The following is a 57,671-nucleotide window of genomic DNA, read 5'->3' on the forward strand; positions in this document are numbered from 1 at the left end:
AAATAGAAGAAGCGATCGCCCTTTATCAACAATCCCTCGCTCTCAAAGAACAAATCGGCAATGTCCAAGGCAAGGCAACGACGTTGCACCAATTGGGAATCCTCAAAGCCAATAGCGGAGAAATAGAAGAAGCGATCGCCCTTTATCAACAATCCCTCGCTATCACTGAACAAATCGGCGATGTCCAAGGCAAGGCGATGACGTTGTGGTGGTTAGGGCATATAGCAGAACAACAGGGCAATTACAATCAAGCACTAGATTATTTACAGCCAGCCTTGGAGATATTGCAGCGTATTCAATCTCCTGATGCTGAGAGATTAGGGCAAGTGGTGGCGAGAGTGCAAGATTTAATTCGTAATTCGTAATTAAGAAAGTTGAAATTTACAGCTATTTTCAGGTAAATATACCACGATGTAGGGGCACAGCAATGCTGTGCCCTTACGGCAGATATGGTTCAAATACATAAAAACTCCTGTAATCTGGTTTTACAGGTTGGCATCTGTCGCCTATTTTGAAGAATTCCTGTAAGCGATCGCCCCTTTTGCGTTAAGCTGACTCATCCACGAGTCTTTAATACTCGTGCGAGAGTCTTTAATACTCGTCGGCGAGTCTTTGATACTCGTGCGAGAGTCTTTAATACTCGTCGGCGAGTCTTTGATACTCGCGGGAGAGTCTTTGATACTCGTGAGCGAGTCTTTGATACTCGTGCGAGAGTCTTTGATACTCGTGAGCGAGTCTTTAATACTTGCGCGAGAGTCTTTAATACTTGCGCGAGAGTCTTTGATACTCGTTCACCAGTTTTTTAGACTTGTGGCTTGGTTGTCGGAGATTGCGATCGCCATAATTTACCCCGAAGCACATCCTAAAACAAATAATCTGGATTTACACCAAGCACTCTGAGACGTTCTGCTAGCATTTCCAGGATTTTCTTTGCCTTCACGGAACCCGCAAACATACTTAACTAGTAAACGTAATATTCTGAAAAAAGGCTCATCTAAATGAGCCTTTTAACACATAAAAGAGATATTAGCCTAAATCGAAAAGCAAGATTTCGCCGCCGATGTTGGTGCTAATTTCTAGCTGTTCTTCGCCGTTGATTTGTACACCATCACCTGCTCTGAGTTCTTCGCCATTTAAGTTAACTATGCCTTGGGCTATTTGTAACCAAGCATAGCGATCGCGTTTGACTTGATAATTAACAACATCACCTGACTCTAAAACAGATGTGTATAAATCAACATCTTGGTGAATTGTCACAGCACCATCGCGCCCATCTTTAGAAGCAATTAAGCGGAGTTTGCCTTGCTTTTCTTCCAGAGGAAATGCTTTTTGTTCATATCTTGGCGCTAATCCTTCTTCATCGGGAAGAATCCAGATTTGTAGTAAATGCAGTGGTTCATCTGGCGAGGGATTAAATTCGCTGTGGCTGATTCCAGTACCAGCGCTCATAATCTGGGCATCGCCGGGACGAATCACCGATCCAGTACCCAAGCTGTCTTTATGCTCTACAGCACCTTCTAAGACATAAGTGAGGATTTCCATGTCACGATGGCTGTGCGTAGGGAACCCAGCACCAGGGGCGATGCGATCGTCGTTAATCACTCGCAGAGAGCGAAATCCCATGCGGTTGGGATCGTAAAAACTACCGAAGGAAAATGTGTGATAACTATCGAGCCAGCCCATTTTAGCGTGACCACGGGCGTTTCTATCATGAATTAGATGGCTAATTGTATTTTGAGACATATATTTACCTCGTTGTTAATGAGTATTTAGAGAGGCGATTATACTCTTACGAGAAGCCGCTCTTCGAGCGTCTACGCGTCTGTACAAGAGTTAGGAATCAGAATGGAATTAGCATACTTTTTCACTAACCTACTAGCTTATTGAAGTTGAAGTATTAATCTTGAGATATGACTTGTTGAAGATATTCTGGAATTTTTCGACCTAGTTTTGAACTATTTCAATAATAAAGTATATAGATATAAATGAAAAGTACGCACTTAAAAGTGACGTACTTACCAAAAAGATACTATTAGATTTACGAAAGACTACTTTTATCAGAAGTGCTTATCTTACACTAGCAGGGATCTTCTGAGTTTTAGTAGTAGCCGCTTTGCCATTCTCTCCCTTAATTTCTGCTACTTGCAGATGAGCTTCTAAGAACCAGAGTCGTTTGTCAATGGTGCGGGAAATTTCGGTGTAAAGATCGGCAGTGTCGAGATCGTTTAAGTCATCTGTTTTAGCGATCGCTTCCCGGAGATGTTTAGCATAGAATGCATAACGATCTGACAAGGCTGTTACGTGATCTTTACCATCCAAAATATCTAAGGGATATTCTGGCAAAATTGAATTACTAGCTGCGGCGCGGGCTGTTCCGAAAGCGTATCCGCCTAAAGCTGTAACACGTTCAGCTACCATATCAATGTACTCTTCCAATTCCCCAGCAAGCTCATCAAATAATAGGTGTAACTGGTAAAAGTCAGTACCTTTAACATTCCAGTGCGCTTGCTTCGCTTGAGTTTTCAAATCAGAAGTAGCTGCCAAAGTTTGGTTGAGAAGTACCACGATTTGCACTCGCGCTTCGGCGGGAATGTCAATGCGAGTAGGGAACAAACGTGATGTAATGCTGTTGTCGCTCATGATTCTACGTTGTTAATGCCTTTTACATCTAACTCTACAGAATTGCTTGGCTTGGCGAAACTCTCTGACGACCGATTGAATTAATGCCTGAATATGTTAAGGTTTATTATTATTAGTTAAATACGATGGTTTTCTATGGTATTAAATGTACCACCGAAAAGGCGATCGCGAATAACATCATTGTGCAAAAAGTCATGGGGAAAACCCAGTTCAATTTGACTCACTTCATCTAAACGTTGCAAATGTTCTGGCGAGAGGGTGATATCTAAAGAAGCTAAGTTATCTTGAAACTGCGTTAATTTACGTGCCCCAATTATCGGAATAATCACACCACTTTGAGCGTGTAACCAAGCTAATGCTACTTGTGAAGGTGTGTGTCCAATTTGAGCTGCAACTTCACTGACAACTTGAGCGATCGCTAAATTCCGTTCTGAAATAGTTCCAAAGGCTGGATTTACTAATCTTCCTTGTTCATCACCTGCTTGAGGAGGCTGATTATACTTACCTGTCAGCACACCACCACCTAAAGGCGACCACGGTGTTACTGCTAAATCCAAGGCTTTAGCCATCGGTAGCAAGTCACGTTCTGGTGTTCGTTGAATTAAACTATACTCAATTTGCAGGGCGACAAACTGCGTCCATCCTTGGTATTGGGCGATAGTATTTGCTTGGGAAACGATCCAAGCGGGTGTGTCAGAAATACCGATGTAAAGTACTTTACCTTGACGGACTAGATCATCAAGCGATCGCAAGACTTCTTCAATAGGTGTTGTGAAATCCCAGGCGTGCAACCAGAATAAATCAATGTAATCAGTATTCAGCCGTTTCAGGCTACCTTCTAAAGACTGGATTAAGTTCTTGCGATGGTTTCCACTGGCGTTCGGGTCGCCCTTGTTGTCGTTCATCCGCAAGGGAAAGGAATATTTTGTCGCAACTACAAAGCGTTCCCGTTCTTTAGCAATCAACTCGCCAACAATTTTTTCACTGCTACCATCCGTATAACCGTTGGCGGTGTCAATGAAATTTCCCCCTGCTTCTACATAGCTATCAAAGATTTTACGACTTTCGTCAACAGATGCACCCCAGCCCCAATCTTCACCAAAAGTCATGGTTCCCAAGGAGAGTTCAGAGACTCTTAACCCGCTTTTGCCCAAGAGTTTGTATCTCATGAATATTTTCTCATTAATGAAAAAAAACTAAGCAAATACGATCTCAAAGGCATGATAACTGGAAACCGGGGGCGATGTTTGAGGAGAAGCCCTTATTTGTATTGTCGTGCTATCTAAGAGGATGTTTGTAAAGTATGAAGTTGTATAAAGCTCCAGCGCAAACGCATCTAAATATAGTGAATCTCACAATCTAGATTCCCGACTTCTTGAAGAAGTCGGGGAGTTGAGGAGCAACTTTTGCTTGAACTAAATACCATTTCACCCGAAAGTAGAATTAAATCGGTTGAGGTTCTTTTTGAGAATAAAGGCGATCGCCCTTACCGCCTATGCTGGAGAAAGCATTAATCACCCTACTATAGCTTTGTCTAAAAGCATAATTACCCTTCGCCTGATTGCACGCGACGAACTTCCCTAACTTCTGGCGTTTTATCAGCACTTGCATCCTGCCGATGCCCCTCTAGCTGCTGAAAATGTTTTACAGTCTATGTGGGATACAATTCTACGCGATCCCCCTCGCAATCATCCCCGAAATTTTTGATTGCGATCGCTAACTTTCAGTCTACTATTTTCAAATTTCCCATCACAGACAACTATCTAAAGAGTGAAAGTTTTTCCTCGAAATCCACCCCTTAGTCAGTTGTATAATTTGGATATAAAGATTAATAATATCTCATACCGCAAAGAAACATTTTATTTATTAAATCTTGCTAAATATTATGATACATTGAGCTTGACGGTATTAACCCTCCTCGGCAATTATAAAGAGATGGCTATTAAAAGCCAATTATCCTACTGCTGGACTGCGATTTTAGAATTTATAAAATTGCCTACTTGCATTAATTATCTTTATTATTGCAAGATAGGATATTACCAAAGTGTGCCTGCTTATCCTTATTAGTGTGATCTGCGGTTCTTTAAAAATAAAATAGGAATCCTAGACTATGTGTGGTGAACATTTGGATAAATGTTATGAGATATCAGTGGAGCTACTCATAATGTCCAAGATTTGACTTTTCCACAGTTAACGATTGTGTTTGTGGTTTGCATATCCAGGCAAACCAAACAACCGTTTCAATGTTTGTATCCACTTAACCGATGCAATGCAGTATTTTCCAATAGTCAATCCAAGAATTTAAAAAGAGGATATTTCCATGTCTAGTTTCTTTCGTAGGTCATCAGCAAGGGTTGCTTTACTAGTTGTGGGAATGACAGCTGCGACAATAACTCCCTTCCTAATTTCTACCCCAGCTTCATCTCAAAATACTGTTCCATCTGCTTCACCATCGCCTGATTCACAATCGCCTGCTTCACCATCGCAGGCTTCACCATCGCAGGCTTCACCATCGCCTACTTCAACAGTTAACTTGTCTGATGTTTCCTCAGATTATTGGGCGCATCCCTTCATTCAAGTCCTAGCTGACAATAACGTGATTGCTGGCTTTCCTGATGGCACCTTTAGGCCGAATCAACCTGTGACTCGTGCTGAATTTGCTGCCCTAATTCAAAAAGCTTTCGGGAACCAAAACCGAGTTCGGCAATTAACCGCAGGTGGATTTAGTGATGTTCCTGCTGGTTATTGGGCGGCTTCTGCAATTCAGAGCGCCTACGAAACTGGATTTTTGGCAGGCTATCCTGGGAACGTGTTTTTGCCAAATCAACAAATACCCAGGGTACAGGGGATCGTTGCTTTAGCAAATGGTTTGGGTTTGACTGCTAGCACTACTGGAGCAAGTACTGATCTGAGCACCTACTACAATGATGCCTCAAGTATCCCGAACTATGCTGTTAATAGTGTGACAGCAGCAACACAATCTAATCTTGTTGTTAATTATCCAGATATAAAACAACTTAATCCGCAACAGCCCCTGACTCGTGCTGAAGCTGCGGCACTGTTATATCAAGCTTTAGCTAAACAGGGACGGCTGCAACCCATTGCTAGCAATCTCCCAGCTACTCAGTATATTGTCGGTGGAACTCAAACCGGTACCGATATTGTTTCTCTTGCTGCATCCAGTAGTTCTCTTACAACTCTGACTTCTTTATTAAAGACAGCTGGTTTAGCAGATATTCTTCAACAGCCCGGCCCTTATACAGTTTTCGCTCCCACCGATGAAGCATTTGCTGCTTTACCTGCTGCTACCCTACAGCAGTTACAGCAACCAGAGAACAGAGAAGCATTGATTAAGATTTTGAGATATCATCTGGTTCCTGGTGCAGTAACTTCTAGTCAACTCTCGGCTGGGGAACTGAAAACCTATGAAGATAGACCTGTTAATATTAAAATTGATCGCGCTAACAATCAAGTCGGGGTGAATAATGCCAGAATTATCCAGCCGGACATCAAAGCTAGCAATGGTATTATCCATGCAATTAACCAAGTTTTGATCCCGCCTGATATTAACATCAGTAAGTTAAATCAACCACCAACAGCAAACACGCCTGACGTTGAGCCAGGTAGAGCTACTCGTGGTGGCAGAAGCTATATCGGAGTTGCTGGTAACATTGGTTTGAGCGGCGGCGATACAGCTCTGAGCGACGGTAACTTTGCAGTGATCAGTAAACTTGGTCTGACACGCAATATCTCAGTGCGACCATCGGTGATCTTTGGGGATGATACACTGTTTATGGTTCCCTTGACTTTAGATTTTTCTCCCCGCACAGCAGGTACGGTGGGTGAAAGAACCTATAGTATATCTCCTTACATAGGTGCTGGTGTAGCAATTGAAGCTAATCTAGATACTGATTTTGGATTACTGCTAACTGGTGGTGTAGACGTTCCTATCGGTTCTCGATTTACGCTAACAGGTGGTGTAAATGCTGCTTTTATGGATGAAACTGATGTAGGGCTACTATTAGGACTTGGCTACAACTTCTAAGTGTTACCTGAAATCCTTGTAGAGACGTAGCACTGCTACGTCTCTAGATTCATTTTCACTATATTAAGGTCGCTTGATGGCTAAAGTCAGTCCATCGGCGATGGGGATAAGGGACAGCGTTATCCGTTCGTCATGATGTAACTTTTCGTTGAGCGCCCGGATAGCTTGGGTACTTTCATCTTGATATTGCTCTTGGGCAACTTTTCCTGACCATAAAACATTATCAATAGCAATCAATCCACCTGGACGCACTAATTGCAGCGATCGCTCATAATATCCGTCATAATTTTCTTTATCAGCATCAATAAAAGCAAAATCAAATGTCTCGGCTTGGCCAGTTGCCAACAGCTGATCTAAAGTTTCCAAAGCTGGTGCTAATCGCAGATCGATTTTATCAGCAACTCCGGCTTCTTGCCAATATCGGCGGGCGATCGCAGTAAATTCTTCACTCACATCAGCAGCAATAATTTTCCCATCAGCAGGTAGTACCAAAGCTACAGAAAGTGAGCTATAACCCGTAAACACTCCAACTTCCAGGGTTTTCTTGGCTCCAATCAGCTGCACCAAAAGTCTCATAAACTGCCCTTGTTCTGGTGAAATCTGCATTCCACTTCGGGGATGGCTGGCGGTTTCTTGGCGCAACTTCAAAAGAATCTCCGGTTCCCGCAGCGAAACGGATAAAAGGTAATTATAGAGTTGGCTATCAAGACCTATAGACTGTTTTGGCATGGTAGTTCCGATAATTGAAAGAATCTACAGTTATACTATCGCCTAAGAGTGGTTTATCAGGAATCCCCAGTAAGCTTAATTTCTGTCGTCTTCGTCGTACAGAATACCTTTCCTGTATTCTGACTGCTGACTCCTGAATTCTGTTTTGTTAAAATTTATGAATCGTCCTCGAATTATTCAACCTGGTCAAAGCTATACATTTAGTAAGTATTTTGAACTACCTTTTTCTCCTGGAGATATTCTGGCAGAATTGGGTTGTGACTATGAACGTGAACGCTTACAATTACCCCAATCGAAATTTATCCCCAATGAAATCCCAGAATTGCAGCGAGTGATTGAACGGAATCTGCGACGTGTGAAGCTACTGAGTGAAGATGCACGTAAGCAAGCAATTATCGCACCCATACTACTAGAAGTTTGTGAAATCGCGCAGACCCAATTGAATATTGAGTATCCCATTAGCGTCAGCGACCAACTAAAAGGTAACTTAGATTACTACATTGATAAAGGTAAGGGGTTGTTAGTGATTGAAGCTAAACAAGCAGACTTAAGTAGGGGGTTTATACAATTAGCCGTAGAATTAATTGCACTAGATCAATGGATAAATTCAGATACACCAATTCTTTATGGAGCGGTAACTACTGGTGAGGATTGGCGATTTGCTACTTATAAACGCCAAGAAAAACAGATAACTGAAGACTTCAAATTATATCGAGTCCCAGAAGAGTTAACTGAATTAATTAATATTTTGGTTGGCATACTAAGCAATTAAATTTGTTTATAGGGTTTAACCGTCATTGCATTTCATTCGCCATGACTAATAGTTGAATCAAGAGGAGGAATTTGATCGGCGGTTAATGTAACAACTTGCCCCTCTTGCCAAATGCTAATAGATTCCCCTAATCGGCGATGTCTTTCAATAGCTTTAGCAATAGCAGCTTTGACACCAGCATCAATTTTTTGATGGATTTCTGTTAGGGGAATTTGCGCTTTATTCCCTGGTTGTAATTCGATTCCAGATTTGGGGTTCATAGATAATTGTTTCCTGATTGATATTTGATGCAGCCACTAATAGAGGTTCAGACCCAGAATTATCATAGATGATCCAAGTATCACACACAGGTAAATACAAGTTAATTAGGTTGCTGCGTCCTCGTTCGTAGCGACGGCAGTATCTTCAGCGATGTTGTGACCGCCACTTTCTACCCGTCTGCGTACCCGTGCGATCGCTAATTCAGGACTTGGTAACCAAAAGTAAATTAAGTTGATAATATAACCTTTGTTTTTACATTCTCTCAAAAATCGGGCAAAGTTCCGAGCCGCTAATGTAGTTTCAAAAGCAAAGTCAGCTTCAGTATTCACCAGAGTTTCTAGTCTTTCTAACATTAATCTTCCGGCTTGACTGGCTACCGATTCCGGGTTAAAAGGAGAAAGTCCGGCTGCTATTTCATCGGCGTTGACATATTCAAATACATCTAGGAAGTAGGGAAGGATTTGCAATGCGGCAGTAGTTTTACCACAACCGTTTGCACCGCCGATAATATACAGGTTGGGCATTAATCTAATAATAATGCTAATTGTGCGGATGATTGGGGCTGAGAGGTTGTTGCACATCAATTTCCCGAATCGGGAAAAGCGAATCTACGCCGATTAGTCAAGCGCCTACTGGGGAAATTTGGTTATCCACCAGAAAAGCAGGAGAACGCGACGGTGCTGCAACAGGCGAGTAAATTAGGAAATTTAAAAACCTGCCAAAATGGCAACCCGATTCTGATTAACCAAGTTAAATTGTACAAAGATAAACGACTTCAAGGGTTTTATTATCAGGGACTACCACGTAAGCAAATTACTTTTGTAAAACACTATCTACTAAGTGATTTACAAAAACAAAAAACTATCTTTACCAATTATTTGCAGAGTATTTTTCTCAGCAGATAAATATCAATAATCAGGTTTGGCATTTGCTGCAACAGGAATATTAAATGCTTACGGGCGTTGTTGTCGAAGTACGGATTAGCCCCCAAATAACGGGCAACGTCTGTATACATTCCTGTTCACTTCAGTGGCAAATGGCAGAGTGGGAGTTTGAAAGCTGACTGATATGCTTCCTCCCACTCTTTTTTTATTAGACAGAATTCAGGAGTCAGGAGCCAGAATTCAGAATGAATTTTATGCGACTGGTGAAGCAGCACTGCAAGAAGGTTTGCTTGTGTAGGTGATATCATGTCCGGGTAATTAAGCATAATACCCGGAACCCCACCCCGCCAAAGCTGCGCTTTAGCTCCCCTCCCCGCCTGCGGGGAGGGGTTGGGGGTGGGGTTCTTTTATTATGGGTATGCTACCGGACATGATATGACTGGCGAACCCGAAGCGCGGATAAATAAACGGGTTTAAGATCCCCACTGATAGCGGAGCCTCTTCTCTACGAGAGGCTCCGCCAACGAGTCCGCGTACTCCTGCGGAGGACAAGCTACGCTTTTAGCGTCTGTCTGCAACACGCTGCGCGAACGTAGAGAACGTCTTGATTCTGACGAATGTATTCTTCTTCAAAAGTCAGTATCGTGTAAAAACTTAAGAATCGCTGCATTCAACTCCTTAAAAGCGCCAGTTGAGGCATCATGATAACAGTTAGACAAAATTTGTAATTTAGAATTGGGAATATGCTGATGCAGTTTTTCACCATGACTAACAGGAAACCAACTATCTAGATCGCCCCACAAAACTAGTGTAGGACACCTAATTGTACTCAGCTTATTTTGAATTTTGGTAAGCATATTAGGCTTATTTTCTTGCCAATTCTCGATTTCTCGCGCTGCTATTTGTAACTCTTCGGCAACTTTTGCAACCGTACCAGATAATTCAATAAACGGGTAAGTTATCCAATAGACATCTTCCTGTGTCAAAATTGACGGATCAAATAATACCCCACGTCTTTCTATTGCCATAATTTCTCTAAATAGAGGTGCAAACAAATATGCCAGACGTAAGGAGTCAATTGTTTGCATTATTTCCAGGGGCATTTTGGCAAGTAACAACATAGCCCAATGGGGTAGATGTTCGGTAAAAACAGGTACGTTTACTACTACAAGCCGCGCGATTAACTGCGGATTTTCTTGAGCAAGCGCAAGGGCAACTAATCCCCCCAGAGATTCAGCCACAATCACTGCGGGTTCATCACATAAAGCCTGAATAATTCTTTGAAACTCAATAACTTGATGACCGTTATGTTCTCTACGAGACAAAGGTTTTTCGGAAAAACCAAAACCTTTGGCATCAAAACAAATTACCCGATAATATTTAGATAATGGTGCTATACTGTGCCGCCAATTATAGCTCCAACTACCCATGCCATGTAATAAAATTAGCGGTTTACCTTTACCTTTTTCGCCATAAGCAATTTGTACAGGATACCCTTTAGCATCAGTAATAATTAGACTTTGCCGCCCTTGGGGAAAAGTAGCTTGCCACCAATCTTTCATTCCATTATCAATAAATAATTTAGCCGCCAGTTAAGGCGTTCCACAGTATTCTAATTAGGATCACGGGTAATGCTACTAAAACAATGGAGATTAGCAACAATCCAGCCAAAACGGCAAAGATAAACCACCTGTCTGCACTTTTTTGCTCGCTGGGAAACTTTAAGTACTCTTCCAATAACTTGATATTATAACTGTTAGCTGTCCAGGCAAAATCAAAGAAGTCTCCCAAAACTGGGACAGCGCCTACCAAGCCATCAATGATCACATTCAAAACCATTTTGCCTAAAGTGGCTCTAGATACACCCAGCCGCGCTGCTTCTAGGATGATGTAGCTAGAAAACATCAGTCCCAAAAAATCACCACCAAGAGGTATGAGTCCTAAAATTGGATCTAGACCAAAACCAATCTGCGTACCAGGAATAGTAATAACATTATCCAGCAATCGGCTTAACTGACGCAGGCGCTTCAAGGCGGGGGCTTTAGCATCAGGTTCAATCATCGAAAATCGAGGAGAAGAATCAGGCATAAAGGCGATCGCTAACTTTGTATTGAATCGTGAGATATTTTACTCACCTACTGAGCTTTTGCAAAAATTTCCTCAGAGATTTTAGTTATATTTACAAATTAATATTTTTCGGGAGATTCTGACTGTGCTTTTGGGCGCATATCTTCGCCCACAGTCACATTTAACTGCTCGCCGATTAACAGAACAGCAGCGCTCATCGACAGCCAGAGCATTAAAACTATCACAGCCCCTACAGCACCATAGACTTTATTATAATTGCCAAAATTCGCCACATAAAGCCGAAATATAGCAGACAATATTGCCCAGAAAACAGCTGCTAAAATTGCTCCAGGCATCATTGGTGTGCCTGAGTTCCACTGGCTTGGCCCATAGCGATAGACAAAGCTAAAGGCGATAGCAACAATACCTAAAGCTAAAGGCCAGCGTAACAACTGCCAAAGATGCACCAAGAAGATCAAAGAGCCATTTTCGCGTACTACCATTCCCAACAATAGGTCACTGGTAAACACTAACAAAGAAGCCGACACTAAAAGCAACATAGTACCGACTGTTAATCCCAGAGAGACGAGCTTGGCTTTCCAAAAGGGGCGCATCTTTGGTGGGGGAATTTGATGGATTTGGTCGAGGGCTGTCATAGCGGTACTCACAGCGCCAGAAGCAGTCCAAATTGCTAATAGAAAGCTCAGAGAAAATAAACTGCTGTTTTTGGAGTTGGTAATTTCTGTGGTGGTAAAATCACGAATCAAATCCAGGGCTTGTTCAGGTAGAACTTGACTTAGCTGATCTGCCAGTTTTTTAAAGGTGGCTTGCAAAGATTCTGCTAATAAGCCAATGGCTGTAATCACAGCAAGAATTGCTGGAAACAGCGATAGCATGGCATTGAAGGCGATTTCAGAGGCGAGTCCGAAAAGTCGTCTTTGGATTGTCCTAGCAAAAGTTTTTTTGAGCGTGCGCCAATTGAGATGGCGAAAAAAGCGTAAAAAACGAGGCTTTGACATGATTTAGAGTCAAATGGCTAATGACTATTAAACTTGTTCGCTGCTAAGATGAGCGATCGCTTGTTTAATCCAATCTTCCACATAAGCGTCTTTGGGTAGTCCGATATCTTCACTCACCACATGCAGGGCGTGACTGACCTCATGGGCAGTATATCCCAAAGCGAAGAGAGTCATTTGCACCTCTTCGAGAATTCCCGGTGCTGGCCCACCTGTGGCGACGAAGAACCCGGCTGATTTGCGCCACTCGACTAATTTGCTTTTCAGTTCCAAACAGATGCGTTCGGCGATTTTCTTGCCGACACCGGGAGCCTGAATTAAGATTTGTGTATTGCCAGCGATAATTGCTTGGACTAAATCTGGTAGTTCCAGAGTGTCCAATAGTGCGATCGCTAAGGCTGCACCAATACCGCTAACAGTCAACAACTGACGAAATAAATCGCGTTCGGCTGGCGAAGCAAAGCCATATAATAACGGCACTTCTTCACGAATTTGGAAATGGGTAAAAATTTGCGCCACTCCTCCCGACTCTGGTAATTGCTGTGCTAGCCGTTGAGGAACTTGCAAATCATACCCTAAGCCATTTACTTCCAAAGTCAGAATCACGCGATTAGCGCCAATTGTTTGGATACCAGCAACTATACCTTTTAGATAACTAATCATTACAAAAAACCAAAATAATTTAAGCCTTCGATAATTCCACCTGCACAAAAACTTGAAGCCAGGTAGCGGTAGTCTGCGGGATGCTCATTGTGCCATTGGAGTAACTCTTTTCGAGCATTCCCCACAATGATTCCCCGTTCGTTGCCTACAGCAAATAAAGCAATATCATTACCCGAATCACCACAGACAACTGTTTGTTCTGCTGCAAATTTCCACTTTTGGCGTAAAAACTGCATTGCCTGACCTTTATCGCTGCTATGGGGTACAATGTCAAGGTCTATTCCGCTACTGTAGATTAACTTTACATTTAATTTAGATTTCTGCAACTGGGCTTCAAGTTGTGGGAGAACGTTGGCAGATAAATCTTGTTCTAGGAAAAAACTCACTTTAAAGGGACGCTGTTCTGAATCTGGTTGCCGAACTAACTCAGGATATTTTCCAGCCAGAGATAATATAGTTTCCCGATCCCATTCTGGAGAGAGGATTTCTGACCAACCTGAGTCTGGAGTATCAGTACCATCAAGGTAAATTTCTGTACCCACAGAAAGGACGAGGGCATCCGGTTGCAAAAGATTTTTTTGAGCTTGGAGTTCTTTGTAAAGTACAGGCGATCGCCCGGTAGAATAAACAATTTTAGTGCCGTATTCTTGGCGATGTCTGTTCAGCAATTCATTTAGTTCTGGTAAAGCACTGTCATCGCCCACGGTGCGATGCACAAGGGTGTCATCCAAGTCGGTTACAAAAAGAAATTTAGTCATAACTACCTCTTATACAACGCTATGCCATCAAATTTGCACTTATCTAAAGAAAGCATAGATGTAGTCTGGTTTAACAAAAAAGTCAGGAGATATACAGAGGAGTATTCCTCGTGCAAAAACTGCCTTTGTTGTTATTAGGACTTACGCACAAGTCTACGGAATAACGAACCACAGAGGCGCAGAGGACACAGAGAAATCAGAGTTTGAGAGATATTTTGCGTAAGTCCTAGTTATATTTCGGGTAATAAATAGATTTATAAGCTCATTACAATGATTGCAGCAAATGCTTAAAGGTTTCTTATACATGGAAGAGCATTTGTTGCAAAGTATTAAACGTTTGCAACAAGTACTTATACATTTGCAGCAAATGCTTAAGTGTTTCTTATATATGGAAGAGCGATTGTTGCAAAGTATTAAGTATTTGCAACAACTAATTATACATTTGCAGCAAATGCTTAAGCGTTTCTTATATATGGAAGAGCATTAGCTGCAAACGCTCAAATTTTGACAACTAATGTTTAAATTTGAGCGATGTCTACAGAGACGTAACACCAAAAAACAATGTAGAGACGTGGCAATGCTGTTCGGTTAAGGCAAGAGACGCGATGAATCGCCGTCTCTACAAGAATACAATCGATTTCAACACCTCTACTGCTTGCGATCGCAATTAACATGTCTCCATAACATTTGACTTTAACTGATTCTCCGGCTTCGCTCGCAATGACTATAAATATTTTTGTCCGTCTACTTACAAATACCGTGGTAGGGGCAAGGCGCATTGCCCATTGGTGTCAAATTAAGCTCAAGCGCTTGTCCCACATACGTTTTACCCCACCCCCAACCCCTCCCCGATGCCTTGGGGAGGGGCGGTTTTGGCTTTAGACAAAACCGGGGTGGGGTGACGCGGTGAGTAACCGTAAGTGAATGAACTTAATATCACGTCTTGACAAGGGTTTCACGTTAAGTTGACACCTATGTGCATTGCCATACCCTTACGATAAGTAAGTAAGTCGGTGAGAATAAATCAAACTAGATTAAGTAATGTAAAAAATCTTGAGATTAGTTCGTAGTGAGGACTTTAGTCCTCAAATGATGGCTGAAGCCCTCACTACAAACCTTGAATTATTCACACCGCTCTACTTATTTAAACCGAATCATTTTTAGGAAGGGGATGGTTTACTGTGTGCAAGTGCCACCACAGCTTGAACTAACTCTTCTGGATCAAGGGGCTTGGTAAGGTGGCGTTGATAGCCACTGCTTATAGCTTGCTGGTAATCATCAACTCTGGCATAAGCAGTCAAAGCGATCGCCAGAATGTGTCCCCCTTTTTCGGGGGTTAAAGTTCGGATTTGTTGAATCAGGGAATAACCATCAACTCCGGGCATCCCAATATCACTAACTAAGACATCGGGTTGAAAGGACTCCAGGTTTGCCAACACTTCTGCCGCAGAGGAAACAGTCAGGACTTGCGCTCCGTATTCAGCAAGCAATACTGTTAATAGCTCACGGGCATCAGGGTCATCATCAACTGTGAGGACTCGAATCCCTGTAAGTTCGAGTGCTTGTTGTGACAACTCATCTGTCTGCTTGATTTCCGGTTCAACATTCAGCAGTGGCAACTGGACTGTAAAGGTGGCTCCAAAGCCTTCACCAGGACTATCAGCCGCGATCGTGCCGCCATGAGCCTCAACTAACTGCCGGACGATCGCCAACCCCAATCCTAACCCGCCATACTTGCGAGTAATTGAGACATCTTCCTGACGGAATGATTCAAAAATATACGGGAGAAAGTCAGGGCTAATACCTTTGCCAGTGTCGCTGACGATAATCTGTGCTTGCTCATCGACTTGCTTTAGTCGGATTTCTACCCGTCCGCCTTTGGGAGTAAACTTGATAGCATTAGAAAGTAAATTCCAAACGATCTGTTGCAGGCGGTTGGAATCTCCAGAGACTTGCCCAATATTCGGCAGTACCGGATGTAATAGTATTGATTTAGCAACAACTGCTGTACTTACGGTGTCGATCGCAGATTCAATCACAGATGCCAGATTCACAGGAGCCGCATCGATGCTGAGTTTGCCGCGCAGAATCTTGGCGATATCTAGCAAATCATCAATCAGTTGAGTTTGCAGTTTAGCGTTGCGTTCAATGGTGGCTAAAGCTTCGGTTGTTCTGGTTTCATTAAATTTGCGAGTTTGCAGCAGTTTTGCCCAGCCGAGAATGGGGTTGAGAGGCGATCGCAATTCGTGGGAGAGAATGGCAAGAAACTCATCTTTGATGCGATTGGTACGTTCTGCTTCAGCCCGCGCGGCTTGCTCTAGCTGGAATAGGCGATCGCCTTCAGCTTCGAGTTGTTTTTGCGCTTCGATATCAGTTGCACTGCCAAACCATTTGACAATTTGACCTTGCTTATCCTTTTGCCCAATTGCTTGATGTAGATGCCAGCGATAGACACCATCTGCCCGCCGCATACGAGCTTCGGCTTGATAAGAAGTACCCTGTTGTACTGCCTCGCTCCACCGTTGAGTCAGAATAATTACATCTTCTGGATGGACAACCTCTTTCCAGCCGATGATCTGGGATTGTTCTGGCGTTAATCCTGTGAATTCCAACCAACGTTGATTGACATCGAGTAACGCTCCTTCAGGGTTGGCTGTCCAGACTAATTGTGGGATTAATTCTGCCAAGCACCGATAGCGTTCCTCGCTTTGGCGTAATGCTTCCTCTACCTGTTTGCGATCGGTGATGTCTCGTGAAATCAATAAGATTCGTTCCATCTGCCCGGAGGCATCCAGAATCGGGCTAACGACCACTTCCCACCATTTGGGAGTGCCTTTTGCGGTTGGGCAGTATCCGCGAAAAATGCTGATTTCGGCTGTTTTAGCGATAGCGAGTGCCTGCTCTGCCTGTTGCCGATAGCTACCTGACCATAAACAGAGCCATTCAGTATTGAGATAGGAATCTAAGTCGTCAATTTCCATCAAACACAGTCCACCTGTATTCATGTACAGGAGCCGCCCGTCGAGGCTTAATACCTTGATGCAGTCAGAACTGCTGTCTAAAATGCGGTTTTTAAATTCTTCACTCTGGCGCAGGGCCTGCTCTACCTGTTTGCGTTCGCTGATGTCTTCGGCAATACCTGCAAACCGATAAATCTCTCCTGTTTGATCTCGAAGCCCAAAGCAGCGATCGTGAACCCAGCGAATACTACCATCGGCTAAAATAATCCGGTATTCCTGATCAAATTTACCTGCGATCGCTTTTTCATGAAACGCTCTATCAGTCGATTCTCGATCCTCTGGGTGAATACGATCGACCCATGCTTGTTGTCCTTGATACAATTCCTCTGGGTTTAATCCCCACAGTCGTTTGTAGGCAGGACTGACATAGCTGACTCGATTTTCCGACACTTCTGTGATCCAGAATACTGCATCAATATTTTCTGCAAGTTGCCGGAAACGTTCTTCACTCTCGCGCAGAGCAAGCTCTGACCGTTTGCGTTCGGTGATATCTATATCAATACCAGCCATCTGCATCGGTTGCCCCTGTTGGTCGTAGAACACCTTGCCCTGGCTCAATGCCCACCTAATTGTGCCGTTGGGATATACTACCCGAAATTCAATGTCATAGTCTTCTCCAGTGGCGATCGCACGAGCTACATCTGCCAGCACGCGATCGCGATCCTCAAGGTGTAACCGCGCGACAAACATCTCGAATGAGCCGTCAAACTCTCCTGGTTGCATTCCAAATAAGGCTTCTAGGTTATCTGACCAAGAAATTTTTCCTGTCTGGATGTTCCAGTTCCACGTTCCCATCCGAGAGGCTGACAGTGCCAATCGCAGCTGTTCTTCGCTCTGTCGTAGTTCCGCTTCTAGCTGTTGGCGTTCTTTTAGTTCACGCTGTGCCTGCTGATACAGTTCTGCCTGTCGCAAGGCGATACTCATCTGAGTTGCCAACTCTTTAAGCAAGTCAATTTCTAAGGGCTGCCAAAATCGAGGGGAGGTACAATGATGAGCAATTAGCAATCCCCAAAACTGGTTATCTTGCAGAATTGGTACAACCAGATGAGCTTTGACTTGAAACTGTGCCAACAATTCACCGTGGCATGGGTCAATACTGCGATCATGAATATCTGATACTGCCGTTACTTGCCCCTGATAATAGCGTTCGATATAATTCTTGATAAAGGTGGGAGCGTACCTAACAAGTTGCGGCCGATTGGAAGCGATGTAGCTTTCATCTAGACAGCGATCATAGATACTAGACCAGAGCAGCGATCGCCACTCTGCCCCAACCGATTCTGCTACGACTGTGCCATTGCCGTCAGGTTTTAACCGAAAAACCAAGACGCGATCAGTGTGAAGAAATTCTCTAATTTCGGTTACGCTGCTCTGAAGGATTTCATCCAGATTCAGCGATTGGTGAATTTTCTGGGTAATATATGAGACTACGCGCTCTCGTTCAATACGCTGTTGTAGTTGGGTGTGTAGCCGCACTGTTTCAATAGCGCCATTGACTGCTATTTGCAGCCCTTCTGGGGTAATTTGCTCTTTGACAATATAATTTTGTGCGCCCGCTTTGATTGCTTGAACTGCGATCGCCTCATTCCCCTGTGCGATGACGACAATCACAGGTAGGCAAGGCTGTGGAGTCGAGGGTTGCAATTGAGTCAGAAATTCCAGTCCGTCCAGGTCGGGTAGTCGATAATTAAATAAAACGGCATCTGGCTGGTGTAGCTGCCACAGTTCTAGTGCTTGCACCCCTAACGTTGCTTCCAGGATAGTATAGGAATATTCGCGATCGCGCAGCAAATATTGGCGATAAAGTTCTCGATCTTCTGGGGAATCATCGACAATTAGGAGGGTGCGCTGTTGCTGAGACATCGTAAATTAATTGAGCCAATAGAGTTAAAGCCCACATTCCGCAGATTATCATAGAGAAATCACTATTTTGAAAATAGCGCTAAAATCCTCATCTATGTAAAGATTTTACTTAGTGAACCCGAATAACCGCACCAGCAGACTCTAACTTCTACTCATCACTCAAAGTTTCAATCAACAAATCCACCTGTTGCTGTCGCTGCTGCAAAAAACTTTCGCACTGACGCAAATACTCAACAGCACTTGCAAATTGCTCAAACACAGCTTCCAACTCCAACTCACCCGCCTCAATACGAGCAATTATTCCCTCTATTTCAGCAACCTTCGCCTCATAATTCCAGCCTTCCTCAGAACTAGAAGCACTCTTACGTTTAACCATCAACCTCTCTGTGTCCTCTTTGCCTGGAGCGGTTCATTTATTTCCATAACCTTTACTTTAACCCCACCCTGCCCCAACTGAATCACTAACTCTTGCCCCACAGCCAACTGTGCCGCAGAACGAGCGATCGCCCCATCTTCCTTTCTCACCACTGCATAACCACGTTGTAACACCGCTTTCGGGTCAAGACTAGCCAACTTCTGCCGTAACAATTCTAAATGCTGCGTTGCTTGCTGCGATCGCCCCGTTGTAATTTGCACCAATTGCTGACGCTTCCAAGCTAGCTTTTGCACCTCTTGCTGCACTTGTCGATCTAACCGCAAACGTCGCAAACGATTCCGCAATACTTGCAGTTTATTAAGAGCATTTTCCCCAAAGTCATGCACCGCTTCATGTAAAGCCACAACTCGCCCCCGATGCTCAGTATACAACTCTGAAAGTGCTGGCACAACCATTTCTGCCGCCGCAGTTGGTGTATGCACACAAGCATCTGCAACTAAATCTGCCAAAGATTCATCTCGTTGATGGCCGATACCAGTAATTACAGGAATAGAACAACTAGCCAGCAATCGCACCACACGTTCATCATTAAAGCAAGCCAACTCTTCAACGGCACCACCACCCCGCGATAAAATTAGCACTTCGGCGCGACCATCTCTTTCCACCCGCTCAATTGCTTTGACGATAGATTCCGGCGCTTGTTCACCTTGTACTGTAGCCGGAGAAAACAAAACGTGTAAACCTGGATACCTTTGCTTGAGAGTTTTTTGAATATCACCCCAAGCAGCCGCAGTTGGTGAAGTGACGACAGCGATCGTTTGGGGGTGAGTTGGGAGCGATCGCTTTCTTTGCGTGTCGAACAACCCCTCAGCTAGCAAGCGATTTTTTAGTTGTTGATAGCGCAACGCCTGTAAACCAGCACCAGCAGGTAGAGTCTGCCAAACTGATAACTGATACTCTCCCCGTTGCGGATAGACGCGAATGCTACCCAAAATAATTATTTGCTCACCGGGAACGGGTATCTGGGCGAGTTTTGGCAATTGGCTATTCCATACCACACACTTAATTCCGGCGGTGCGATCGGTATCTTGCAGCGTAAAAAATAAACCACTGCGATGGTGGTTAGCGCTGGAAACTTCACCAGTTACCCAAACTTGCCGTAATTGTTCATCTTGCTCTAACAGCAAGCGGATATAGTCAGTTAATCCAGATACTGAAAGTGCTGTGTCAAGAATAAGAGTGTCGGGAAGATCGAAAGTCATCAAAGATGCGTGAGAGCATTTGTGCTGGAGCAATTCTAGCATTTTTGCTGAAAACGGAAGTTTATGCTAATAAACGCTTTAATCTTTTGTAGACATCATCATCATTGCGCTTACCGACTAAAATCACTTCTATTAAATCGCGATCGGGAAAATACCTGTAAATAATTCGATATTCACCACTATCAACTCGATATAAACCCTGATAACCAGATAGCTGCTCACTATCAGCGGGTAAAGGCTCAACATTCAAAGCCAAAACCTTTTTTGCAATCTGTGCTGCTATTTTAGGCTGTAAACCGTTCAGAAAATCAAGAACAGTTGCTAGACCATCAAGCTTCGCCATTAACTAAATGCTCCAATGCAGATGTAAAAGCCTCCGCACCAATCATTTTGGACTGACTCAGAGCAACTTCAGCAGCTTGACCAAAAACCATATCCTCTAATTCTTCCAGCCGATTAATTAATTTTTGGTAGCTCTCGGCTGAGATAATCACATGGCTAGGTCGTGATTGCTTAGTTAGTAGAACTGGCTCAATAGCAGCCTTATCAAAAACCTCACCGTGTTTGTTACGAGCATCTGTAAGAGTGTAGGTCTGCATAGCAATTTTGACTACTTTAGACATTTTGACTATATTTTAGCAGATAACTCTTCTCAAGTTTTTTATTCTGTGTTAGCTGTTTGTTGGGGGATGTCGTCTAACCAGTGTAATACGCTCTTAATCCTTACTCTGTGCCTGTTTAAGCCCAATGTCGTCAAAGAGCCATTTCCCGACATTTTCCCTTACTACACCATTAGCGCTCTCTAGAAAAAACGTGACAATTACAGTTCTGATAAGTAATAAAGACCCACCCCACTCATTCCCCCGTTATCCCAATTCTCACCCCGTAGCGCGTCTCTAGCTGTGGGGTTTTGCTTTGGTGGTTGAGTGCGATCGCCGTAAAGGTAGGTATTCTCAATAAACAAGTAGAAAAAATAGGCTTTAAAGTAGACAGTGTAAAGAGTTGATAATTTTTAAATCAAAATATGCATTATTAGGAAATATTTCTGATAATAAGTGCGTCAAAACTGCGTCACTTTTTTGAAAACAGAAAAAAGTGACGCAGAAAAAAAACGCTAAAAAGTGCATAGTTGTAAGGTTTTTTTTCAACTGGGCGCAAAAAACCGCTACTCTAGGGGAGATGATATCCTGATTGGTATGGGCGATCGCTCCTAATTTAGCAACCTCCGCAAATGCTCAGGAGTCCGGTTTTACTGACAGTGTTGTTTAGGTAATTTATTTTTTCTTTAAAATCCCTTGCTTACCCAGCCAAAAAAAGCTATCTGTGAATGCAAGTTGGTATCATTGTGCAAGACTACCCTAATCTGGTAGCGATCGAGTTACGATCTTGTCACACCCTTTTTTTGATTTGAGAAGTCCTATTCCAGAATTTTCTGGTTAAAATAGTATATCTGTTCTACTCAAACTCCCAAAGCAACACTCCTTAAAACCATATATTTAGAGGCATTAGAAGCAGGAATGGCTATCAACACCGATACTTCAGGCAAGCAAAAAGCGCTGACTATGGTGCTTAACCAGATTGAGCGCAGCTTTGGTAAAGGAGCAATCATGCGCCTGGGCGATGCTACCCGGATGCGGGTAGAGACAATTTCCAGTGGGGCGCTCACCCTAGATTTAGCATTGGGTGGTGGTTTACCCAAGGGACGGGTAATTGAAATCTATGGGCCGGAAAGTTCCGGGAAGACTACAGTAGCGCTACATGCGCTCGCCGAAGTGCAAAGAAATGGCGGTATTGCTGCCTTTGTTGATGCTGAACATGCCCTTGATCCTACATACGCTGCGGCATTGGGTGTAGATATTGACAATTTGCTGATTTCCCAGCCAGACACAGGCGAATCAGCTTTGGAAATTGTCGATCAGCTGGTTCGCTCTGCTGCGGTTGATATTGTAGTCATTGACTCAGTAGCAGCACTGGTTCCCCGTGCTGAAATTGAAGGCGATATGGGTGATATCCACGTCGGTCTTCAGGCAAGGTTGATGAGCCAAGCTTTACGTAAAATTACTGGAAATATTGGTAAGTCTGGCTGCACAGTAATTTTCATTAACCAGTTGCGGCAAAAAATCGGTGTTACCTACGGTAGCCCAGAAACCACAACTGGCGGTAACGCATTGAAGTTTTACGCTTCGGTGCGCTTGGATATTCGCCGGATTCAAACTTTGAAAAAAGGTACAGAAGAATTTGGTAACCGCGTCAAAGTTAAAGTCGCTAAAAATAAAGTAGCTCCGCCTTTTAGGATTGCGGAATTTGACATTATTTTTGGCAAAGGAATTTCTACCTTGGGTTGTATTGTAGACTTGGCAGAAGAAACTGGCGTGCTTGTCCGCAAGGGAGCTTGGTACAGCTACAATGGCGACAACATTTCTCAAGGACGAGACAACGCCATTAAGTATCTAGAAGAAAAGCCTGAATTTGCTGAACAAATTAAGCAACTGGTGCGTGAAAAGCTAGATAAAGGCGCTGTTGTTTCTGCTAACTCTGTAGCTAAACCCAGTGAAGGAGATGAAGAGGAAGAACTGGATTTAGAGCCAGAAGAATAAGCAGCGTGGATTTATTAATCTGCAATTGCTAATCGATGGTGCGTTATCAAGACAGCTAACGCACCTTTTCCAAAGTACTGATGAGTTACAAGAAGCCTAACGAAATGATTGCTCGTCATATGTAGCAATCATTTTTATGGCGTTTTTCGTTGGAATGAGCACAACAATCTTGTCCCCCTACGAATTGTCTATACTTCACGCAACACTTCGCTCAAATCTCTTTACCAGAGCAAGCAAGTGGCTCCCAAATTGAAACTTTTAACTTATAACAAGCCTCGTTTTCCATTGGGGCGGATGGTCATCCAATTTGTTTTTGCTAGGGCTAGCTGCTCATCAGAAATTTTGGCACTGGTGAGATTAGCACCACACAGATTTGCTCCTCGGAGATTAGCATTGCTGAGATAAGCATTGCTGAGGTCTGCGCCTCGCAGGTCTGCCCCTTCTAAATCAGCATGGTTAAAGTATGCCTTGCTCAAATTAGCATCCTTGAGATTTGCGCGAGTGAGACTGGCTCTGCCAAAGTCACTATTTTGGAGATTAGCTCCCTGGAGATTGGTTTTTTGCAATTGAGCGGAATGGAAATTTGTTTGTGATAAGTCAGCACCTTGCAGGTTCAGCAAATTTAAATTGTGTAGGGCAAAATCCCGTCTTCCCTTCAGATAGGCTGTTAATAAACCTTGACTATCTAACTTCCGCTCAACTTTAGAATTTAGAGCTTGCGAACCACTGCTGCTGTTAGCTAAAGTTGTTGATTTGGCCATCCCAGAACCCTGCTGTAATCCAGCTGCTTCCGCTGCCTTGGCTCGTCTAGCGCGAATTGCTGCCGCTACCTGTGCTACTCCTATACCAGTAACAGCAGCAGAAGGGTTGTTAGATAAAACAGCAGAATTTTCCCGGTGGTTGCGTGTTCGCTCTTTAGCTCCAGTATCAGATTGAGTCAGTAAGCCCTTTGCCAAACTATCTAAATATGGTTCTATTTCCAATGCTCTGAGAACTTCTGCGGCTGACTGATAGCGATTACGTACAGACACCTCTAACATTTTTCGGAATACATTGCTCAAGTGGTCACTCACTTGCACAAGTTGCTCCCACATGATCTCGCCAGTATTGGGATTGTAATCTAAATCTTTAGGAGTTTTGCTAGTCAATAAATAAATGCATGTCACCCCCAGTGCATAGATATCACTGGCGTAGACTGGACGCATAGCCATTTGCTCTGGAGGTGCAAAACCAGGAGTACCAATGGCATATGCAGTTAATGCTGTCTGTCCTGATTGACTTGTCGCAGCTTGGCTAACTTGGTCTTTAACGGCACCAAAGTCAATGAGTACCATTCTGGCATCTTGAGTGCGGCGAATTAAGTTGGCTGGCTTGATATCACGGTGAATTACCTTTTGCTCGTGGATGTATTGCAGCAGTGGCAGAACCTCGCTCAAAAATTGCTTGACTCCAGTTTCGCTCAAGATGCCGTTAAGTTTGACCTCCTCCTGCAAGGTATCACCACTGATATATTCTTGAACTAAGTAGAATTGTTCATGATCTTCAAAATAGTCTAACAATCTTGGTACTTGCGGATGATTGCCAATCTTACCTAGAGTTTTGGCTTCTCGCTCAAAGAGTTCTCTGGCCATCTTTAAAACGTGTGGGGCGCTTCCTGATGGGCGTAATTGCTTGATTACGCAACTCGGTTCTCCTGGTAAGCCTTGATCATAGGCTAAGAAGGTTGCTCCAAAGCCACCCTGACCTAATGGTTTGATCACCTGATAGCGATCGCGCAACAGTAATTGCGAGCCACAAGACTGACACCTTTGGCTATATGCCAAATTTTCTGGATTGGGACAGGTAGGATTTAAGCAGTAGCTCATGCACTCTCAACTCGCTGCACGAATAATCACCGGGAGTGTTATACTCTCTCTCTGTTATACTCTGTTTCAATTATTTAGATATTAATCAACTCTTGCCAGGTAATTTTTGCTGGAAATCTTTGAAGAGTTTCTAAAGTTTAACTCAGATACCTAAAGCGATCGCCAAAACAAGATAATTTATTATACTTCCACCGCTAAAGAGTATTTGAATTACTTTATACCAAACCGTAATTGCTAATGACGTTCTCTTAAAGCTTGCTACTTGCAGTGTGCTGCTCTGGCGACTCCCTAACCTGATTCGGAATTGAGAAAGTCAGCTTTAATCTGGGTTTCCCGATGATTCGATCTGTAGTCTTATTTTGGAGAATTGGTATTTAAAGGTATTGGAGGGCAGTGCCCAACGCCAGTTGCTCTACTTGGAGAGACCCGAAGTAGAGCAACTGGCTCCCCTACAGCGATTTTCTGTAGGATTTTGGATGCCCAATTTTGGAGGCAATTTAGAATCATCTCCATTACTCGTTAAGAGACTATTAGCTGGCTTTCATGTTCACACTAATCAGCTGTTCGATAAGTGCAACAACATCACTGCGACTGAGTTTCTCTTTACCATTAGCAAGAGCGTCAAGAGTGCCATTAGCCAAGGTTAAGGGAATTTGGCAAAAATCTAAGGCGGGGCCCGTAGGAAGGTCTTTGGTGTACGCTTCTGCCAGGGCTAGATTGCGCCGCGCATACTCTTGCATATTTGCTGCACTCCAACCCTCTGGGAAAAAGTCTACCCCACGCCCTAAATCTTCAGTATGATTACGCAGGATATTAACTGCTTGTAAACCCCGACCAAACCCAATTGCCTGGGTACGGTTAGTTTGGGTTCCATCGTACCAAGTCCATAAGTCCGATAGTAACAATCCCACTGCACCTGCAACCCCAAAGGTATAACGATCCAAATCAGACTCTGTGTAAATTTTCCAGTTTCTTTCTGCCCAGTAAGCCATCCGGTCTGCCATTGCAGCAGTAGCATCCCAAATTCGAGGTGCAATGGTCTCTGGTGCTAGCAGCGACCATTCTCTAACCCTGACAGTGACTTCTTCTAAGGTATTCTCATACCCGCTAAATCCTGCAAAGAAAGCATCTACCGCGAAGCCATCAACTCCTGCCTGTAATGTCAGACTAATCGCTCTTAACAGCTTTGCTTTAGTAGGGTTATCTAGTTCAGGATGATCTTCAATTTCATCAATGGCACGCATACACAAATATGCTGATGCTACTGCTTCTTGCAATCCTGGCGGTAAAAGACTAATTGGGATATAAAAAGTTCGGCTAGTTTCTTTGAGGATTTGCAATGCATCTCTACGTAAATTCATGTTTTCACTCCCCACTTGATTTTTGCACCACATGAAGTTTGCAGTTTTTTGATGATACTGGATATAGTTTTGACTAAACCTTAAAAACTATAGACCATAAGATACGCTAGTATTTCATCTAAAAATTAATAGTTTTTGGTGTTGCAATTAACAAAACTCTCAAATTTATCAAAGTCTAATCTAGTATATAGGTTTTTGGTTGCAAAAATGCGTAAGGTGTCGTTTGATATAGCTTTCATCAACTTTTAGTTTAGATATAAAGAATTATGGTAATGTTTGGTTGATTAACGCGAAATTGTTCCATGAGCAAACATCCATTTTCGGGATTTTAAAGTGTTTTAAGTCTGCGTTAATCTGACTAACAAAGTGTAATTATTGTATATATAAAGACAACTTAGGAAAAGCTGGTAACGGATAACAGTAACTATACGCACCTTTAGATGCGAACGGCGGCTTGTCGAAGAGTTAGGGTAAGTTAAATTCGACATAAACGGCTGCGATGCCTAGGTTGGGCTACGCCTACCCTTACGCTTAATCGGTTAGAGTGGGAACCTCCTTGCTGTTCAAGGTGACATAAAATGACCATAACCCAGAACAAGAAGTTCCCGTATATTTACGATATTGACAATAAAAAGGTAGTCTGTTTGCCCACTCAACAAAATATTTGTGGATATTTGACCTCTCACCGGTCTGAAGATATGGAAATTTAAATAGTTGTTTCAAGTCAGACTAAAGCTGTGGTCTCCACTTTTTACTTGTTTTCCACTGATGTCAGCCGATTAATCGCTGGGACGTTAGAGGTTGTTTGAAAAGTATTAGGCGAATATAATTCGCTACTACACAGGCGAAGTCCACCTCCGTGGACTAAGAGAAAATTAAGGGTTTCAAACCTACCTCCGTAGGTAAAGTCTTGTGTAGCCGCGACTTCTAGTCGCCCGGCTAGTATTGCGACTTTTCAAACATCCTCTTAGATTACTTGTCCGTGCGTCTCGGTTGAGTACCTTCTTAAATATCTGGGTAAGCTAACCCCCGCCCTTTAGGGCGGGGCTTTGTAGTAGCCCTGAGCTATCTATATTGAGAGAACAACATAGACATCTCGAACCTCCGGGCAAGCTTACAGATTGCCCCAATAAAGAAATCATTTTTGCACCATTCAAATCAGCATCACCATGCCAGCCACAATTACCACATTTGAAACGTTTATCAGACGTGCCACCAATGTGCAAACATTGGTGGCACGTCTGACTTGTGTAGGCTGGTGGCACAGCAATTACTTCTACTCCTTCCTTGATTCCTTTGTACTCAAGAAAGAAGCGCAATTGATAAAAAGACCAAGAGTTAGAACGTCTGCGCTCAACTTTATTTCTAGGTTGCTTCAGGGTACGTTCTCTAATTCCAGTCAAGTTTTCAATTGCAACAATAGCATTTTTTGCCATTGCTTCCTTGATAATGCGGTAGCTGATTTGATGGTTGAGCCATTGCTGAAATCTTCTCTCACGCCCCGACAGCCGTTGCAAAATCCGTCTCGCACGTCGGCGAGTAGACCTTGTGCCTTTCGTGGCCTTTTGTTGTAGAGAAGCTCTAGTTTTGGCGTATCTATCTCGAATATCAGTTATTTGTTTACCGTCCCATTTGTCCCCATTGCTAGTTACAGCGATCTCCCGTCTCCCAAAATCTACACCAATAACGTTGGTAGCTTTGAGTGCTTGGGGAACCTCATCTTTGACTTGAATATGAATATAGTAGGAACCATCCCGATGTTTACACAACTGTGCCGATGTTGGTTTTTTACCTTTGAGTTTCCCCAATTGGTAATTACCAATATCCATTTTGATATGTTCCCTACAACTGAGCAAATTCAAGCTAACAGTCCAGTCTTTCTCTCTAAATGCAAAAATCCTCGCGTCGTAATCGGCGCTGGTTGCCTTGAAAGATAAAACAAGTTTATCCTGCTGCTTTGCTGTTTTACGGTTAGATCCTACTCTGGCACAAGCTCTGACAGCCAAATTAGCAGACAACCCAAACAACGAACGCAAGTCTTGATAGACCATATTCTGAATGGTTGTCTTATTTGTAACTTGGGGTTTAACCTGCTGATTAGCATAGTTGCAAGCGTCCGCAAACGCTTTGAGTGTCGCCTCTATTTTGACAACCTGTTCAGATGTGGGGTTAAGCTTGCAAACCAATGTCAGCACTTGTTCCATGCTGCCTATTGTATCACATGTGAAGAGTATTTTTTGAAAGGCGTTTAAATTCGCCTGCGCCTTACCCCCATGTCTAAAGCCAGGGGCTTCCACGGCGCGAGGTGTTTGGTGATGTCGCACAAGCTACGACGGGTAACTGGTTCTGGCGCAGGGTTTATTCTCCCTAGTATAGAAGAGGACGACTCGGAAAAAACAAACCTGCGATCGCCTGACGTGTCTTTTGTTCGGGCTAACTGATTGAAGAAGACCAAGCGCGACTTTGTGGAGTTGGTTCCACTGATGGTTAAGATTAAATCTAAAAGCGACAGAATTAAACCGCTTGAAGAGAAGATTCAGTTATTTTTGCAGCTTGGGTCTGTAGTCGGCATACTGATTGACCCTGATAAATTGACAGCAACGGTTTACCGAATAAACCAAGCCCCGGTGGTGATGCAGAATAGCGACACGCTTACACTACCAGACTTGCTACCAGGTTGGGGGCTGGCAATATCAGAACTGTGGCCACCTGAGTTTGAATAAGGTACTCTCACAATCGAAATTGAGAATCTAGCCCTTGGTCTACACCAGGGGCTTAGTGATGTTCCTGCCATTTGGGATGCAAGGATTCTGGATTGTGTAACTGTATCTCCCCAAACTTTTTTTCTCAAGGTGATAGGAAAGCGATCGCAGTTGGGTAAGTTACATCTAGAACACCGAATCACTTCCTACCCCCGGAAAAACACTTATGAAAACCGAACTAAAAGCCAAGTTTCTCCAACACATCGTCGCCAAGAAGAAGGGAGATGAGGGTTTTACACTTATTGAATTACTAGTAGTAATTATCATCATTGGTATTTTGTCTGCGATCGCACTACCTTCTTTCTTGAACCAAGCAAACAAAGCCAAGCAGTCAGAAGCTAAAACCTACGTGGGTTCCATGAACCGCGCACAGCAAGCTTTTTACTTAGAAAATACTTCATTTACAACTTCAATTGGTGCTTTAGGTCTTGGTATTGCAACACAAACCGTTAATTACCAATACTCGGCTGCCCTGCTGACGGGCAATACTGTAGTAAGCAACCTAGCACAAGTAATAGTTAGCACTGCGCCTCTCAAAAGCTATGTTGGTATTGTAGAGCTGACAACCCAATCTGCTACCAATGAAGCTACTACCGTAGCTGTTTTGTGTGAATCTAGCAACGCTATGGTTAACGCTGGTGTAAACGCAGATGCCGCTACAGTTGTCTACACTGCTGGAACACCTACTTGTCCCGCCAGCTTTGTCTCTTTGGCTAAGTAACTAACCAAGGACAAAGAGTATATAAATTGTCTCTCAACTAGATATTTTCCAAAGTGGGTAGATGCTTCTATCCACTTTATTTCAATTTTGTGATTTATTCACAACCCAATTCTATTCGCCAGGGCTATAAATATGGTCAAAATTTTTTCGGGGTGGGCTGATATCAAAGCAAATGTGAGTGGATAAGTTACATTTAGAACACCCAAGCCTTTTATAACCTCCGGAAAAACACTTATGAAAACCGAACTAAAAGCCAAATTTCTCCAGCACATCGTCGCCAAGAAGAAGGGAGATGAGGGTTTTACACTTATTGAATTACTAGTAGTAATTATCATCATTGGTATTTTGTCTGCGATCGCACTACCTTCTTTCTTGAACCAAGCAAACAAAGCCAAGCAGTCAGAAGCTAAAACCTACGTGGGTTCCATGAACCGCGCACAGCAAGCTTTTTACTTAGAAAATACTTCATTTACAACTTCAATTGGTGCTTTAGGTCTTGGTATTGCAACACAAACCGTTAATTACCAATACTCGGCTGCCCTGCTGACGGGCAATACTGTAGTAAGCAACCTAGCACAAGTAATAGTTAGCACTGCGCCTCTCAAAAGCTATGTTGGTATTGTAGAGCTGACAACCCAATCTGCTACCAATGAAGCTACTACCGTAGCTGTTTTGTGTGAAGCTAACAACGCTATGGTTAACGCTGGTGTAAACGCAACTGGGGCTACAATTGTGTATACCGCTGGAAAACCTAGTTGTCCCGCCAGCTTTGTCTCTTTGGCTAAGTAACCAACCAAGGACAAAGAGCATATAAATTGTCTCTCAACTAGATATTTTCGCAAGTGGGTAGATGCTTCTATCCACTTTATTTCAATTTTGTGATTTATTCACAATTAGATTGCCCATACCTTTCTCTATGAGAATCACAATGATTACTGATATATATAATTGGCAAAATCAAGCTAAACAATACTTCATTCAAGAAAAATATTCGCAAGCAGCACAGTTATATGAACAAGCAATAGCAAGAGAACCAAATGTTATTTTTTATTATTGGCATTTAGGACTACTATTGCTATTACAAGGGCAAGAAGCAGAAGCTCAAATGACTTGGATGCTGCCAATGACAGAGGCAGATGAAGAACAGTTACCAATTTGGACAAATGAACTATTTCAAGTTTTGCAAATAGAAGCTGCAAGACGCGAAACACTGGCAGAATATTCTCTAGCTTGGTTAATTCGCCAACACATGCGGGAAATTAATCCTAGTTATATAAATAATTTGCTTCAAATTCTTATACTTTCTATCAAATTGGAAAAGATTGAAGAAATTGATAATTTGAACGAGTGGGGATTAATTGAAAGCTTAAACGCAAAAGAAAATATAGAAATCGATCTCAAATTATTAATCCAAGTTTTAAAAGAATTTTTAAATACTGTTCCCTTACATCCAAGTAATCTAAATTTAATAGAAGCTAGTCTGCCTTATTTCTCTGATACTGACCAATGCTTCTCTATAGTGCTTCCTGCTGCTATCCAAATTGGTCATACTTTGCGGCAGCCTTTACTAGCAGCATCTCTACTAGAATTACATTTACGATTGCAGCCAGATAATGTAGAAATTTTGCGGCACTTAGCGATTTTTTATCAAGATGCTCGTAATTATTCTCAAGGAATTGAGACAGCTAGGTTGTGTTATTCCTTATCAGAAGGTTTGGCTGATAAAATTTTTGCACTCCATTTGCTGTTAAGGGGGCTAATGTCAGCAGGAGGATATTGGCAAGAGATATGTACAACTTGTCAAGAATTGGAAACTGTGTTTCAACAGTTTATTGAAGCTCAACGAATTCCTTTAGAAGAAGGAAGAATATTACGGTTGCTTACACCATTTTTTGCGATACCTCACATTAAAGATGCTCCTGCTGAATTTCGAGCTATGCTTAATAAGGTAGCTGATATTTTTAATAATTATATTCAACCTTTTGCCCAATCAGAAGGAAAAAACTATGTTCGTAAAATTATTAATAATCAATCTTTAACACATCATCAAAATAAATTAAAAATTGGTTATATATCTTACGCTTTAAGGAATCATTCTGTTGGTTGGCTAGCTCGCTGGTTATTTCAACATCATAATCAAGATAAATTTGATATTCATACTTATTTTGTTAACTACACATTACTAGATGACTATCTCCAAGAGTGGTATCTAATTCACGCAGGTAAAGCTCACAAATTAGGCATGAATGGTCTAGAAATTGCTGACCAGATATATCAAGATGAAATTGATATTTTAATTGACCTTGATAGCATTACTTTAGATATTACTTGTGAAGTGATGGCACTCAAGCCAGCCCCAATTCAAGTTACTTGGCTGGGGTGGGATGCATCAGGCATACCTGCAATTGATTACTTTATCGCAGATCCTTATGTACTACCAGATGATGCACAAAATTACTATACAGAGAAAATCTGGCGATTACCTCAAACTTACATAGCAGTAGATGGTTTTGAAGTGGGTGTCCCAACTCTCCGCCGCGATGACTTGGATATTCCTATGGATGCCGTTGTATATCTCAGCGCCCAAAGAGGATATAAACGCCATCCAGAAACGACAAGGTGGCAAATGCAAATTATTAAACAAGTACCTAACAGCTACTTTTTGATTAAAGGATTTGCTGAGGAGGAAGCAATTAAACGCTTTTTTTACCAAATTGCCGAAGAAGAAGGTGTAGATTGTTCTCGGTTACGATTTTTACCAATAGTTTATTTAGAGTCAGTTCATCGTGCTAATTTAGGCATTGCTGATATTGTATTAGATACATTTCCCTACAACGGAGCGACAACAACCCTAGAAACATTGTGGATGGGTATCCCCTTGGTGACGCGAGTTGGTGAACAATTTGCAGCGCGTAACAGCTACACAATGATGATAAATGCGGGTATCACAGAAGGGATTGCCTGGACTGATGAAGAGTATATAGAATGGGGTGTGCGTTTGGGGAAGGATGAAGTTTTACGCCAGCAAGTTGCTCTGAAACTGAAAGCATCGCGGCAAACAGCACCATTGTGGAATGGCAAACAGTTTACCCGTGAAATGGAAAAGGCTTATGAGCAAATGTGGCAGAAGTATATTGAGGAAAAATAAGCTCGTAGTGAAGGCTTGAGCGCTCAAAATAACCTCTAAGCTCGACTTTATCCATTTTTTGGCAATGCTCAAGCTGAGGCTGGAACCTTTGTGGGACGGTAGCTTTACTTTTTATATTTCAACGATAATCTGTGACGTAGAAAAAGTATTTGCTAAAAAGCCAGGGTTTTTGCCGGATAAAGAAAAGCGAGTTCTTAATTTTGGATAAAGTCGAGCTAAGAGGATGTTTGAAAAGTTGTTTGTGATGTATCAAAGACTTGTAGATCCTCCTAAATCCCCCGATAAATTAGGGGACTTTGATTCCGCTTCCCCCCGATTCAAAGCCTCTCTGTATTGCGTCCAAACGATAAGCGCTATAATCAAATGCTGGGTTATTACCCATATAGGAGGCTTGACTACCATTAGACAGGTGTGATCTCTAATTTGGATGCAAGTAAGCTATCTACATTGCAGAATGGGAGATTTTCTGCTTTCGCTTGTGCGATCGCCTGTTGATTATCTGTCGCTAAAGCAATTCGAGTATGAATTCTAGGCAAAAGAGTTTTCCATTGTGTATCACTCATCTTACTAAGCAGAGAAATTTCTGGCCCCTCAGTTATATCTACATCACCCTCCATGAGCAAATTCATGGTCAAAGACGATAAAAGCATATCAGCTTCTTCCTCACAAACGTTGTGAGTATCTATCAGGAGAGTTATGTGATTTTTATCTGGGTGAGTAGTGAGAGTAGAAATGACACTTGCTAAATCTTGATATAGTAGGTCTTCTGGCTGTGACCAGTCTGGGAAAATAATTAGGTTAATATCTCCTAAGCGGAAATTTTGACTCAGAGTATCTGCAAGATATTTACTAAATAGTTCTTGGAATAGGCTGCCTATTTTAGCTGAGTAAGAGCGGCTATCTAGAAAACTAGGATTACCTTGCATTTTTTCCTTGATTTGGGCGCTCTTTTGCTGGCGTAATTCAGGATCAGTTCCAAGTGCGATCGCTAACTGTATATAAGACTCTTCACTATCTGCAACTAAATCAGGGACATCTAGTGCTTGCACCATTGCAGCCCCCATTGCAGAACGAAAGGTGGTTCCCTGTCTAGCGATTACTGGCAGATTAACTTGTAGCGGTTCTACTAAAGAAGTTGTCCCTGCAAATGGATAGGAATCTAGATAGACATCGGCAATTTTGAAGTATTCTTTAACTTCTTCCCGGTTTGGCACTGGCTGAGGATCTAAAACTATTAATTGTTCAGATGGTATCCCATGCTTTGAAAATACTTTAATTAAGTGATTCATAAAAGCTTTCTTAGGATAATTATTTGACCAATTTGGGCCAAATGGCAGAAGCACTAAAACGGAGTTGGGAACTCGATAAATAATTTTCGCCCATGTATTAATTAGTTCAGGGATGATTTTGTAGAAGTTAGCGCCAGAGATAAAAATAACTATTTCTTCAGGGATACCTAAACTTTCTCGATCAACTTTGATTGTTACATTTTCTTGTTCATTACCATAACTAAAGGAATGAGCAGTTCCTTCTAGCTTGACTAACTTTTCTCGATATTGTTGTTCTGACGTTGCTGATGGATCGGTGTGCGTACCTGAGATGTAATAATCAATATGCTGCATTCCAGTTGTTACAACCGATCCACCACTAGTAATTTGTATTCTAGCTAACCTATGCATTGATAAGAGTGAGATTTGATTCGTTACCGCAGTCAGATTGGTAGCAATGAATAATATATCTAGGTCATCAGCACGAATGGTATTTGCTTGTTCTGCTAAATCTTGTGGCAGCAGCTTAAAGGAGTTGGCACAACTTTGGCAATATTGCTCTAAAGGATGACCCGTTTGATTCAGTGAGTACAAAATTACTTCAAAGTAGCGGCTGATATATTCATAAACAGGAAGCGTAGCAAATGTTTCTGCTGAAGGCAGAAAATGCGCTGCTAGAATACCCATCCGAATTTTTTTTCTGGTTACAGGTCTATCGTCAAATTCATAATTTACTTGACAGCCATTAATTTTCAAGAAAAAGTCTAGTATTTCCGCACGTTTAACATAGATATCTTTAAGATTAACTTCATTAAAGTATAGAGGAATGAAATTGGCAATTTGGACAAAATGTTGAACAACTTCATCCCAGAATAGAGAACCTTGATTCTTAAATATGGATGTGTGTAAGTAATCAACCCACCCCTGCATATAGTGATAGTAATTCTCTGATTCTCCCAGTCCTTGAAAGTAAACTTGAGGTTGAAGCAGGAATTTCAGATAACTATTAATAAACCATGTAGGAATAGTAGAGATGTCATGCTGTAAAGGTAACTGGTCAGTATAACGATACAGCATAGCTGCCAATATATGCTGAAGTGATTTTGGTTCATCAAATCCTCTAAAAATATATACAGTAATTTCATCTAAAAAAGCTTTTTCACTAGCAGTAAATGCTTCATTTCTTATACCACTATCGAGCAATATTTGATGTGCTTTGCCAAAATTTCCTAAGTATATGCTTTCAATTTCAGAGTCTGATATTTTTAGCCATTGCTGGGCAACTTGATAACGAGCCTGACGGATATTTGCTATTGCTGTGCGACTAGTTGGATCTTGTTGATATTGTTTGACGTAAGTAGAAATTTTAGAAAAAATCTCTTCTTCTTGACCTTGAACATATACATTAACTTCAGGAGCGAATTGTTTTTGGATTTCCTGCTGATATTCCTGGGTTATTGGCAAATGATTTTGGCCTAACTTAGATACTGACTTAACTACAAGCAATTCAGCCCTGACATGAATTACTCCATCAGGGGATTCTTCATGTTCAAGTTTTACAGCTTTAAACTCACCTTTAAATCCATACCTTCTACAAAGTTCGATATAAGCTGGAAATTCACTACAGTAGTACAGAAAAGAATTAATATTCCAAAAGCTGATATGAGTGGGGTCTTGAAAAGCTCCTCGACCATCTGTAGATGGCACACGAATATCAACTTTGGCACCAGGTTTACAGACTCTCCAAATCTCATTCATTGTATGAATTCGTTCATAGAGATGTTCGATAATGTCGTGCGCTCTCAACTCGTCTACTGAGCTATCAGGAAAGGGAAATTCTTTACTGAGGTCAGCAACGATATCAACACCAACACCAGGAGCAATATCTACACCAATGAAATTTTTAGGTTTATGAATTCCACAGCCGATATCTACACATAATATATCCGCTTGTGTTGTAAATTTTCTATAGTCAGTTGATAACTTATCTTGCATTGCAATCTCCCTTTTAACAAAATTTATAATCCGCTCAGTCGCCTTACCATCTAGTTCGCCTAAGTATTGTTGTGTAAACAATTTTTGTTTTTTCTGTTGGCGATCTCTTTCCTCATAATCACTTTTTAGCTTTTCAATTGCCGGAATTAATTCTTCGCGATTATATACTCCTATTGCTGTACCTTCTATGGCATAGGGTTTATAATCTCTCATTCCTAACAAATCTATAAAAATACAAGGTTTACTCAGTGCGATCGCATAACTTAGTACACTGGTTGCTCCGCCAATAACAATATCACTTTCGTGAATTTGATCGAGTATATTACTTGAGTTATCAATTTTGACATTGACAGCAACGAGATTAGCTAAGTCGCGCAAGTAATCCATATTTTCAGCACCGTGAGGTCTGATAACAATGTCAACATGCAATTGCTTGGCTGCTTCCAGAAGCGTTTCATACAAATAATGGTAAGACTTATGTGTTGATGTACTTAAAAATAGTAACTGCCCTTCGACATGAGCAACCTGTTTTCTTTTTATACTGCTGAGATGCTGTCTTATCTCCTTTTCAATCCAAGGCCAGCCAGTAACAAGAACTTGTTTAGCTGACCAACCAAGATTTTCTACATAATAATGCTGACCATAAGAACCCCAGGTAGCCACATAATCAGGTCTAGTTTCAGCATAATTATGCTGCCAGTAATGCATATCTGAGCGTTGATTTTTTAATATTTGAGTCTCAGAAGATCCATGCTCAATTACGAGTTTTTTAACTTCATACAGTTTTGCTACCGCTCCCAATGAACGCGCTGCTAGTGAAACTTCTTCCGCCATGACGATAAATTTAGGTTGCACCTGAGCTAGTACCCAGTGAGCACATTCTATCCAAGCGCGAACAAAGGGAATATCAAAGCTTAATAACAGGTCTACTCTTGATTGAACAATTTTCCAGATGTCTAGCGGATAGTCCAAAAAAGCATCGGTAAATCGCTGATCATTCAAAAGCTGATTAATTTGTATTGAATTTGTATTGTTTAAATCTTGAATGAGAGGAACAGGAATTGAATCTGAAGCATCATGCCATCCCAACCATAGATTCTGTTGAATTAAATCTAGTGTTTTGAGATTAAAAGAATTTGCCAATGCTTCACCAATAGGTGTATAGTTTTTTAAAAAATTATTTTGGAGTGCTAATAAAACGTCTGATTTTAGTAAGTTTTTACTTGGGGTTACTGTGGCTCTTTGGCTATGTTGAGGCTGCCAAGGCTCATATTGCGATCTATAAACCAATTCAATCTGCTGCTCTTGAGCATTTGATGATTTTAACGTAGTAGTAATTTCTAAATCTTTTATAATTACTCCTATATTCCTCATAGACCCCCATACTTGATTTTCATAATTAGTTTGAGGTGGAGGAGCCAAACCCCACTGTGTAACAGCAGTAAATGGTGATTGGTTTACCCAAATTTCTTTGGGTTGGTATTTTCGGATAATTGCTAGTGCGAGGTGATAGGAAATTACAGCTTCGTAGAAAAAATAGTAGAGAAGATGGAGAGAACAAGATAAAATATCAATATCTTGGTAAATGAGTGATAGCCCATAATCAGGGCCAACCTTTCGCAAAGTTTCCTCAAATTTACATCTTAGATATTCTGCTTCATTGGCAATAGTACAAAAATCTAATTGCCGATATAATTCAACGGCATCATCCGCAGGAATTCTTGCTGAACGAAAGACTAAATGAGGCTCAATTCCTGAATAAATAACTTTACCTTCTTTTAATAGCTCTGGGTGTGCAATTAGCCACTCAGCATCTGCAAGTGTATATGCTAGGTATAATCTATCAACCATTGAAGAAACCCCATATTATTGATTTAGTTTTTTTTGCATCTTGTTTGATTTCATCTCCTAGTTATATATCTCAATATCTCGGAGTTAAACCTAAGCTTAGATGCACTGCGCTCAAGTTTTTAAGTGTGTAAATAACACTAGCCTTAGTATCTAAATTAATATAGAGATATAGCATGAAGATTAAAGAACTATTTTCAGGCTAAATTACTCCACACCATATAGTACCCGACACTTTAAAAAATCTTTCAAAGTCAATAACTAAATTATTGACTTGCATAACTGCGCTACTCGAAAATCTGCATCGCGCTGCTGTTCAACAAATTGTTCTTCTATTTCCCTATATTGAGGAAAATACAAAAACTCTCGTAGCTTTTCTGATGAGTTTAGGGGAATCGTGATTCCCCTTTGATTGGTAATAAGTGTGTCATCGACACCAATCACCAAGCTACCGGCTGGTATTCCCATTAAAGCCGCCTCAATTAATATAATTGAGGTAATTCCTAGCATTATATCTTGCTGATGCAAAGTGGCAAGTGTATCAGCACTTTCGTCAATGGCAAATGGCAAACCTGATTGTGCCAGTAAATCAAGTGAAGCACGGCACTTACCTTGGCGAGGATGAAAGCGGATCAGCAGCTTTTTTAAAGGTTTATAGTCAGTTAATACTTTAATTAAGATACGGAGTATTTCAATTTCATTGGCATTGGGTTGAGACGCAAAGAGAATATTTTCTAGTGGTTTTAAAATACTTTTCTTGTTTTTTTGTCTAGAAATAAGCCAAGCAAAATAAGGCTGCCCCACAACGCGTATCCGCTTTTCTGGTATTCCATCAGCAAGCATTCCTGTTGCACACACTTCATCTAAAGCTGTGATGATATCTGGAAAAGTTGGTTCCGCATTAGGATTGTTGAGTGGTTGAAAACGCTGTCGATAATTTGCCCAATAGTCTATCACAGCAATACTAGTAATACGCTCTTGCCTCGCCCAAAAAATAGCATCGCGTTCAAACTCATCATATTGAGATGTTCCTGTGAGCAGAATATCTCCTGTTAATCTCACAAAAAGAGTTTGGTGTTCCTCAGAAATTGGTATGCAAGCAACTTCAAGGCGTTGAAATTGACGGATGGCTGGGCCTTTGGCATACGCTTCAACCTCTGTACCTGCTTCTCGCAAGGCTGCAACTGTTGCGGCGACAGCATTAGCACCGCCTGGATCGTGAGCGATCGCAAGTATCTTCATTCATCTTTCCCTTGACTTAACTCTTTGGCATGAGCCAGGACTTTAGCCACAGAAGCTATGAAACGATCAACTAGGTCAATACCCCCAGGTATTTGGATGAGAGTTGTAGATAAAAGTGTCTGGTTATATGTCTTTTCGGCTATGGGACAGACACCAGTAGGATGAGTGACAATTGTCTTGCCTTCTTGTTGCAGCTTTTGGAAAAGAGGTAGTCTGTATAAGGGACGCACATAACGCCCCGTCACAGGACATCCTTCTGCTTGAAGTGCCTCCACAAATCTGTCCCGCGACAATCCAGCTTGTTGTGGATCGATCCAAATGGGATATGTATAGTAAACATGGCGATCGCCAGAGACAACTTTAGCCGTCCGTAGCGCTTTAAACTCAGACAGCCCTTGGTCTAAAGCTTCAGCAATTTTCAGCCTTGGCTGTGTCAATTCTTCTAAACGTTGGAGTTGAACCTGAGCGATCACTGCCTGAAGTTCAGTTAAACGGTAATTATAACCAACAATATCAGCATCTTCATACCAGTTTTCCGCTTCAATTGCGTTCTCTCCATGATTACGTACCAGTGCCACCCGCCGCGCCAAGCGATCGTCATTAGTAACTACAACCCCCCCTTCACCACACTGAATCGTTTTGTGACAATTGAGGCTGAACACCCCCAAATGCCCAATTGTTCCCAGCCAACGCCCCTGATGCTGACCTCCCGGTGCTTGGGAATTGTCCTCAATTAAAATCAAACCGTGTCGATCTGCTAACTCACGTAAGCGCACCAGTTGGGCCGGGCCTCCAAACAAATTGACTGCGATAATTGCTTTTGTGCGTGATCCGATAGCACCTTCAACGGCTTCTGGATCAATGCAGCAACTAGCCTCCTCTTGATCAACAAAAACAGGAGTGCCATTTGCCATAACCACTGCTGTTGCCGTTGCTGACATCGTTTGTGGTGGCACAATTACCTCATCACCAAAATTAACACCGGCTGCAATCACAGCGGCATGTAAACCACTAGTAGCAGAGTTAACACTTAAAGCGTGACGAACATTAAAGTAGTCAGCCCATTGTTCTTCCAAAGTGCGAACTTCTTTGCCACCCATAAAGTACAGTCCAGCAGCACCAATATAGTCAGATAAAATACCGCTTTTCAATACTTGAATCGCGGCTTCAGTCTCCTGGAAACTAGTACTAATATACCTTGGTAATGCCTCTGGAAAAACCTTGGAACCTCCGAGCAAAGCCGGTTTTTCTCTACTAATAACCATCAAATTACCTACTTAATTAGAAATTTGTTGTTTCTTGCCATTTCAACAACTTGTAAAGCAAGCACACCATCAGCGCCAGAACAGGTTGGTTGTCCGCCAATTCGTGCTAATTGCACAGCTTCGGTGACAGCCCCCAAAATGTGGCCTTTTAAGCCAGCTTCACAGATCATCTTTGCGTGACCTAACTCTTGAAAACCTGACCATTGACTAGGTTGAACTGTCTGCCAAGTAACTTGCCCTCCCCCGGCGCTATACCGTAGCATACCGCCGGTTCCCCAGAGTTCGCCTTCGCCGATTGAACACCTAGTTCCACGTACTGCAATCAAATATGCAGTTAATCCGCTGTTCCAGGATAGTGCAATTGACTCAGAAGTGTCATCTTCAGCAACAGGTGATTTTTCCAGACGATATGCTGAAGCAACTGATCCGAATAAAGCTAATAACATATCGATCCAATGGGTTCCATTGTGGAGCAAACCACCGTTGTAGCGTAAGCAGGCACCAATTGGAGTTCCCAAGCCATCATCCTGGTTCGTTAGATATTTCAAGGCTTGTAGCATTGGTGTCCAACGACGCGAATAGTTAGTTATCAAAATACAGCCTTGTGCAGAGCAAGCGGCTAGGATTATTTCTGCCTCTGCTGCATTAATTCCAAGGGGTTTTTCGCACAGGATGACGCGGGGTTGCCAAGCGAGTGCAGCAATAACTCCCTGAGCGTGTAAGTGAGTGGGACTACATATTGATACTACGTCCAGGTGAAGTCCATCTGGTACATCTTTCAAACTGGAGTATATTTGTGCTTCAGAAAAACGTTGTTGAAAATCTCTACAGGCTTCTGAATCTGGATCTACTCCTAATACAACTGTTACGTTAGGGATTTGAGCATACCCTTCAGAATGGCTGAGTGGATCGCCTTGTGGGGAAATGCCAAAGCGATGCCCAATTTTTCCCAAACCAATAATACCGACACACACTTTCATGAGTTTAATCTCTCTCAGAAGTCAATCCATCCTTGTTGTTGGGCATAGTTAAGAATGTCTACTGTCGTAAATTGGGGATTCTGGGGATAAAGTGTTTCAAAAATGGCTTTGATGCGATCGTAGTCTTCTTGATAGTCAAGGGTAATACGAAAAAAAGGATTACTTAAGCCTGGAGGAGCAATGATATCCAAGCGACGATATTGCTCTGGATGTCGTCGGATGTACCAACCAACGTGTTCACAAAAGGGTTTTTTGGAAGCAAAATCAACTGTTTGAGCTAGTGTTTTCCAAGACAACACCATGAGATCCAGCCCATGAGGATATGAACGTACTTCACAATTAGCGACGTAATCCACATGGGGGTAAGCCGCGAAAAAGGCACAGATATGCTGGTCAATCACATAAGGGTCAATTAGGGGACAATCTCCGGTTAAAAGGACACTAACTTCTGCTTGATAGTGTCGCCCAGTTTCTACAACTCGTTCTAATACATTTTCCTCTGAACCACGAAAGTAAGGAATATTGTGTTTACTGCATAAGGATGCGATCGCTTCGTCCTTTTCATTAGTGGTTGTGGCAACTACAACTTCATCTATATAACGAGCGCGACGAACACGCTCAACCATCAGCAGCAGCATCGGTTTGCCGACTGCTTCTTTGAGGACTTTACCAGGAAGGCGTGAAGAACCCATCCGGGCTTCTATAGTGGCAATTACACGATTCACAGTTTTAGTTATTTCTCCCGTAAAAAGTTTTATATTTATTGATAGAGATTCAAATTGGCATTTAAATCTGTGACAAAATAAGGCTTAATCTCTGGATTAAAACTGAGTTTGTAATCTCCTCGGTTTGGAGAATTAACTCCTACAAAGTCAACTTCTTGCAACTTGCGTTTAAAACATTCTTCAATTAAATCAAGTAGTAAGAATGTTGAACCACCACTTTCTCTGTATTCAGGATGATTCCCCGCAAACATATAATAACCACGCTTTCGATCAAAGAGGAATAAAATTGCCGAAACCGGAATTGCATCAAGATAGCATATTTTCAGTATTCCAAATCCTTTTGCTAAAGATTTCTGAGCTATTGCTTTCAAGAAGTAAGACTCTTTTTCTGTGTTTTCTATTCCTTGTCTAGCCAAAACTTCTCGGTGTAGTTTGTCTAAAATATCAATATTATCAGACACCTTAATAGATAATTTATTATTAATAGCCTTCCGCATTTCTTGTCGTCTTACAGCGCGGATGGAACTGAGATAAAAGTCAAAACTATCAAATTTTGTTAACTTCAATATGCCTGTATATCTAAGTTGAACCTCAAATTTTCTCTTCTCATGTGTATGGTAGTTATACCATTGAAATGGTCGTATATCTTGCAATTGCCATGAATGAGCTAGGGAAATTTTTTCAAATTTATCTAGAAGTTGTTCTATGAACCAAGTTAAAATTAAAAACTCTTCAGAATTACGTTTATGATCTGGTTTAGTAGAATTGTCGGCTAGTAACAGTCCTTGATAGGGTGTGAAAGGGAAAGGAGCAGGTAATGTCTTACCATCTTGAGAAAATAAGATAACAGTACCTGCAACTATTTTCTGTCTGAAATAGACTGTAATAATTTGAAAAGGCACTCCTAATGCATTGATAAAGTCAATTTTTGCAAAAATAGTTCCTTGAGGAGAATCTTCAACAAAATTATCCCAACTATTTGCTATTTCCTGCCAATTAATTACAAAATCTTTACTATTCATTTATTTGTAAACATAAATACAAACATCACAATGATAGTAGTGATGAATCATTGTGACTTTTCTAGATAGGTGCTCAATACAGAACCTTAAAACTGCCTCCGGTTCATAATAAGCCATCGTTTCTTGTTGGAAATTCACATAAGAGGAAATAAAATTAAATGCCAGACCCTTTTCACATAAAGAGAATGCTTTTTTGATTAAAGTTTGGAGAAAAAGATTACCGTTGGGAGTAAAATTATTGAAAACAGCAGATACTAAAACATAATCATAGGTTTCTTCTAGACTCTCTTGAGTTATATCTAAGCACTCGAATTTCATATCTGGAAATTTTTTACGTGCAATTTCAATGGCTTCAGGTACAATATCTATGCCTGTATATTGACAAATAATATTGTGTGATTGCAAATATTCTGCAAAATAACCGATGCTACATCCTATATCTAAAATTCGACATCCATTGAGGTTTCCAATTTTCATAAGTTGCAAATATCTGACAAGAGATTCATCTATAGAACCCCACTGTCCAGATCCAGGTGAGTCTCCTTGTTTTCTTACAAGATCCTGATAATGTTCTCGTAATATCTGTATACTTGTGCTGACTTGACTCATTGAGATTCATCCTTCAATTTTTAGTATATAGATAAAAACGGCATAATTCTGAGTATCAATTATTTTTTATTCCGGAGTTTTTAATACTAATTTCCAGGTAAAAGGCGTACCTTTTTTTATATTTTGATTAACTGCTTTACCAATAACAATATCGAAAAATTTGGGTGGTAATCCTAATCCTGGACGTATTGCTCTTAGGTTTTCTGATGTGAATATATCCCCTGTTTTCATGTCTTGGGTAACGTAGAGCGATCGCCGAAAAACCAATGACTCTTTTTCAGCCTCAGTTGCTCCATATTTTATATTGCCCAAAGCTTGCCAAGCTCTTTGCGACTCTATTACCAATTGCTGCATCTCTGCTGGTTCCATTGAAAAAGCTGAATCAACCCCACCATCAGCCCGACACAGAGTAAAGTGCTTCTCAATTAATGTAGCTCCTAAAGCAACGCTAGCAACAGCAACTCCAATACCCATTGTGTGATCAGACAACCCCACCTGCACATTAAACAACTCACGCATTTGAGGAATAGTTAGCAGGTTAGTATTCTCTGGTGTAGCAGGATAGCTACTAGTACATTTGAGTAAAATTAAGTCTTGACACCCAGCTTCTCGCGCTGTCCGAACAGTTTCATCTAACTCAGAAATTGTCGCCATACCAGTAGAAATAATCATCGGTTTACCCGTGCTAGCAACTTTGCGAATTAGAGGTAAATCGGTATTTTCAAAAGAGGCGATTTTGTAACAAGGTACTTCTAAAGATTCGAGAAAATCTACGGCAGTAGCGTCAAATGGTGTACTAAAACCAATGATTCCCAGCTCGTGACACCGATCAAATATAGGTTTATGCCATTCCCAAGGTGTGTAAGCTTGTTGATATAGTTGGTACAGGGATTGACCATGCCATAGAGTATTAGGATCGTTAATGTAAAATTCACCGTCATTGATGTCTAAAGTCATCGTGTCAGCAGTATAAGTCTGGAGTTTCATTCCATGTACCTCAGCTTTAGCAGCTGCTTCAACTATATCTAAAGCTCTTTCTAAAGATTGGTTATGATTGCCGGAAATTTCAGCAACTACGAAGGGGAGATGACTAGCACCGATTATTCTATTTACAATGTTAATTTCTCGCATTTGCTCTCTCAACTAACTAAATTTATACTTGCCTATGATAAGAAGGATCGCTTGATGTCCTTGAAGTGTAGTTATTCCCATACTCTGAAAACCAGCTTTGGAAAATGCCCTAACAGACGCCTGATTAGTTGGTTTTATGTAGGCATTAATTATATTAATATCGGAATCATAAAATATTTGTTTACAAGCTAATTTAATCAAGCTGCTTCCATAATCCTGATTACGAAACTTTGCGTCAATACTCATGGAAACAGTAGCTTCATGATTTTCTATGTCATATCGAATCTGTCCAATAGGTATATCATTCTTATTAATGGCAATGTAAAAGATACAATTAGGGTTAATAAATTTAGATTTAAACCATTGAACATGATGTTCCCAGAGTATAGACTTTGAGGAAAAAGAAACCGCACGTACTTCTGGAGCGTTTGACCATTCCCATAGCAACCGACAATCATCTTGCTGCACCGAGCGCAATTGAAAAAAGTTATCTTTTAGATAGCTCAAGACTCGACTGCTTCCTTGACCATCCACTAATTCTTGGCTATATGTAGTCATTTTTTCCCGCATTCCAACAGTTATCAGTAATTGCGCTACTCTTGATGCTATTTGAACAGCAGAAACATTCTTATGCCATCCCAAATTTACAACTACTCCCATTGCCTCTAGTTCTTCGGCAATCGCCCGTTGATTTTCAGCTAAAATCATCACTAGACTAGGCAAACCCATAAAAGCCAGTTCCCAACAAGTGCTACCACCAGCTATCACTGCCACATCAGCCCAAGCCATGAGAGCGGGCATATTCATTACATTTCTTTCCAAACGGATAGGAAACTGCAAATTTTGACTAGCCGATCGCAGCTGCTCATAATGCGGATTACTTCCTCCAACTACAACAACTGCTTCTAGCCCTTCTACTTCTACTTGTTGCAATCCTTCAATCACCTTGAGAGTGACATTATCGGGATCTGCACCACCTAGTGTAACTAGTAACTTCTTTGCAATTAGACGGAGCGATCGTTGCCATCCCCGCCACTGCCAAAATTCCCGTCGCAAAAGGCTATAGCTCGTACCAAGCAACAGTTGGGTATATGGCTGTCGATTTCTATACAATCCCTTATGGGCATGAATATTTTGATTTAAAACAATGTCTGCATGGTACTGTTTTGCGTGTCCATAATCATCAATGAATAAAAGTTGTAGCTCAAATTCCTTGATGATTTCTTGATACTTAGCACCGAAATGGTAGCCATCTACCACAACCCAACTGGCATCAAACTGGCGTGCTAGTTTCGCTGTTTCTTCAGCATCTTCAGCACTTCCAATCTGAACTGATAAATGTCTAACTTCCATTCGTTCTGACTTTAACCGAGTTTTCAAATCTGGGGCTTCCGTCGCCATCACAAAAATTGCCTGACCACCTGCATCTTGCCAAGCCTGCGCTAAAGCTAGACAACGCATTACATGGCCTGTACCTATTTGTATTGATGCATCTACTCGGATAAATAGCTTCATTTTTGATAAATGCTTAATTATGCAGCATATTTCTTTTGTTCTACGTGTGCATTAATTAGTGACCAATCAGGATACTGTCTAAGTAAATGTAAACAATCCTCCAAGGTAAATTTTGGAATTTGAGGATAAAGTGCTTCAAGAATTCTTTTGATAAGTTCAAAATCATCTGCTGTGTCCACTGTCCAACGATGTGAACTTTGATTTTCTGAATAAAATATCTGAGCTAATCTATAACGTTCAGGATGCATATAAATAAACGGAGTAACATGCTCCCGCTCAGGTTGTGCTGTTGCTTCTACAAATGCCTGATGTAACGCTATGAATGAAAAAACCTCAGTATCCATTCCCCTTGGGTAACTTCTCTCTAAACAGTTAGAAACATAATCATATCTATGCTCAAGATAAAATTGAATTACTTTATCAATTACTTGTGGATCAATAAGCGGACAATCGGAAGTGACACGAAGTACTACATCTGCATGATGCTCTTTAGCCGCACCATGATATCTGGCTAGCACATCGTCTTCTAAACCTGTAAAATATGGCACTGAAAGGCGATTGCAAAGTTCAATGATTGGCAAATCTGTACTATTAATTGTAGTAGCAATTACAATTTCATCAGCCAAGTTTACTCGTTTTAGCCTCTCAATCTGGTATTCTAACAAAGGCTTATCCAATACCTTTTTAAGTACTTTTCCACAAAGGCGAGTTGAAGTCATTCTTGCCTGAACAATAATTACAGTTTTCATATCAGACTCTCTTTTAGCGAAGCTACTACCTTATACTGACTCTGTTCATTTAGCCCATAATATAAGGGGATAGTGATAGCTTCCTCATAATATTTCTCAACCTGTGGAAAGTCTCCTAATTTAAACCCAAATTTTCGGTAATAAGGCTGTAAGTGAACTGGAATATAATGCAAATTCACACCAATCCCTACGCTGTGAAGTTCTTCAAATACCTGTCGATGAGTTTTATTAATCTTATCCCGCTTGAGCCGAATCACATAAAGATGCCAGCTAGATTCACTATCTGGATGTTGCCACGGCAGCATTAATGGCAAATCTTGCAGTAGTTGATTATAGCGGTTGGCTAAAAAGCAACGACGTTCTACAAACTCATCCAGTCGTTGCATCTGACTAGTACCCAATGCTGCTTGAATATCCGTCATCCGATAGTTGAAGCCTAGTTCTAGTTGCTGATAGTACCAAGAACCATGAGATTCTGCTTGCATCAAATCTGGATTACGAGTTATTCCATGCGATCGTAATCTAATCAATCTCTGATACAATTCTTCATGATTTGTTAGCACCATACCGCCTTCACCAGTAGTAATAATTTTTACCGGATGAAAGCTAAAAACTGCCATATCGGAAAATTGGCAGGAACCAATAGGTTGTCCCTGATAGCTTCCGCCAATCGCATGAGAAGCATCTTCGATAATTTTGAAACCATAACGTTGTGATAAAGCGGCAATTTGTTCCATCTCACAAGATTGCCCTGCAAAATGAACGGGTATTAATACTTTAGGCAAACAACCTTGCTTTTCTGCCCCAGTCAACTTATGTTCTAATTCATCTACGCTCAAATTGTAGGTATTTAGGTCAATATCAACAAAGTCAACCTTTGCACCACAGTAAAGTCCACAATTAGCTGATGCAACAAAGGTGTTTGGTGATGTCCAGAGAATATCTCCTTGCCCTAAACCAGCAGCAAGACAAGCAATATGTAATGCAGCTGTCGCACTAGAAACGGCTACAGCATATTTTGTTCCACAATAGTTAGCAACAGCTTGCTCAAATCTATCTATAGCTGGGCCTTGAGTAATCCAGTCTGAGCGCAAAACTTCAATTACGGCATCAATATCTTGTTGACTGATATCTTGCCTTCCATAAGGAATATAGTCACTCATTGCTTCAGCATATCGAGTAGTTGGAAACCTTTTAGCCATTCTGTATTTATCTCGGAGCTATACTCAAACCCTTCAGGAACGGGGACTCCTTTTTCGCTCAAAGCGTTGCAGGCGTAATCAATAGAATAGGCATATTCAATAGTCGGTCTAATCACATAATGATCGGCAAACTCCAATGTTAAATGCGAAGCTTCAGAAGGAAACATGGCTTCATGTAGTTTTTCCCCTGGTCTGATACCAACAATTTTAATTGGGACTCCCGGTGCAAGTGTTTCAGCTAAATCGGTAATTTTCATTGAAGGAATCTTGGGTACAAATATTTCTCCTCCTTGCATTCTTTCAAAGCTATTAAAAACTAAATCCGCAGCTTGTTGCAGTGTAATCCAAAAGCGCGTCATGCGTGGATCTGTAATGGGAATCTCCGTGGCTTTTTCTTGAATCAGCTTTTGAAAAAAAGGTACAACTGAGCCTCTTGAACCGACAACATTACCGTATCGAACTACAGCAAACCTAGTTTTCATTGTGCCAACAATATTATTAGCTGCGACAAAAAGTTTATCCGCAGCTAGCTTGGTTGCACCGTAGAGATTAATTGGATTGACTGCTTTATCTGTTGAAAGAGCAATCACTTTTTCTACTTCTTGCTCAATTGCGACATCAATGACATTATTTGCTCCATAAATATTAGTTTTAATGCATTCCATTGGGTTGTACTCAGCAGCAGGAATATGCTTGAGTGCCGCAGCATGAATAACATAATCAACACTCCGCATAGCTAGACGCAAGCGATCGCGATCGCGCACATCTCCAATGAAATAGCGCATCACTGGTGCATTAAACTCCTGCGCCATTTCATACTGCTTGAGTTCATCCCGCGAATAAATTATGACTTTGTGAGGTTGATATCGGCTGAGAATCGTTTTTACAAATTGCTTGCCGAAGGAGCCTGTACCACCAGTGATTAAAATCGATTTGCCATTAAACATATTGTATTTATTTGTAATCTCAAAATTATTATTTACCAAAAATATTTAAATGAAATTGTTACTTAGATTGGGACTGGTTATTTGTGCTGCGATCGCTCTTTCCTTCTTGCTTCTTAATCTGCTCTAATACAACTTTGTAATCTTGCCGCTCAGGGTGCAACTTCACCAGCTTCTCCAAAGGTTCCATTGCACCCTTAGTATCTTTCAATTGCAACCGCAGCACAGACAGTTTCTCTAAAGCAAGTTGGTTTTCTGGTTCCCGTTGTAAAACCAGCTCGTAACCCCGCGCCTGTTGCTGTAAAACTGACTCAGCAGAAGCAGACGCATTTGCTGGCTTAGGTTGACTAGCCTGTTGTATTGCCGGAATTACAGCAAACACCGTAGAACCAAAAAACAAGAACATCGACACTATGGTTACAATCTTTTGTCGCCTCTGAATCTGCTTTTTGCGGGAAATTAGGTATTCTGCCTCCGAACTAGCCATGCCTCACATACTTGCTGCGGTAAATACTTAGGTATCAGCAAGCCTCCTGTTATGAGGATGCCCATCTGCTCAACAGAAACTAACATCTTCGCTAAAAATTTTTTACACAAACTTCAAATGCTGACTCTGAAGACCAGAGAACTTTATGGTAAGCCCATGCTGTACCGACAATTTTGCCACGCGTAGTTTACCGCCGTAGGCATCGCCCCTATGCTTCAAAGCAAAACCTTCTCCTACCCCTAGACAGAGCCAACCCTCCAAGTCTTATTCGCTGGGCAAAACATTAAAATTATATAAAGATTTGCAATTAATTTGCCTAATGCCAAATGTTTGCGATATTCTAAATAACGTTTAAAGAAAAAGAAACAGTAGACGTTTCTACTCAATTGCAAATTTCCCTGTCAGTCAAAAACTTTCAAACTAGCCCGTGTTTTATGGGTTCTTCAACAAGTAAACATCTTTTTCGTGATTAAAACAAATAGAATTTTCCCAGTCGTCCTCATTAGTGCAACTTCCCAGAGGAATAATTATTCTGCTCGGCGTTCACAATAGATATCTTGCAAAAGGTACTGTTGCACTCTTGTGTAGAAAGGTTAAAGGTTAAGAGGAAAAAGAAAACGGGGAAAGGTTAAAGGGAAAAGGGGAAACATAAGTATCCCTTACCCCTTCATCCCTTAACCCTTCCCCCTGAACCTTTGCTTGGCTTCTGCAAAAAGTTTAAGGAGTGCTTGGTGGAATTGAAGTTTTGTGGTGGTAATTACCGTACAAAACCGAATTTACCAGTAACTTAGTAGAGTTTGTTATGGTATAGTTAAAAAGTTAAGACTAGCTTTACCGAATTACACCACTCTACGTCCTGGCAACAATTGCAGAATGGGAAGCAGTTTTAATTAAGTATTTACAAACAAAATCTGAATTCAATCGAGGTTATGACTCAGAAAGTGATTCACCCAATGGTGAAATTGCAACGCAACGTGCAATCACTCATAGAATCGAACATTATCAAGCCAAGCGATAGCATCTGGAAAATCGCTTTGCTCTACGGTAATGAGTGGCAGCACTGGAAACAGGAACTGCTCGACTTTGGCTTTAGTATGCAAGACCCAGTTAGCGAACTGCTAGCTGTAGAAACTTGGGATGAGGAGTAGAGAATAGTGCATAGGGCATAGGGCATAGGGCATAGGGATTTTTAATATTCACTACTCCCCATTCCCCACTGCCTACTCCCCACTCTCTAAACTTTGCAAGCAGCTAAAGCCGCAGCTAATTCCTTTCCAGTTTGATAGCGATCGCGTGGCAATGGTTCTGTAACGCGGTCAATCACATCTCTTAATTGGGAACTAATGGTGGGAACTTTTGCCACATCAAACCTGAAATTTCGCCCTCGTTGGCGGTAATACTTGAACGGGTTTTCCCCTGTGAGCAGAAAAATCAACGTTGGCCCAATTGCATACAAATCAGATTGAGTCAAAGGTTGTCCTCGTTCTTGTTCAGGAGCGCAGTAACCTTCTGCACCAATTCGAGTACCGGGCGCTGTGCCAATTTCCTTAACTGCGCCAAAATCCAGCACCACAATGCAATTTACTGAACTTCGCACCATTAAATTGGCGGGTTTAATATCGCGGTGAATCAGTGGAGGGCTTTGGCTATGAATATAGTCTAAGATATCGCAGGTTTGGATCATCCAAGCGATCGCTTGGCTTGGTGTCACTGGGCCAGTAGTATAGACACGTTTCTCTAAATCTTGTCCGTGGATTAGTTCCATTGCCAAGTATTTTTTTCCGCCTTCTACAAAGAAATCATAATACTTGGGAATTCCAGGATGGTTAAGGGATTTGAGAGTATACGCCTCCCGCTCAAATAACTCTTGAGCTTTGGCAATTTTCACCATATCAGCATTCATTTGCTTCAACACCAGCAGTTGTGGCATACCCGCAATCAGACCAGCCGCATCCCAAGCGAGATAAGTAGTACCCATACCTCCTTGTCCAAGAGTTCGCAACACCTGATAATGGCGAATCCTCTGCTGGACTGAGATCGGTTGACCACAGTGGATACAGAATAAATTATTCGGTGAGTTACCTTCGTGCGTGCAAGCGTAAGATGAATTTGCCGGATTTTTTGCTGAGTAAAGCGTCTCGGCGGCGTTTTCTTCTGTGCCTTGCATTGGTTGCGATCGCAAACCAGTTTCTAATATTGTCGCTTCCTGAATTTGGAATTGCAGTATTGGGCCTCCCTGTGCCAGTTGCAAGAGGGAATTATCTGGTAACGGACTCTGAATCACAAGGATACCGTTAAGGAAAGTCCCATTTGTACCCTTACTAATCAGCTGCCAAGCACCGCCATTGCTAGCGTCACCGACTTGTCTAAGTTCTAGATGATGCCGGGAAACCAAACTATCAGTTAAAACAACGTGATTATCTGCCGCTCGACCAATCCGAATTATGGAGGAGTTCTCAAAGCACCACTGCTGGAGGGGCGTTTTCTGTTGCGGTTCTAGCAGGGTCAGACTAACCACAATACAACCTACAAAGAGTAAGAGGAACAGGGAAGGGAGTGGGGAGTGGGGAGTGGGGAGTGGGGAGTTAGGAGTTAGGAGTTATTTTTCCCGATGCCCGATGCCCGATGACCCATTCTCATTTATTTTCAACTTTCCAAATTTGGGCGTACTTTTGCCCGAATAAGTATACCAGTAATGTTGTCGTGACCATTGTGTTGGTTCGCCAAATCAATTAAGTCTGTAACACCCCGTTCTAAGTTAACGCCAGAACTAAGTAAGGGTTCTAAGTGAGTCTGCCAATGGGTTTCTAGTAAATCATTATCTGATAGACCGTCCGATGCTAACAGCAGAAGAGTATCTTCATTGATCTCGAAAAAGCTTACATCGGGATTAATTGAGTTTTGATCACGAGGCCCCAAGGCTTGGGTGAGTTGGTAGGCATCCGGGCGGGCGTAAGCTATGCTTGCTTCCACTCCGCGCGTAATTTCTCGTTGCCCAACTTCGTGATCTACTGTGACTTGTTCTAGTCCCCGCTTGCGCGTCAAGCGATAGAGACGGCTATCTCCCACATGAGCAACTGCTGCTTGAGTATCTTGAATTAAGAGCATTACCAGAGTTGTACCCATGCGCCCCACTCCAGAACGGGCATCTTGTTGATTGAACTCGTAAATCGCCTCATTAGCTAAATACACTGCCTCACGAATGCTATCTTCTGTTGGCAGTTGGTTGGCAATCCAGTGTTCTTGAAAGTATTGCCGTAGGGTGTTGACTGCTAAGTTACTGGCTATCTCCCCGCCAGCGTGTCCACCCATACCATCACAGAGAATATACAAACCATGCCCTTGCAGAACTCGACTTTTGGGCAACTCCAGTTTGTGAATTTTGGTTTCAATGCCAAAGTAGTCTTCGTTATGATGACGTTGACGCCCTACATCTGTGCATCCTGCATCTTCCAAGCTACTTAACTGCATCGCCAGCACAACAGTTGGCATATCATCCGTTTTGCTAATGATATCTTCTGGCTCATCTGATTCCGGGATAGTAGGCACAGTAGTATTCTCCTTTATTGGGGGCAAAGTTGCGCTTCCTAGTGCTTCTATCTCAACAGAGATTTCCTCCAAACGCGATCGCAACTGTGCGATCGTCTGAATCTTACCTACATCCAAATCCCCCAACATCTGGACTACAGAGCCAAATTGAGTGCGTTGAGACTGCCTAAATAGCGCTTGCCAAACCCGCCCCAAAGCTTGGATAGTTAACGGTTCCTCTGGAATAGCAGAAGATGTTTGAACTTGAGCATCTTCTGACGACTCGACGCTGGGCTGAGAATTCGATGATTCCACATACAACCTTTGTAGCGCCAGCGTTTGGTCTTCATCCAATCGCAAATTCGACAAATCTAAAAGGCTTTGACGACAATTTACTGGTTCCAATACTGCCCAAAGTTGGGCCATTTGATAACACCAGTGTAAAATTTTTAACGAACTCGTTGTCTCTTCTTGCCACACGTCGAGTAAATGCTGCCAATGCGAGCGGTCTTCGATTATTACTACCTGCATATTACCCTGCTGCCATGCATCGTGAATCGGCGGTATCTCCCGATGACCTTGGGATTGTAAGGCAATATAAGGTTTAGCAAGGGGAGGAATTCCACTTGCTTCCACTGATGGCGTTACTAAATCTGATTGCTGACTTGCTAGTATTGCCGCAATGGGTGATATTTGATACGGCTGGCAGTCTAGAACTCTCCCACCTACATCAGTAATGGTGGCAGTTTCCGTTTGGGCAGGTAGCGTATCTAACAATTGATAGCGCTCTTGGGAGTCTAAATAGGAGCCTAATGCAATCTGAGAATTAGGGGATAAAGGAGATGAAAAGGATATTGCTTCCTCATCTTTCTGTACTCCCACATCTGGCTTATCTCCTTCATTCCCCTCTACTCTCAAAGCTTCCCCAGTCGTTTCCTGAGCAATAATTGCCCAAAACACTGTTCCACATTCCGTGCCACAGTTATGACAACGTAGTGCATTCACAGGTACATCATCGGTACTGCATTCAGGACAGACCTTGTGGGTCAGGGACGTGCCACAGTTTTGACAGAATTTGTTGCTATTGGGGTTTTCAAATTTACACTGAGGGCAAATCAGCATAGTGGAAGTTCCTTAATTCCCGTTCCAAGGTGCTTCTAGCTACTAAGATCCAAGGTGCCACAATTGGCTGTCCCTGACTACAGTAGACCTACAAGAGATTGTAGTTTATCAATTAAATTTGGTGGCAGTATTAATTGTGACGCATATTAGAGCAATATTTAATATATTGGCAGCCAATTCCTTATAAATGGCATGGGGCAGACTTTCAAACTGGACTGCAAAACCTGCTACTTTAGCGATGCCTGCGGTTTTTGCTAGCCAACGCATTCATCAAATCAATATCAAAACCTTCCAAGTTCCCGCTAGCCTTTGGATTTCAAAAGGGACATCTTATCCTAGAGATGCGTTTCTTTAGTGGCTTGGGTGCATCTACCTTTTCGCCTGTACTGAGTGTGGCAAAGGTCGTAATACCCAAATCCACGCCAACCGCATTATCCTTTTTTGGCAAGACAGAGGGTTGAAACTCATTTCTTTGGTCAATATTCACGATAGTTGTCATGATGTTATAAAAAAGAATACATTCGTCAGGAGCCAGAATCCACCATGAATTCGGGGCGGCTAAGGAAAGTTTAAGACCCCAAAGATTGAAAAGTGACGCTCATTCCTTGCTAACGCTAATAGATCAGACGCTTGCTTTGATCTGACTTTTAGCTAATTGCTTTCTTGTGTGTTCTGTATTCTGACTCCCAATTTTGTACTACTTATGGCTACCAGCACTTCTGCTTACCGAATTAGTGATTTATTCGCCGAAAGAGCTAGAAACCTCGCACCACCAACCTATGGTACAGAGTTAACCAAAATCGTCAGTGTTAGCTTTACCTACGGTCTGGCTGACCCAATTCTCTTTCCCCATACTGACTTGGCTGCTGCAAGTGCGGCTGTGCTGGCACAAGAGGCTCCGATCGCCCTCAATTACGGGCCACCTTCACATCAACTATATGAGCAAATTATTCTCCGCTTGCAAGCTAAAGGAATCGCTGCCGATCGCAATCGCCTGATCATTGGTTACGGTTCCTCTCAGATTCTCGGCTTGCTACCATTGGTGTTTGTCGAACCTGGTGACGTGGTAATCGTGGAAGGCCCAACCTTCTTGGGAGTAGTTAATAGATTTATCCACGCTGGCGCACACCTAATTACTATTCCTGTGGATGAGTTGGGGATGGATGTAGATGCGTTAGAAGTAACATTGAGCGACTTGAAGAAACAGGGTATTCGACCCCGGTTTATTTACACCATTCCCACCTTTCACAATCCCACAGGCGCTACTATGCCGTTATTTCGCCGCCAAAAGCTGGTAGCGTTAGCGGCTGAGTATGGCGTCCTAGTGGTGGAAGACGATGCTTACAGCGATTTGCGTTTCCAAGGGGAAGCTGTGCCACCCTTGGCAACCCTCGACAAGGAGGGGTGGGTATTATATGTGAGTACCTTCTCGAAAATTATTGCGCCTGGTATAAGGCTGGGCTGGGCTTGTGGCGATCCAGCGATTATTGAGCGGCTGGCAATGTTCAAAAGTGAGGGGCCTGTGGGGCCATTTATCAGCCATGTGGTGGCTCGCTACTGTGCCTCAGGCAAACTAGATAATCACATTCAGCAGCTAATCGCCTGCTATAAGCATAAGTGTAATTTGTTGTTAGAAGCGATCGCTCACGAGTTTCCCAGTGATATAGTTGCTTTGCGACCAGGCGGGGGCTTCTTCGTTTGGTGTAAATTGCCGCCAGACATCAGCGCCAAAGCACTCCTAACCGAGGCCAGTGAACACGGCGTCAATTTTCTGCCAGGGACTCGCTGCTACGCCAATGGACAGGGGGATGATGCCATCAGGTTAGCTTTTAGCTTTCAGCCAACACAGAAGATTGTTGAGGGAATCGCTACATTAGGAGCAGTGTTGTGCGGATGGCGACGATGATCGTACCAATTTTAGATTTTGGATTTTGGATAATGGAATTGAAGATAATGTCAAGTACCACCAAATCAAAGATTATGGCGTGGGGCTTCTGCTGCTTCAGCTAAAATCTAAAATTAAGTGATACCATTTTCGATCAATTTATTTATAGCGGTTATCGCTTGGATGCAATAGACGGTAGGGGCACAGCAATGCTGTGCCCCTACAAATGGTTTGTAATAATCCTTAAAAAATTTGTTCTAAGCGTTGGAAATCGCGCTGCACTTCATACCAAAGACTTTTATTATGGGGGTCTGTTTTCAGAGCTTTTTTGAGATAAATTCTGCCTTTGAGCAGTTGGTTTTCCGAAATTAGCGCCCGTCCCCAAATTTGATAGGCGATCGCTAGCCATTGGCGGACTTCTGCATCTGCTGACAAACGATCTGCTAAAGCTTCCGCCAGGGCGATCGCTTGAGGAAATCGTCTTTCTTGCAAAAATCGCTGCAATTGCTCATAAGTCTTCCACTTCAGCCTCTCTTCTATTTCCAATAGATTAGGCGGCTTTGGTTTCGGTGGTTGTTGGCTTGTCACCGTTGTTACTGGTGTTTTCTGCCAATGCGTTGCTTTAGCGTCATCACGCCTCGATGTTGACACCTGACTTAAATGTGTGGCTGTTTCCTCTGGCAGTACTACCGTCAACAGGAGTTTGTAAGCCTCTGTTAAGGCAATAAACTTATCTTTGGCTTTGTTGTCATCTGGGTTGATATCGGGATGATATTGCTGCGCCAGTCGTCGATAAGACGCTTTGATCTCAGCAAAAGAGGCTCCCGACCTTAAACCCAATAAACGGTAGCAATCTCCAAGATCCATCTTGAGCTATGAGCTATCGAATATCCACGTAGGGGCTATCAGCTATCTACTTCAAGCCTGAACTATTAATAATAAGGGCTAATTTGCTTTTTTAAAGTTTAATCTTGACAGTTTATCTAAAGAAGGGGAGTGGAGAGTGGGGAGTTAGGAGAGACGCGATTAATCGCCTCTGTACAGGAGTGGGGAGTTAGGAGAGACGCGATTAATTGCGTCTGTACAGGAGTGGGGAGTTAGGAGAGACGCGATTAATCGCGTCTGTACAGGAGTGGGGAGTTAGAATTCTTCCCCTGCTTCCCCTGCTTCCCCTGCTTCCTCATCCCCCCTACTCCCTACTCCCTACTCCCTCCTGCTTACTCCGGTACTATTACGGAGCTTCGTTCTTCAATCACACGGTCAATTAAACCGTATTGTTTTGCTTCTTCGGCAGACATGAAAAAGTCGCGATCCATATCTTTTTCAATCTTTTCTATGGTCTGA

The 57,671-nt window shown here is 42.1% G+C and carries 50 protein-coding genes and 2 pseudogenes (1 of these 52 only partly in view); 11 read left to right on the top strand and 41 right to left on the bottom strand.

What is annotated here, in order from left to right; genetic code table 11:
• Nucleotides 1–365, top strand: a 365-nt coding sequence (locus tag HWQ23_RS01910) for a tetratricopeptide repeat protein (protein ID WP_292823075.1), incomplete at its 5' end; no start/stop codon positions are given.
• Between the two features lie 661 nt (nt 366–1,026).
• Here HWQ23_RS01910 and HWQ23_RS01915 read toward each other — a convergent pair.
• The 4 genes from HWQ23_RS01915 to HWQ23_RS01930 form a co-directional block, all read right to left on the bottom strand.
• Nucleotides 1,027–1,743: a pirin family protein gene (locus tag HWQ23_RS01915; RefSeq protein ID WP_292823076.1), complete on the bottom strand. Its 717-nt coding sequence runs from the start codon at nt 1,741–1,743 to the stop codon at nt 1,027–1,029.
• Between the two features lie 324 nt (nt 1,744–2,067).
• Nucleotides 2,068–2,640: a DNA starvation/stationary phase protection protein Dps gene (dps, locus tag HWQ23_RS01920; RefSeq protein ID WP_292823077.1), complete on the bottom strand. Its 573-nt coding sequence runs from the start codon at nt 2,638–2,640 to the stop codon at nt 2,068–2,070.
• A gap of 116 nt (nt 2,641–2,756) precedes the next feature.
• Nucleotides 2,757–3,809 carry an aldo/keto reductase gene (locus tag HWQ23_RS01925; protein WP_292823078.1) on the bottom strand — a complete coding sequence of 351 codons (1,053 nt, stop codon included), beginning with the start codon at nt 3,807–3,809 and terminating at the stop codon, nt 2,757–2,759.
• Between the two features lie 274 nt (nt 3,810–4,083).
• Nucleotides 4,084–4,251, bottom strand: coding sequence for a hypothetical protein (locus tag HWQ23_RS01930; protein WP_292823079.1), 168 nt, complete (start codon nt 4,249–4,251; stop codon nt 4,084–4,086).
• Nucleotides 4,252–4,960: 709 nt separating this feature from the next.
• Here HWQ23_RS01930 and HWQ23_RS01935 point away from each other — a divergent pair.
• Nucleotides 4,961–6,685 carry a fasciclin domain-containing protein gene (locus tag HWQ23_RS01935; protein WP_292823080.1) on the top strand — a complete coding sequence of 575 codons (1,725 nt, stop codon included), beginning with the start codon at nt 4,961–4,963 and terminating at the stop codon, nt 6,683–6,685.
• Between the two features lie 63 nt (nt 6,686–6,748).
• Here the strand turns inward: HWQ23_RS01935 and HWQ23_RS01940 are convergent, their stop codons facing one another.
• Nucleotides 6,749–7,414: a class I SAM-dependent methyltransferase gene (locus HWQ23_RS01940; protein ID WP_292823081.1), complete on the bottom strand. Its 666-nt coding sequence runs from the start codon at nt 7,412–7,414 to the stop codon at nt 6,749–6,751.
• A 157-nt stretch (nt 7,415–7,571) separates the two neighbouring features.
• Here HWQ23_RS01940 and HWQ23_RS01945 point away from each other — a divergent pair, with 157 nt between their 5' ends.
• Entirely contained in the window at nt 7,572–8,186 is a 615-nt protein-coding gene (locus HWQ23_RS01945) for a hypothetical protein (RefSeq protein ID WP_292823082.1), read from the top strand.
• Between the two features lie 32 nt (nt 8,187–8,218).
• On the opposite strand, the gene HWQ23_RS01950 is transcribed toward HWQ23_RS01945, so the two are convergent.
• The gene (locus HWQ23_RS01950; RefSeq protein ID WP_292823083.1) at nt 8,219–8,446 is read right to left on the bottom strand and encodes a hypothetical protein; all 228 of its coding nucleotides are present in this window, start codon (nt 8,444–8,446) and stop codon (nt 8,219–8,221) included.
• A gap of 105 nt (nt 8,447–8,551) precedes the next feature.
• The gene (locus HWQ23_RS01955) at nt 8,552–8,971 is read right to left on the bottom strand and encodes a zeta toxin family protein (RefSeq protein WP_292823084.1); all 420 of its coding nucleotides are present in this window, start codon (nt 8,969–8,971) and stop codon (nt 8,552–8,554) included.
• A gap of 81 nt (nt 8,972–9,052) precedes the next feature.
• Between HWQ23_RS01955 and HWQ23_RS01960 the strand changes: the two are divergent.
• Nucleotides 9,053–9,352 (top strand): annotated as a pseudogene (locus HWQ23_RS01960) (hypothetical protein); the annotation flags it as partial.
• A gap of 608 nt (nt 9,353–9,960) precedes the next feature.
• On the opposite strand, the gene HWQ23_RS01965 reads toward HWQ23_RS01960, so the two are convergent.
• The 12 genes from HWQ23_RS01965 to HWQ23_RS02020 all read right to left on the bottom strand — a co-directional run bounded on the left by HWQ23_RS01965 (nt 9,961) and on the right by HWQ23_RS02020 (nt 21,320).
• Entirely contained in the window at nt 9,961–10,893 is a 933-nt protein-coding gene (locus tag HWQ23_RS01965) for an alpha/beta fold hydrolase (protein WP_292823085.1), read from the bottom strand.
• A 19-nt stretch (nt 10,894–10,912) separates the two neighbouring features.
• A complete protein-coding gene (locus tag HWQ23_RS01970) occupies nt 10,913–11,419 on the bottom strand; it encodes a DUF4112 domain-containing protein (RefSeq protein WP_292823086.1) in 507 nt (168 codons plus the stop codon).
• Between the two features lie 98 nt (nt 11,420–11,517).
• The gene (locus HWQ23_RS01975) at nt 11,518–12,417 is read right to left on the bottom strand and encodes a YihY/virulence factor BrkB family protein (protein WP_292823087.1); all 900 of its coding nucleotides are present in this window, start codon (nt 12,415–12,417) and stop codon (nt 11,518–11,520) included.
• Between the two features lie 27 nt (nt 12,418–12,444).
• The gene (gene ruvA, locus HWQ23_RS01980) at nt 12,445–13,077 is read right to left on the bottom strand and encodes a Holliday junction branch migration protein RuvA (RefSeq protein WP_292823088.1); all 633 of its coding nucleotides are present in this window, start codon (nt 13,075–13,077) and stop codon (nt 12,445–12,447) included.
• Nucleotides 13,077–13,835: a sucrose-phosphate phosphatase gene (locus tag HWQ23_RS01985; protein WP_292823089.1), complete on the bottom strand. Its 759-nt coding sequence runs from the start codon at nt 13,833–13,835 to the stop codon at nt 13,077–13,079. Before HWQ23_RS01985 ends, ruvA begins: the two co-directional genes overlap by 1 nt.
• Before the next feature lie 518 nt (nt 13,836–14,353).
• Complete coding sequence (locus HWQ23_RS01990; protein WP_292823090.1) at nt 14,354–14,614, bottom strand: hypothetical protein; 261 nt, start codon at nt 14,612–14,614, stop codon at nt 14,354–14,356.
• Nucleotides 14,615–14,995: 381 nt separating this feature from the next.
• The gene (locus HWQ23_RS01995; protein ID WP_292823091.1) at nt 14,996–18,718 is read right to left on the bottom strand and encodes a PAS domain-containing protein; all 3,723 of its coding nucleotides are present in this window, start codon (nt 18,716–18,718) and stop codon (nt 14,996–14,998) included.
• A 148-nt stretch (nt 18,719–18,866) separates the two neighbouring features.
• A complete protein-coding gene (xseB, locus tag HWQ23_RS02000) occupies nt 18,867–19,094 on the bottom strand; it encodes an exodeoxyribonuclease VII small subunit (RefSeq protein WP_292823092.1) in 228 nt (75 codons plus the stop codon).
• A complete protein-coding gene (xseA, locus tag HWQ23_RS02005) occupies nt 19,094–20,356 on the bottom strand; it encodes an exodeoxyribonuclease VII large subunit (protein ID WP_292823093.1) in 1,263 nt (420 codons plus the stop codon). The genes xseB and xseA overlap by 1 nt, the downstream gene beginning before the upstream one ends.
• Nucleotides 20,357–20,417: 61 nt before the next feature.
• Nucleotides 20,418–20,699, bottom strand: a complete 282-nt coding sequence (locus tag HWQ23_RS02010) for a type II toxin-antitoxin system RelE family toxin (protein WP_292823094.1) — start codon at nt 20,697–20,699, stop codon at nt 20,418–20,420.
• Entirely contained in the window at nt 20,686–20,979 is a 294-nt protein-coding gene (locus HWQ23_RS02015; protein ID WP_292823095.1) for a type II toxin-antitoxin system Phd/YefM family antitoxin, read from the bottom strand. The genes HWQ23_RS02010 and HWQ23_RS02015 overlap by 14 nt, the downstream gene beginning before the upstream one ends.
• Nucleotides 20,980–21,176: 197 nt before the next feature.
• Entirely contained in the window at nt 21,177–21,320 is a 144-nt protein-coding gene (locus HWQ23_RS02020; protein ID WP_292823096.1) for a hypothetical protein, read from the bottom strand.
• Between the two features lie 553 nt (nt 21,321–21,873).
• Between HWQ23_RS02020 and recA the strand changes: the two genes are divergently transcribed.
• Nucleotides 21,874–22,953: a recombinase RecA gene (recA, locus tag HWQ23_RS02025; protein WP_292823097.1), complete on the top strand. Its 1,080-nt coding sequence runs from the start codon at nt 21,874–21,876 to the stop codon at nt 22,951–22,953.
• A gap of 263 nt (nt 22,954–23,216) precedes the next feature.
• On the opposite strand, the gene HWQ23_RS02030 is transcribed toward recA, so the two are convergent.
• The 3 genes from HWQ23_RS02030 to HWQ23_RS02040 all read right to left on the bottom strand — a co-directional run bounded on the left by HWQ23_RS02030 (nt 23,217) and on the right by HWQ23_RS02040 (nt 28,383).
• Nucleotides 23,217–24,818 (bottom strand): serine/threonine-protein kinase, encoded by a 1,602-nt coding sequence (locus tag HWQ23_RS02030; RefSeq protein WP_292823098.1) that lies wholly within the window; start codon nt 24,816–24,818, stop codon nt 23,217–23,219.
• Between the two features lie 530 nt (nt 24,819–25,348).
• Nucleotides 25,349–26,179, bottom strand: a complete 831-nt coding sequence (locus HWQ23_RS02035; RefSeq protein WP_292823099.1) for a squalene/phytoene synthase family protein — start codon at nt 26,177–26,179, stop codon at nt 25,349–25,351.
• 1,022 nt (nt 26,180–27,201) lie between these two features.
• On the bottom strand, nt 27,202–28,383 hold the full coding sequence (locus tag HWQ23_RS02040; RefSeq protein ID WP_292823100.1) for an RNA-guided endonuclease InsQ/TnpB family protein: 1,182 nt from the start codon (nt 28,381–28,383) through the stop codon (nt 27,202–27,204).
• Between the two features lie 108 nt (nt 28,384–28,491).
• On the opposite strand from HWQ23_RS02040, the pseudogene HWQ23_RS02045 reads away from it, so the two are divergent.
• The 4 genes and pseudogenes from HWQ23_RS02045 to HWQ23_RS02060 all read left to right on the top strand — a co-directional run.
• Nucleotides 28,492–28,902: pseudogene (locus HWQ23_RS02045) on the top strand (Uma2 family endonuclease); the annotation flags it as partial.
• A gap of 205 nt (nt 28,903–29,107) precedes the next feature.
• Entirely contained in the window at nt 29,108–29,662 is a 555-nt protein-coding gene (locus HWQ23_RS02050; protein ID WP_292823101.1) for a type IV pilin-like G/H family protein, read from the top strand.
• A 234-nt stretch (nt 29,663–29,896) separates the two neighbouring features.
• The gene (locus tag HWQ23_RS02055) at nt 29,897–30,451 is read left to right on the top strand and encodes a type IV pilin-like G/H family protein (RefSeq protein WP_292823102.1); all 555 of its coding nucleotides are present in this window, start codon (nt 29,897–29,899) and stop codon (nt 30,449–30,451) included.
• A 139-nt stretch (nt 30,452–30,590) separates the two neighbouring features.
• Nucleotides 30,591–32,810 carry an O-linked N-acetylglucosamine transferase, SPINDLY family protein gene (locus HWQ23_RS02060; RefSeq protein ID WP_292823103.1) on the top strand — a complete coding sequence of 740 codons (2,220 nt, stop codon included), beginning with the start codon at nt 30,591–30,593 and terminating at the stop codon, nt 32,808–32,810.
• 401 nt (nt 32,811–33,211) lie between these two features.
• Here HWQ23_RS02060 and HWQ23_RS33345 read toward each other — a convergent pair whose 3' ends face one another.
• The 13 genes from HWQ23_RS33345 to HWQ23_RS02125 all read right to left on the bottom strand — a co-directional run bounded on the left by HWQ23_RS33345 (nt 33,212) and on the right by HWQ23_RS02125 (nt 49,792).
• Nucleotides 33,212–37,924 carry an O-linked N-acetylglucosamine transferase family protein gene (locus tag HWQ23_RS33345; RefSeq protein ID WP_365740396.1) on the bottom strand — a complete coding sequence of 1,571 codons (4,713 nt, stop codon included), beginning with the start codon at nt 37,922–37,924 and terminating at the stop codon, nt 33,212–33,214.
• 258 nt (nt 37,925–38,182) lie between these two features.
• Nucleotides 38,183–39,163 (bottom strand): hypothetical protein, encoded by a 981-nt coding sequence (locus HWQ23_RS02070; RefSeq protein WP_292823104.1) that lies wholly within the window; start codon nt 39,161–39,163, stop codon nt 38,183–38,185.
• Entirely contained in the window at nt 39,160–40,428 is a 1,269-nt protein-coding gene (locus HWQ23_RS02075) for a DegT/DnrJ/EryC1/StrS aminotransferase family protein (RefSeq protein ID WP_292823105.1), read from the bottom strand. Before HWQ23_RS02075 ends, HWQ23_RS02070 begins: the two co-directional genes overlap by 4 nt.
• A gap of 8 nt (nt 40,429–40,436) precedes the next feature.
• Nucleotides 40,437–41,408 carry a Gfo/Idh/MocA family protein gene (locus tag HWQ23_RS02080; protein WP_292823106.1) on the bottom strand — a complete coding sequence of 324 codons (972 nt, stop codon included), beginning with the start codon at nt 41,406–41,408 and terminating at the stop codon, nt 40,437–40,439.
• A 14-nt stretch (nt 41,409–41,422) separates the two neighbouring features.
• Complete coding sequence (locus HWQ23_RS02085; RefSeq protein WP_292823107.1) at nt 41,423–42,133, bottom strand: glycosyltransferase family protein; 711 nt, start codon at nt 42,131–42,133, stop codon at nt 41,423–41,425.
• Nucleotides 42,134–42,168: 35 nt separating this feature from the next.
• Nucleotides 42,169–43,155 carry a GNAT family N-acetyltransferase gene (locus HWQ23_RS02090; protein ID WP_292823108.1) on the bottom strand — a complete coding sequence of 329 codons (987 nt, stop codon included), beginning with the start codon at nt 43,153–43,155 and terminating at the stop codon, nt 42,169–42,171.
• Entirely contained in the window at nt 43,156–43,764 is a 609-nt protein-coding gene (locus tag HWQ23_RS02095; RefSeq protein WP_292823109.1) for a class I SAM-dependent methyltransferase, read from the bottom strand.
• 66 nt (nt 43,765–43,830) lie between these two features.
• Nucleotides 43,831–44,895 (bottom strand): pseudaminic acid synthase, encoded by a 1,065-nt coding sequence (gene pseI, locus HWQ23_RS02100; RefSeq protein ID WP_292823110.1) that lies wholly within the window; start codon nt 44,893–44,895, stop codon nt 43,831–43,833.
• 12 nt (nt 44,896–44,907) lie between these two features.
• Nucleotides 44,908–46,410, bottom strand: a complete 1,503-nt coding sequence (pseG, locus tag HWQ23_RS02105) for a UDP-2,4-diacetamido-2,4,6-trideoxy-beta-L-altropyranose hydrolase (RefSeq protein WP_292823111.1) — start codon at nt 46,408–46,410, stop codon at nt 44,908–44,910.
• Nucleotides 46,411–46,427: 17 nt separating this feature from the next.
• Nucleotides 46,428–47,159, bottom strand: coding sequence for a cytidylyltransferase domain-containing protein (locus HWQ23_RS02110; RefSeq protein ID WP_292823112.1), 732 nt, complete (start codon nt 47,157–47,159; stop codon nt 46,428–46,430).
• Complete coding sequence (gene pseC / locus HWQ23_RS02115; protein WP_292823113.1) at nt 47,156–48,361, bottom strand: UDP-4-amino-4,6-dideoxy-N-acetyl-beta-L-altrosamine transaminase; 1,206 nt, start codon at nt 48,359–48,361, stop codon at nt 47,156–47,158. The genes HWQ23_RS02110 and pseC overlap by 4 nt, the downstream gene beginning before the upstream one ends.
• Entirely contained in the window at nt 48,319–49,308 is a 990-nt protein-coding gene (gene pseB / locus HWQ23_RS02120; RefSeq protein WP_292823114.1) for a UDP-N-acetylglucosamine 4,6-dehydratase (inverting), read from the bottom strand. Before pseB ends, pseC begins: the two co-directional genes overlap by 43 nt.
• Nucleotides 49,309–49,366: 58 nt before the next feature.
• The gene (locus tag HWQ23_RS02125; RefSeq protein WP_292823115.1) at nt 49,367–49,792 is read right to left on the bottom strand and encodes a tetratricopeptide repeat protein; all 426 of its coding nucleotides are present in this window, start codon (nt 49,790–49,792) and stop codon (nt 49,367–49,369) included.
• Nucleotides 49,793–50,721: 929 nt separating this feature from the next.
• On the opposite strand from HWQ23_RS02125, the gene HWQ23_RS02130 reads away from it, so the two are divergent.
• Nucleotides 50,722–50,940, top strand: a complete 219-nt coding sequence (locus tag HWQ23_RS02130; protein ID WP_181930103.1) for a DUF4327 family protein — start codon at nt 50,722–50,724, stop codon at nt 50,938–50,940.
• 86 nt (nt 50,941–51,026) lie between these two features.
• Here the strand turns inward: HWQ23_RS02130 and HWQ23_RS02135 are convergent, their stop codons facing one another.
• The 4 genes from HWQ23_RS02135 to HWQ23_RS02150 all read right to left on the bottom strand — a co-directional run bounded on the left by HWQ23_RS02135 (nt 51,027) and on the right by HWQ23_RS02150 (nt 54,941).
• Complete coding sequence (locus HWQ23_RS02135) at nt 51,027–52,310, bottom strand: protein kinase domain-containing protein (protein ID WP_292823116.1); 1,284 nt, start codon at nt 52,308–52,310, stop codon at nt 51,027–51,029.
• A gap of 128 nt (nt 52,311–52,438) precedes the next feature.
• Nucleotides 52,439–54,442: a serine/threonine phosphatase gene (locus tag HWQ23_RS02140; RefSeq protein ID WP_292823117.1), complete on the bottom strand. Its 2,004-nt coding sequence runs from the start codon at nt 54,440–54,442 to the stop codon at nt 52,439–52,441.
• A gap of 108 nt (nt 54,443–54,550) precedes the next feature.
• Nucleotides 54,551–54,709, bottom strand: a complete 159-nt coding sequence (locus HWQ23_RS02145; RefSeq protein WP_292823118.1) for a hypothetical protein — start codon at nt 54,707–54,709, stop codon at nt 54,551–54,553.
• A 49-nt stretch (nt 54,710–54,758) separates the two neighbouring features.
• On the bottom strand, nt 54,759–54,941 hold the full coding sequence (locus HWQ23_RS02150; RefSeq protein ID WP_292823119.1) for a transposase: 183 nt from the start codon (nt 54,939–54,941) through the stop codon (nt 54,759–54,761).
• Between the two features lie 204 nt (nt 54,942–55,145).
• Between HWQ23_RS02150 and HWQ23_RS02155 the strand changes: the two genes are divergently transcribed.
• A complete protein-coding gene (locus tag HWQ23_RS02155; protein ID WP_292823120.1) occupies nt 55,146–56,348 on the top strand; it encodes an aminotransferase-like domain-containing protein in 1,203 nt (400 codons plus the stop codon).
• Between the two features lie 222 nt (nt 56,349–56,570).
• Here the strand turns inward: HWQ23_RS02155 and HWQ23_RS02160 are convergent, their stop codons facing one another.
• Both HWQ23_RS02160 and HWQ23_RS02165 read right to left on the bottom strand, forming a co-directional pair.
• Complete coding sequence (locus HWQ23_RS02160) at nt 56,571–57,194, bottom strand: J domain-containing protein (RefSeq protein ID WP_292823121.1); 624 nt, start codon at nt 57,192–57,194, stop codon at nt 56,571–56,573.
• 350 nt (nt 57,195–57,544) lie between these two features.
• Nucleotides 57,545–57,671: the final stretch of an ATP-dependent Clp protease proteolytic subunit gene (locus tag HWQ23_RS02165; protein ID WP_292823122.1), read on the bottom strand. 485 nt of this gene lie beyond the right edge of the window; the window shows 127 of its 612 coding nt (coding positions 486–612); the start codon falls outside the window, past its right edge; it ends in the stop codon at nt 57,545–57,547.

Source organism: Nostoc sp. JL33, from assembly GCF_017114985.1.
Lineage (GTDB): Bacteria > Cyanobacteriota > Cyanobacteriia > Cyanobacteriales > Nostocaceae > Nostoc.

What these genes read in the sequence shown, in the direction of transcription:
- HWQ23_RS01915 (WP_292823076.1), bottom strand. Translation starts at nt 1,743, where the DNA reads ATGTCTCAAAATACAATTAGCCATCTAATTCATGATAGAAACGCCCGT.
- dps (WP_292823077.1), bottom strand. Translation starts at nt 2,640, where the DNA reads ATGAGCGACAACAGCATTACATCACGTTTGTTCCCTACTCGCATTGAC.
- HWQ23_RS01925 (WP_292823078.1), bottom strand. Translation starts at nt 3,809, where the DNA reads ATGAGATACAAACTCTTGGGCAAAAGCGGGTTAAGAGTCTCTGAACTC.
- HWQ23_RS01930 (WP_292823079.1), bottom strand. Translation starts at nt 4,251, where the DNA reads ATGCAAGTGCTGATAAAACGCCAGAAGTTAGGGAAGTTCGTCGCGTGC.
- HWQ23_RS01935 (WP_292823080.1), top strand. Translation starts at nt 4,961, where the DNA reads ATGTCTAGTTTCTTTCGTAGGTCATCAGCAAGGGTTGCTTTACTAGTT.
- HWQ23_RS01940 (WP_292823081.1), bottom strand. Translation starts at nt 7,414, where the DNA reads ATGCCAAAACAGTCTATAGGTCTTGATAGCCAACTCTATAATTACCTT.
- HWQ23_RS01945 (WP_292823082.1), top strand. Translation starts at nt 7,572, where the DNA reads ATGAATCGTCCTCGAATTATTCAACCTGGTCAAAGCTATACATTTAGT.
- HWQ23_RS01950 (WP_292823083.1), bottom strand. Translation starts at nt 8,446, where the DNA reads ATGAACCCCAAATCTGGAATCGAATTACAACCAGGGAATAAAGCGCAA.
- HWQ23_RS01955 (WP_292823084.1), bottom strand. Translation starts at nt 8,971, where the DNA reads ATGCCCAACCTGTATATTATCGGCGGTGCAAACGGTTGTGGTAAAACT.
- HWQ23_RS01965 (WP_292823085.1), bottom strand. Translation starts at nt 10,893, where the DNA reads ATGAAAGATTGGTGGCAAGCTACTTTTCCCCAAGGGCGGCAAAGTCTA.
- HWQ23_RS01970 (WP_292823086.1), bottom strand. Translation starts at nt 11,419, where the DNA reads ATGCCTGATTCTTCTCCTCGATTTTCGATGATTGAACCTGATGCTAAA.
- HWQ23_RS01975 (WP_292823087.1), bottom strand. Translation starts at nt 12,417, where the DNA reads ATGTCAAAGCCTCGTTTTTTACGCTTTTTTCGCCATCTCAATTGGCGC.
- ruvA (WP_292823088.1), bottom strand. Translation starts at nt 13,077, where the DNA reads ATGATTAGTTATCTAAAAGGTATAGTTGCTGGTATCCAAACAATTGGC.
- HWQ23_RS01985 (WP_292823089.1), bottom strand. Translation starts at nt 13,835, where the DNA reads ATGACTAAATTTCTTTTTGTAACCGACTTGGATGACACCCTTGTGCAT.
- HWQ23_RS01990 (WP_292823090.1), bottom strand. Translation starts at nt 14,614, where the DNA reads ATGCGCCTTGCCCCTACCACGGTATTTGTAAGTAGACGGACAAAAATA.
- HWQ23_RS01995 (WP_292823091.1), bottom strand. Translation starts at nt 18,718, where the DNA reads ATGTCTCAGCAACAGCGCACCCTCCTAATTGTCGATGATTCCCCAGAA.
- xseB (WP_292823092.1), bottom strand. Translation starts at nt 19,094, where the DNA reads ATGGTTAAACGTAAGAGTGCTTCTAGTTCTGAGGAAGGCTGGAATTAT.
- xseA (WP_292823093.1), bottom strand. Translation starts at nt 20,356, where the DNA reads ATGACTTTCGATCTTCCCGACACTCTTATTCTTGACACAGCACTTTCA.
- HWQ23_RS02010 (WP_292823094.1), bottom strand. Translation starts at nt 20,699, where the DNA reads ATGGCGAAGCTTGATGGTCTAGCAACTGTTCTTGATTTTCTGAACGGT.
- HWQ23_RS02015 (WP_292823095.1), bottom strand. Translation starts at nt 20,979, where the DNA reads ATGTCTAAAGTAGTCAAAATTGCTATGCAGACCTACACTCTTACAGAT.
- recA (WP_292823097.1), top strand. Translation starts at nt 21,874, where the DNA reads ATGGCTATCAACACCGATACTTCAGGCAAGCAAAAAGCGCTGACTATG.
- HWQ23_RS02030 (WP_292823098.1), bottom strand. Translation starts at nt 24,818, where the DNA reads ATGAGCTACTGCTTAAATCCTACCTGTCCCAATCCAGAAAATTTGGCA.
- HWQ23_RS02035 (WP_292823099.1), bottom strand. Translation starts at nt 26,179, where the DNA reads ATGAATTTACGTAGAGATGCATTGCAAATCCTCAAAGAAACTAGCCGA.
- HWQ23_RS02040 (WP_292823100.1), bottom strand. Translation starts at nt 28,383, where the DNA reads ATGGAACAAGTGCTGACATTGGTTTGCAAGCTTAACCCCACATCTGAA.
- HWQ23_RS02050 (WP_292823101.1), top strand. Translation starts at nt 29,108, where the DNA reads ATGAAAACCGAACTAAAAGCCAAGTTTCTCCAACACATCGTCGCCAAG.
- HWQ23_RS02055 (WP_292823102.1), top strand. Translation starts at nt 29,897, where the DNA reads ATGAAAACCGAACTAAAAGCCAAATTTCTCCAGCACATCGTCGCCAAG.
- HWQ23_RS02060 (WP_292823103.1), top strand. Translation starts at nt 30,591, where the DNA reads ATGATTACTGATATATATAATTGGCAAAATCAAGCTAAACAATACTTC.
- HWQ23_RS33345 (WP_365740396.1), bottom strand. Translation starts at nt 37,924, where the DNA reads ATGGTTGATAGATTATACCTAGCATATACACTTGCAGATGCTGAGTGG.
- HWQ23_RS02070 (WP_292823104.1), bottom strand. Translation starts at nt 39,163, where the DNA reads ATGAAGATACTTGCGATCGCTCACGATCCAGGCGGTGCTAATGCTGTC.
- HWQ23_RS02075 (WP_292823105.1), bottom strand. Translation starts at nt 40,428, where the DNA reads ATGGTTATTAGTAGAGAAAAACCGGCTTTGCTCGGAGGTTCCAAGGTT.
- HWQ23_RS02080 (WP_292823106.1), bottom strand. Translation starts at nt 41,408, where the DNA reads ATGAAAGTGTGTGTCGGTATTATTGGTTTGGGAAAAATTGGGCATCGC.
- HWQ23_RS02090 (WP_292823108.1), bottom strand. Translation starts at nt 43,155, where the DNA reads ATGAATAGTAAAGATTTTGTAATTAATTGGCAGGAAATAGCAAATAGT.
- HWQ23_RS02095 (WP_292823109.1), bottom strand. Translation starts at nt 43,764, where the DNA reads ATGAGTCAAGTCAGCACAAGTATACAGATATTACGAGAACATTATCAG.
- pseI (WP_292823110.1), bottom strand. Translation starts at nt 44,895, where the DNA reads ATGCGAGAAATTAACATTGTAAATAGAATAATCGGTGCTAGTCATCTC.
- pseG (WP_292823111.1), bottom strand. Translation starts at nt 46,410, where the DNA reads ATGAAGCTATTTATCCGAGTAGATGCATCAATACAAATAGGTACAGGC.
- HWQ23_RS02110 (WP_292823112.1), bottom strand. Translation starts at nt 47,159, where the DNA reads ATGAAAACTGTAATTATTGTTCAGGCAAGAATGACTTCAACTCGCCTT.
- pseC (WP_292823113.1), bottom strand. Translation starts at nt 48,361, where the DNA reads ATGGCTAAAAGGTTTCCAACTACTCGATATGCTGAAGCAATGAGTGAC.
- pseB (WP_292823114.1), bottom strand. Translation starts at nt 49,308, where the DNA reads ATGTTTAATGGCAAATCGATTTTAATCACTGGTGGTACAGGCTCCTTC.
- HWQ23_RS02125 (WP_292823115.1), bottom strand. Translation starts at nt 49,792, where the DNA reads ATGGCTAGTTCGGAGGCAGAATACCTAATTTCCCGCAAAAAGCAGATT.
- HWQ23_RS02130 (WP_181930103.1), top strand. Translation starts at nt 50,722, where the DNA reads ATGACTCAGAAAGTGATTCACCCAATGGTGAAATTGCAACGCAACGTG.
- HWQ23_RS02140 (WP_292823117.1), bottom strand. Translation starts at nt 54,442, where the DNA reads ATGCTGATTTGCCCTCAGTGTAAATTTGAAAACCCCAATAGCAACAAA.
- HWQ23_RS02145 (WP_292823118.1), bottom strand. Translation starts at nt 54,709, where the DNA reads ATGCGTTGGCTAGCAAAAACCGCAGGCATCGCTAAAGTAGCAGGTTTT.
- HWQ23_RS02150 (WP_292823119.1), bottom strand. Translation starts at nt 54,941, where the DNA reads ATGACAACTATCGTGAATATTGACCAAAGAAATGAGTTTCAACCCTCT.
- HWQ23_RS02155 (WP_292823120.1), top strand. Translation starts at nt 55,146, where the DNA reads ATGGCTACCAGCACTTCTGCTTACCGAATTAGTGATTTATTCGCCGAA.
- HWQ23_RS02160 (WP_292823121.1), bottom strand. Translation starts at nt 57,194, where the DNA reads ATGGATCTTGGAGATTGCTACCGTTTATTGGGTTTAAGGTCGGGAGCC.